Source organism: Pseudocitrobacter sp. 73 (assembly GCF_008369545.1).
Taxonomy (GTDB): domain Bacteria; phylum Pseudomonadota; class Gammaproteobacteria; order Enterobacterales; family Enterobacteriaceae; genus Pseudocitrobacter; species Pseudocitrobacter vendiensis.
Genome location: NZ_VTZO01000008.1, coordinates 227,928 through 285,598 on the forward strand (window position 1 = coordinate 227,928; position 57,671 = coordinate 285,598).

At 51.4% G+C, this 57,671-nt stretch carries 52 protein-coding genes, 2 tRNA genes, 4 other RNA genes and 1 other annotated feature (2 of these 59 cut by a window edge); of the genes, 20 read left to right on the forward strand and 38 right to left on the reverse strand.

Annotated features, from left to right (window positions below; genetic code table 11):
• Both ydiK and rprA read left to right on the forward strand, forming a co-directional pair.
• Positions 1-225: the end of an AI-2E family transporter YdiK gene (gene ydiK / locus F0Q32_RS08350; RefSeq protein WP_149462680.1), read on the forward strand. The gene continues 897 nt to the left of window position 1, outside the view; the window shows 225 of its 1,122 coding nt (coding positions 898-1,122); its start codon lies off the left edge, out of view; the stop codon is at positions 223-225.
• Positions 226-396: 171 nt separating this feature from the next.
• An RNA gene (gene rprA, locus F0Q32_RS08355) (antisense sRNA RprA) lies at positions 397-504 on the forward strand.
• Here rprA and F0Q32_RS08360 read toward each other — a convergent pair.
• Together F0Q32_RS08360 and ppsA are read right to left on the reverse strand one after the other, a co-directional pair.
• Entirely contained in the window at positions 504-2,873 is a 2,370-nt protein-coding gene (locus tag F0Q32_RS08360) for a glycoside hydrolase family 3 N-terminal domain-containing protein (RefSeq protein WP_149462681.1), read from the reverse strand. The genes rprA and F0Q32_RS08360 overlap by 1 nt on opposite strands.
• Before the next feature lie 195 nt (positions 2,874-3,068).
• Positions 3,069-5,447 (reverse strand): phosphoenolpyruvate synthase, encoded by a 2,379-nt coding sequence (ppsA, locus tag F0Q32_RS08365; RefSeq protein ID WP_149462682.1) that lies wholly within the window; start codon positions 5,445-5,447, stop codon positions 3,069-3,071.
• Positions 5,448-5,787: 340 nt separating this feature from the next.
• Here ppsA and F0Q32_RS08370 point away from each other — a divergent pair, with 340 nt between their 5' ends.
• The 3 genes from F0Q32_RS08370 to hemP all read left to right on the forward strand — a co-directional run bounded on the left by F0Q32_RS08370 (position 5,788) and on the right by hemP (position 8,148).
• Positions 5,788-6,621, forward strand: coding sequence for a pyruvate, water dikinase regulatory protein (locus F0Q32_RS08370; protein ID WP_149462683.1), 834 nt, complete (start codon positions 5,788-5,790; stop codon positions 6,619-6,621).
• A gap of 152 nt (positions 6,622-6,773) precedes the next feature.
• The gene (gene aroH, locus F0Q32_RS08375; RefSeq protein ID WP_015964189.1) at positions 6,774-7,820 is read left to right on the forward strand and encodes a 3-deoxy-7-phosphoheptulonate synthase AroH; all 1,047 of its coding nucleotides are present in this window, start codon (positions 6,774-6,776) and stop codon (positions 7,818-7,820) included.
• Positions 7,821-7,959: 139 nt separating this feature from the next.
• Positions 7,960-8,148 carry a hemin uptake protein HemP gene (gene hemP, locus F0Q32_RS08380; RefSeq protein ID WP_149462684.1) on the forward strand — a complete coding sequence of 63 codons (189 nt, stop codon included), beginning with the start codon at positions 7,960-7,962 and terminating at the stop codon, positions 8,146-8,148.
• 62 nt (positions 8,149-8,210) lie between these two features.
• On the opposite strand, the gene selO is transcribed toward hemP, so the two are convergent.
• The 19 genes from selO to F0Q32_RS08475 form a co-directional block, all read right to left on the reverse strand.
• Positions 8,211-9,653 (reverse strand): protein adenylyltransferase SelO, encoded by a 1,443-nt coding sequence (selO, locus tag F0Q32_RS08385; protein WP_149462685.1) that lies wholly within the window; start codon positions 9,651-9,653, stop codon positions 8,211-8,213.
• Positions 9,654-9,714: 61 nt separating this feature from the next.
• Positions 9,715-10,428: an EAL domain-containing protein gene (locus tag F0Q32_RS08390; protein ID WP_149462686.1), complete on the reverse strand. Its 714-nt coding sequence runs from the start codon at positions 10,426-10,428 to the stop codon at positions 9,715-9,717.
• Positions 10,429-10,709: 281 nt separating this feature from the next.
• Positions 10,710-11,171: a C40 family peptidase gene (locus tag F0Q32_RS08395; protein WP_015964185.1), complete on the reverse strand. Its 462-nt coding sequence runs from the start codon at positions 11,169-11,171 to the stop codon at positions 10,710-10,712.
• 110 nt (positions 11,172-11,281) lie between these two features.
• Positions 11,282-12,028 carry a vitamin B12 ABC transporter ATP-binding protein BtuD gene (gene btuD / locus F0Q32_RS08400; RefSeq protein ID WP_149462687.1) on the reverse strand — a complete coding sequence of 249 codons (747 nt, stop codon included), beginning with the start codon at positions 12,026-12,028 and terminating at the stop codon, positions 11,282-11,284.
• Positions 12,028-12,579 carry a glutathione peroxidase gene (locus F0Q32_RS08405; RefSeq protein ID WP_149462688.1) on the reverse strand — a complete coding sequence of 184 codons (552 nt, stop codon included), beginning with the start codon at positions 12,577-12,579 and terminating at the stop codon, positions 12,028-12,030. The genes btuD and F0Q32_RS08405 overlap by 1 nt, the downstream gene beginning before the upstream one ends.
• A gap of 29 nt (positions 12,580-12,608) precedes the next feature.
• Complete coding sequence (btuC, locus tag F0Q32_RS08410; RefSeq protein WP_149462689.1) at positions 12,609-13,589, reverse strand: vitamin B12 ABC transporter permease BtuC; 981 nt, start codon at positions 13,587-13,589, stop codon at positions 12,609-12,611.
• 100 nt (positions 13,590-13,689) lie between these two features.
• Positions 13,690-13,989, reverse strand: a complete 300-nt coding sequence (ihfA, locus tag F0Q32_RS08415; RefSeq protein ID WP_003030571.1) for an integration host factor subunit alpha — start codon at positions 13,987-13,989, stop codon at positions 13,690-13,692.
• A gap of 4 nt (positions 13,990-13,993) precedes the next feature.
• Positions 13,994-16,381, reverse strand: coding sequence for a phenylalanine--tRNA ligase subunit beta (pheT, locus tag F0Q32_RS08420; protein WP_149462690.1), 2,388 nt, complete (start codon positions 16,379-16,381; stop codon positions 13,994-13,996).
• A gap of 15 nt (positions 16,382-16,396) precedes the next feature.
• The gene (gene pheS, locus F0Q32_RS08425; protein ID WP_149462691.1) at positions 16,397-17,380 is read right to left on the reverse strand and encodes a phenylalanine--tRNA ligase subunit alpha; all 984 of its coding nucleotides are present in this window, start codon (positions 17,378-17,380) and stop codon (positions 16,397-16,399) included.
• Positions 17,381-17,442: 62 nt separating this feature from the next.
• Positions 17,443-17,568, reverse strand: a sequence feature (Phe leader region).
• Complete coding sequence (gene pheM, locus F0Q32_RS26345; protein WP_001386830.1) at positions 17,518-17,562, reverse strand: pheST operon leader peptide PheM; 45 nt, start codon at positions 17,560-17,562, stop codon at positions 17,518-17,520. (Overlaps the previous feature by 45 nt.)
• Before the next feature lie 71 nt (positions 17,569-17,639).
• Positions 17,640-18,443 carry a hypothetical protein gene (locus F0Q32_RS08435; RefSeq protein ID WP_148048335.1) on the reverse strand — a complete coding sequence of 268 codons (804 nt, stop codon included), beginning with the start codon at positions 18,441-18,443 and terminating at the stop codon, positions 17,640-17,642.
• A 75-nt stretch (positions 18,444-18,518) separates the two neighbouring features.
• A complete protein-coding gene (rplT, locus tag F0Q32_RS08440) occupies positions 18,519-18,875 on the reverse strand; it encodes a 50S ribosomal protein L20 (protein WP_000124850.1) in 357 nt (118 codons plus the stop codon).
• Between the two features lie 51 nt (positions 18,876-18,926).
• Positions 18,927-19,124 carry a 50S ribosomal protein L35 gene (gene rpmI, locus F0Q32_RS08445; RefSeq protein ID WP_001124225.1) on the reverse strand — a complete coding sequence of 66 codons (198 nt, stop codon included), beginning with the start codon at positions 19,122-19,124 and terminating at the stop codon, positions 18,927-18,929.
• Positions 19,125-19,215: 91 nt separating this feature from the next.
• Positions 19,216-19,758, reverse strand: a complete 543-nt coding sequence (gene infC / locus F0Q32_RS08450; protein ID WP_071843507.1) for a translation initiation factor IF-3 — start codon at positions 19,756-19,758, stop codon at positions 19,216-19,218.
• 3 nt (positions 19,759-19,761) lie between these two features.
• The gene (gene thrS / locus F0Q32_RS08455; protein ID WP_149462693.1) at positions 19,762-21,690 is read right to left on the reverse strand and encodes a threonine--tRNA ligase; all 1,929 of its coding nucleotides are present in this window, start codon (positions 21,688-21,690) and stop codon (positions 19,762-19,764) included.
• A 348-nt stretch (positions 21,691-22,038) separates the two neighbouring features.
• Complete coding sequence (locus F0Q32_RS08460) at positions 22,039-23,847, reverse strand: diguanylate cyclase (RefSeq protein ID WP_149462694.1); 1,809 nt, start codon at positions 23,845-23,847, stop codon at positions 22,039-22,041.
• Between the two features lie 414 nt (positions 23,848-24,261).
• Entirely contained in the window at positions 24,262-24,576 is a 315-nt protein-coding gene (locus F0Q32_RS08465) for a hypothetical protein (protein ID WP_149462695.1), read from the reverse strand.
• A 1,219-nt stretch (positions 24,577-25,795) separates the two neighbouring features.
• A complete protein-coding gene (locus F0Q32_RS08470; protein ID WP_149462696.1) occupies positions 25,796-26,032 on the reverse strand; it encodes a hypothetical protein in 237 nt (78 codons plus the stop codon).
• Between the two features lie 271 nt (positions 26,033-26,303).
• Positions 26,304-27,062 (reverse strand): YdiY family protein, encoded by a 759-nt coding sequence (locus F0Q32_RS08475; RefSeq protein WP_149462697.1) that lies wholly within the window; start codon positions 27,060-27,062, stop codon positions 26,304-26,306.
• A gap of 315 nt (positions 27,063-27,377) precedes the next feature.
• Here F0Q32_RS08475 and pfkB point away from each other — a divergent pair, with 315 nt between their 5' ends.
• The 3 genes from pfkB to F0Q32_RS08490 all read left to right on the forward strand — a co-directional run bounded on the left by pfkB (position 27,378) and on the right by F0Q32_RS08490 (position 29,654).
• Positions 27,378-28,313: a 6-phosphofructokinase II gene (gene pfkB / locus F0Q32_RS08480; RefSeq protein ID WP_149462698.1), complete on the forward strand. Its 936-nt coding sequence runs from the start codon at positions 27,378-27,380 to the stop codon at positions 28,311-28,313.
• 90 nt (positions 28,314-28,403) lie between these two features.
• The gene (gene ghoS / locus F0Q32_RS08485) at positions 28,404-28,688 is read left to right on the forward strand and encodes a type V toxin-antitoxin system endoribonuclease antitoxin GhoS (protein WP_149462699.1); all 285 of its coding nucleotides are present in this window, start codon (positions 28,404-28,406) and stop codon (positions 28,686-28,688) included.
• Between the two features lie 105 nt (positions 28,689-28,793).
• Positions 28,794-29,654 carry a fructosamine kinase family protein gene (locus F0Q32_RS08490; RefSeq protein ID WP_149462700.1) on the forward strand — a complete coding sequence of 287 codons (861 nt, stop codon included), beginning with the start codon at positions 28,794-28,796 and terminating at the stop codon, positions 29,652-29,654.
• 40 nt (positions 29,655-29,694) lie between these two features.
• Here the strand turns inward: F0Q32_RS08490 and tonB are convergent, their stop codons facing one another.
• The gene (gene tonB / locus F0Q32_RS08495) at positions 29,695-30,417 is read right to left on the reverse strand and encodes a TonB system transport protein TonB (RefSeq protein WP_149462867.1); all 723 of its coding nucleotides are present in this window, start codon (positions 30,415-30,417) and stop codon (positions 29,695-29,697) included.
• Positions 30,418-30,639: 222 nt separating this feature from the next.
• Between tonB and F0Q32_RS08500 the strand changes: the two genes are divergently transcribed.
• On the forward strand, positions 30,640-30,936 hold the full coding sequence (locus F0Q32_RS08500; protein WP_015964170.1) for a YciI family protein: 297 nt from the start codon (positions 30,640-30,642) through the stop codon (positions 30,934-30,936).
• A gap of 43 nt (positions 30,937-30,979) precedes the next feature.
• On the opposite strand, the gene F0Q32_RS08505 is transcribed toward F0Q32_RS08500, so the two are convergent.
• Positions 30,980-31,153 carry a YciY family protein gene (locus tag F0Q32_RS08505; RefSeq protein ID WP_149462701.1) on the reverse strand — a complete coding sequence of 58 codons (174 nt, stop codon included), beginning with the start codon at positions 31,151-31,153 and terminating at the stop codon, positions 30,980-30,982.
• Positions 31,154-31,295: 142 nt separating this feature from the next.
• Between F0Q32_RS08505 and cls the strand changes: the two genes are divergently transcribed.
• Together cls and F0Q32_RS08515 are read left to right on the forward strand one after the other, a co-directional pair.
• Positions 31,296-32,756 (forward strand): cardiolipin synthase, encoded by a 1,461-nt coding sequence (cls, locus tag F0Q32_RS08510; protein ID WP_149462702.1) that lies wholly within the window; start codon positions 31,296-31,298, stop codon positions 32,754-32,756.
• Positions 32,757-32,790: 34 nt separating this feature from the next.
• Positions 32,791-33,120, forward strand: a complete 330-nt coding sequence (locus F0Q32_RS08515; protein ID WP_149462703.1) for an HI1450 family dsDNA-mimic protein — start codon at positions 32,791-32,793, stop codon at positions 33,118-33,120.
• 35 nt (positions 33,121-33,155) lie between these two features.
• On the opposite strand, the gene F0Q32_RS08520 is transcribed toward F0Q32_RS08515, so the two are convergent.
• The 7 genes from F0Q32_RS08520 to F0Q32_RS08550 form a co-directional block, all read right to left on the reverse strand.
• Positions 33,156-33,983 (reverse strand): ion transporter, encoded by an 828-nt coding sequence (locus F0Q32_RS08520; protein ID WP_149462704.1) that lies wholly within the window; start codon positions 33,981-33,983, stop codon positions 33,156-33,158.
• A gap of 56 nt (positions 33,984-34,039) precedes the next feature.
• Positions 34,040-35,044, reverse strand: coding sequence for a murein tripeptide/oligopeptide ABC transporter ATP-binding protein OppF (gene oppF, locus F0Q32_RS08525; protein WP_015964165.1), 1,005 nt, complete (start codon positions 35,042-35,044; stop codon positions 34,040-34,042).
• Entirely contained in the window at positions 35,041-36,054 is a 1,014-nt protein-coding gene (locus tag F0Q32_RS08530; RefSeq protein ID WP_149462705.1) for an ABC transporter ATP-binding protein, read from the reverse strand. The genes oppF and F0Q32_RS08530 overlap by 4 nt, the downstream gene beginning before the upstream one ends.
• An 11-nt stretch (positions 36,055-36,065) precedes the next feature.
• A complete protein-coding gene (oppC, locus tag F0Q32_RS08535; protein WP_015964163.1) occupies positions 36,066-36,974 on the reverse strand; it encodes an oligopeptide ABC transporter permease OppC in 909 nt (302 codons plus the stop codon).
• Between the two features lie 14 nt (positions 36,975-36,988).
• Positions 36,989-37,909, reverse strand: a complete 921-nt coding sequence (gene oppB, locus F0Q32_RS08540; RefSeq protein WP_015964162.1) for an oligopeptide ABC transporter permease OppB — start codon at positions 37,907-37,909, stop codon at positions 36,989-36,991.
• Between the two features lie 84 nt (positions 37,910-37,993).
• Positions 37,994-39,625, reverse strand: coding sequence for an oligopeptide ABC transporter substrate-binding protein OppA (gene oppA, locus F0Q32_RS08545; protein ID WP_149462706.1), 1,632 nt, complete (start codon positions 39,623-39,625; stop codon positions 37,994-37,996).
• Positions 39,626-40,343: 718 nt separating this feature from the next.
• The gene (locus F0Q32_RS08550; protein WP_149462707.1) at positions 40,344-40,991 is read right to left on the reverse strand and encodes a YchE family NAAT transporter; all 648 of its coding nucleotides are present in this window, start codon (positions 40,989-40,991) and stop codon (positions 40,344-40,346) included.
• A gap of 488 nt (positions 40,992-41,479) precedes the next feature.
• On the opposite strand from F0Q32_RS08550, the gene adhE reads away from it, so the two are divergent.
• Positions 41,480-44,155: a bifunctional acetaldehyde-CoA/alcohol dehydrogenase gene (gene adhE, locus F0Q32_RS08555; protein WP_149462708.1), complete on the forward strand. Its 2,676-nt coding sequence runs from the start codon at positions 41,480-41,482 to the stop codon at positions 44,153-44,155.
• A 173-nt stretch (positions 44,156-44,328) separates the two neighbouring features.
• Here the strand turns inward: adhE and tdk are convergent, their stop codons facing one another.
• Positions 44,329-44,958, reverse strand: a complete 630-nt coding sequence (gene tdk / locus F0Q32_RS08560) for a thymidine kinase (RefSeq protein WP_149462709.1) — start codon at positions 44,956-44,958, stop codon at positions 44,329-44,331.
• 875 nt (positions 44,959-45,833) lie between these two features.
• Here tdk and hns point away from each other — a divergent pair.
• Positions 45,834-46,247, forward strand: coding sequence for a histone-like nucleoid-structuring protein H-NS (hns, locus tag F0Q32_RS08565; protein WP_015964157.1), 414 nt, complete (start codon positions 45,834-45,836; stop codon positions 46,245-46,247).
• 152 nt (positions 46,248-46,399) lie between these two features.
• On the opposite strand, the gene galU is transcribed toward hns, so the two are convergent.
• The 3 genes from galU to rssA all read right to left on the reverse strand — a co-directional run bounded on the left by galU (position 46,400) and on the right by rssA (position 49,521).
• Entirely contained in the window at positions 46,400-47,308 is a 909-nt protein-coding gene (gene galU / locus F0Q32_RS08570) for a UTP--glucose-1-phosphate uridylyltransferase GalU (protein ID WP_149462710.1), read from the reverse strand.
• Positions 47,309-47,505: 197 nt separating this feature from the next.
• Positions 47,506-48,519: a two-component system response regulator RssB gene (gene rssB / locus F0Q32_RS08575; RefSeq protein ID WP_149462711.1), complete on the reverse strand. Its 1,014-nt coding sequence runs from the start codon at positions 48,517-48,519 to the stop codon at positions 47,506-47,508.
• A gap of 90 nt (positions 48,520-48,609) precedes the next feature.
• On the reverse strand, positions 48,610-49,521 hold the full coding sequence (rssA, locus tag F0Q32_RS08580) for a patatin-like phospholipase RssA (RefSeq protein WP_149462712.1): 912 nt from the start codon (positions 49,519-49,521) through the stop codon (positions 48,610-48,612).
• Positions 49,522-49,632: 111 nt separating this feature from the next.
• Between rssA and F0Q32_RS08585 the strand changes: the two genes are divergently transcribed.
• From F0Q32_RS08585 to F0Q32_RS08615, 7 genes are all read left to right on the forward strand, one after another.
• Entirely contained in the window at positions 49,633-50,091 is a 459-nt protein-coding gene (locus F0Q32_RS08585; protein WP_149462713.1) for a YchJ family protein, read from the forward strand.
• Between the two features lie 48 nt (positions 50,092-50,139).
• On the forward strand, positions 50,140-50,982 hold the full coding sequence (purU, locus tag F0Q32_RS08590; RefSeq protein WP_149462714.1) for a formyltetrahydrofolate deformylase: 843 nt from the start codon (positions 50,140-50,142) through the stop codon (positions 50,980-50,982).
• Between the two features lie 159 nt (positions 50,983-51,141).
• Positions 51,142-51,226: transfer RNA gene (locus F0Q32_RS08595), tRNA-Tyr, on the forward strand.
• Between the two features lie 42 nt (positions 51,227-51,268).
• Positions 51,269-51,401, forward strand: a non-coding RNA gene (locus F0Q32_RS08600) — RtT sRNA.
• A gap of 34 nt (positions 51,402-51,435) precedes the next feature.
• A tRNA-Tyr gene (locus F0Q32_RS08605) sits at positions 51,436-51,520 on the forward strand.
• Positions 51,521-51,566: 46 nt separating this feature from the next.
• A non-coding RNA gene (locus F0Q32_RS08610) (RtT sRNA) lies at positions 51,567-51,698 on the forward strand.
• A gap of 45 nt (positions 51,699-51,743) precedes the next feature.
• Positions 51,744-51,874: non-coding RNA, RtT sRNA (locus tag F0Q32_RS08615), on the forward strand.
• A 187-nt stretch (positions 51,875-52,061) separates the two neighbouring features.
• On the opposite strand, the gene narI is transcribed toward F0Q32_RS08615, so the two are convergent.
• The 4 genes in view from narI to F0Q32_RS08635 are tightly spaced (each overlapping or abutting the next) and all read right to left on the reverse strand, a layout consistent with a single transcriptional unit that may run on beyond the window.
• The gene (gene narI / locus F0Q32_RS08620; protein ID WP_108477093.1) at positions 52,062-52,739 is read right to left on the reverse strand and encodes a respiratory nitrate reductase subunit gamma; all 678 of its coding nucleotides are present in this window, start codon (positions 52,737-52,739) and stop codon (positions 52,062-52,064) included.
• The gene (gene narJ, locus F0Q32_RS08625; protein WP_149462715.1) at positions 52,739-53,449 is read right to left on the reverse strand and encodes a nitrate reductase molybdenum cofactor assembly chaperone; all 711 of its coding nucleotides are present in this window, start codon (positions 53,447-53,449) and stop codon (positions 52,739-52,741) included. Before narJ ends, narI begins: the two co-directional genes overlap by 1 nt.
• Positions 53,446-54,984, reverse strand: a complete 1,539-nt coding sequence (narH, locus tag F0Q32_RS08630; protein WP_149462716.1) for a nitrate reductase subunit beta — start codon at positions 54,982-54,984, stop codon at positions 53,446-53,448. Before narH ends, narJ begins: the two co-directional genes overlap by 4 nt.
• Positions 54,981-57,671: the 3' portion of a nitrate reductase subunit alpha gene (locus tag F0Q32_RS08635; RefSeq protein ID WP_149462717.1), read on the reverse strand. Its footprint extends 1,053 nt past the window's final position; only the last 2,691 of its 3,744 coding nucleotides appear in the window; its start codon lies off the right edge, out of view; it ends in the stop codon at positions 54,981-54,983. The genes narH and F0Q32_RS08635 overlap by 4 nt, the downstream gene beginning before the upstream one ends.

Below are 57,671 nucleotides of genomic sequence, written 5' to 3' on the forward strand. Positions count from 1 at the left end.
ATTCGCATGGGTGCCGATCTACCGATGATTCTTATTCTGTCTGGCGTTATCGGTGGTCTGGTGGCATTTGGCATGATAGGCCTGTTTATTGGCCCAGTGGTGCTGGCAGTCTCCTGGCGTCTGTTTGATGCATGGATGCACGAAGTGCCCCCTCCGACAACCGACCCGGACCAGGTTCTGGAAGAGTTACAGCAGTTTGATATGAGCGGAGAGAAAAAAGCGTAATTCCCCCCGCTCATCCACTTAAGCATTTCTTATCAATAAACCGTTGTTATGTTAACGGATGCCGTCAAATGATGGCATCCGTACCTGCCTTAACTAAAAATCATTCACACTATTTTAACTATTGAGACGAATCCGATCGACGTAAAAATGTCGCATGCCTACTATTAGGACACGGTTATAAATCAATAGCTTGATTTATAAGCATGGACATCCCCTGAGTGAAACAATGAATTGCTGTGTGTAGTCTTTGCCCATCTCCCACGATGGGCTTTTTTTTATCACTTCACATCACATCGACTCATCATGCGCCACATTTCAGGCAGAACCCGCGTCTCGCCGGTGACATTCAGCGTTACTCGTCCCTGAATATCTACGGAGGATCGGCCAACCTGCAATTCAAACTCGCCAGGCTCAACGATGCGTTGCCCCTGATGGCTGGTAAAATTGAGCATATCCACCGGTATCGTGAAAGTAAGCGTGGCCGACTCGCCAGGCGCCAGTGTCACGCGCTGGAACGCTTTCAGTTCCTGAAGCGGCCTGACCATTGAGGCGATGTTGTCGCGCACATACACCTGTACCACTTCACTGCCGCTGCGCTCGCCGCTGTTTCTTACCGTCACGCTAAGCGTAACGTCGCCGTGAATATCCACGTTTTCGCTCTGCAACGTCGGCGAGCCATAATCGAACGTTGTCCAGCTCAGACCGTAGCCAAACGGATACAGCGCGCCAAAATGGAAGGCGAACGGTGTGCCGCCGCTTTTAAGCTTATGGTTGTAGTAATACGGCATCGCCCCGGCGCTTTTCGGCATGCTCACCACCAGCCTGCCTTGTGGTTCTGCGCGACCGGTCAACACATCAGCAATTGCCCACCCCCCCTCCTGGCCCGGTGCCCATGCCAGCATAAACGCCGCCACTTTCGACTCCAGCCCTTGTAGGTTGTAAGGGCGTCCTCCCGTCATCACCACTATTACCGGTTTCCCGGTCGCCACCAGCGCTTCCAGCAACTGCTGCTGTACGCCCGGCAGAGTTAAACTATCGGTGTCTGACCCCTCGCCCACGGTTCCGCTCTGGAACAGACCGGCGAGATCCCCCACGCAGGCAATCACCACCTCACTTTCCAGCGCCGCGTTTACAGCATCGTCAATCAGTGAGATATCGAGAGATACCGGTGACGATTGCATCGGCTTACCGGAACTGTCGCCCGGAAAAACTGGCGCACCGGCAAGGCGTTCTTTGATGATGTGACAGCCTTTAGCGTAGCGAACGTTGTCTTCACCCAGATAGGTGCGCAGTGCCGCCAGCGGTGTCGTGACCTGCGCGGTGTTATCCACCATATCGCTAATAATCAGATGCACCGGGAAACTGTAGCCGCTCAACAACGCCAGCGGATCGTCCGCCGTCGGCCCCACGACCGCCACGCGCGGTTTCCCCGCCAGCGGCAATATGCCACGATTTTCCAGCAGCGTAATTGACCGCGTGGCGACCTCTCTTGCCGCCTGCCGCGTGGCGGGCGACTGGAGCGAAATGGCGTTTTCATCAGTGTACGGATGCTCGAACAACCCCAGGCGGAATTTTTCGGTGAGCAACCGCGCGACGATTTCATCAATTTTCGCCATGCTGATCAGCCCGCGTTCCAGCGCTTGCGCCAGATGACGCGCACAATCATCTTTTGGCAGCTCAACGTCCAGCCCGGCATTGAAAGCCAGAGCTGCCGAGTGCGCGGCATCTTCACTGACGCCATGATGCTGATGCAGCAGGCTAACGCCGCCGTAATCCGCCACCACGATGCCATCAAACCCCCAGCGTTCCCGCAGCAATGTGGTTAACAGGAACGCATCGCTGTGTCCCGGTTGATTATCAATATCATGATACGCAGGCATCACCGAACCCGCATTCGCCAGTTTCACCGCCATTTCGAAAGGCAACAGGAAGGTATCGTTCAGCTCACGAAAGCCCAGATGTACCGGCGCATGGTTACGCGCGCCTTCACTAAAGGAATGGCCGACATAGTGCTTAAGCGTTGCCAGCACGTCACGTTTTTCACCCTGTAGGCCATCAACATACGCACAGGCCATCACGCCCACCAGCCACGGGTCCTCGCCAAACGTCTCTTCGGTACGCCCCCAGCGCACATCGCGCGACACATCCAGCACCGGCGCCAGCCCCTGTTTACAGCCAGTTGAACGCGCTTCTTCGCCTATCTGCTGCGCAGCGCGTCTGACCAGTTCAGGATCCCACGTAGAACCGTAATTCAGCGAGGAGGGAAATAAGGTGGCGTCTTTGCACAACAAGCCTACCAGACACTCTTCATGGAACAGTGCCGGAATGCCAAGGCGCGTCTCTTCCATCAACATTTTTTGCAGGCGGTTGGCCGCGCGCACGCCCGTTTTCGCATCCACAATATGCGTACCCAGCGGGCGCGTGATTTGACCGACACCCAGCATTAAGCGTTCGCCCAGCGATGCTTGCTCGCTGACGCCGGAGAATTCATCGCTCATATCGCTTCTTTCCCGGTGCTCACCGTCTTCAGACAGTACCAGCCAGTAGGCATGCATCTGGGCAAATTTTTCTTCGGGGGTCATGCGTGCCAGCAGGTCGGCAACACGGGCGCTCACAGGATGCTGAGGATCTTTATAAACAGGGGTCATAGCCTTCTCCTGAACAGGTTAAGTAAAACCAGTATTCAGAAGCGTTGCCGCGACAACAATTGTCTAATTCCGCAGAAGATTTACGTTTTTTGGTTTTTTCGCGGGAGTGTGATCGGTCGCAAATTAAGGCGAGTCTGATAAGTTAGAAATATGAAAGCCCCCGCGGTTGATAACCCCGGGGGCTTGTTGAAACAATTACTTATTCAATTCCGCCAGACTCAGCCAGGTTTGCACTACCGTGTCAGGGTTCAGGGAGAGGCTATCGATACCCTCTTCCATCAGCCATGCAGCGAAATCTTCATGGTCAGACGGCCCCTGCCCACAGATACCGACGTATTTGCCCTGTTTCTTCGCGGCGCGGATGGCCATCGACAGTAGCGCTTTAACCGCGTCATTACGCTCGTCAAACAGTTCTGAGACCACGCCGGAGTCGCGGTCAAGACCCAGCGCCAGCTGCGTCATGTCGTTGGAGCCAATGGAGAAACCATCGAAATGTTCGAGGAACTGTTCGGCTAACAGGGCGTTAGACGGGATCTCACACATCATGATGATTTTCAGACCATTTTCGCCACGTTTCAGCCCCTGACGCGCCAATTCATCCACCACGGCTTTCGCCTGGTCAACGGTACGCACGAACGGAATCATGATTTCAACGTTGGTCAGTCCCATTTCGTTACGCACGCGTTTTACCGCATCGCATTCCAGCGCGAAGCAGTCGCGGAAGCTCTCGGAAACGTAACGTCCTGCGCCACGGAAGCCCAGCATCGGGTTCTCTTCATCCGGCTCGTAACGTTCACCACCAACCAGGTTAGCGTATTCGTTCGATTTAAAATCGGACAGACGCACAATCACCCGTTTCGGATAGAACGCCGCGCCCAGCGTGGCGATCCCTTCCGTCAGGCGACCCACGTAAAACTCTTTTGGTGAGTCGAAGCCTTTCATCATCTCGCGGATTTCGTTTTGCAGCGCCGGTTCCTGGTCATCGAACTCCAGCAACGCACGCGGGTGAACGCCAATCATACGGTTGATGATGAATTCCAGACGCGCCAGACCAACGCCCTCATTCGGCAGGCAGGCGAAGTCAAATGCGCGATCCGGGTTGCCGACGTTCATCATGATCTTCAGTGGCATGTCCGGCATGGTGTCAACGCTGGAACTCTTAACGCTAAAGTCGAGCAGGTCAGCGTAGACGTAACCCGTATCCCCTTCCGCACAGGAAACGGTGACTTTCTCGTCATCTTTCATGCGTTCGGTTGCGTCGCCGCAGCCGACCACCGCCGGGATACCCAGTTCACGCGCGATGATTGCCGCGTGACAAGTACGCCCGCCACGGTTGGTGACAATCGCCGCCGCTTTCTTCATGATCGGTTCCCAGTCCGGGTCGGTCATGTCGGTCACCAGTACATCGCCGGGTTCAATGCGGTTCATCTCACTGATGTCGTGAATAACTTTTACTGGGCCCGCGCCAATGCGATGGCCGATGGCACGGCCTTCAGCAATGATTTTGCCCTGTGAATGCAGCGTGTAACGCTCCATCACCTGGCCGCGAGAGCGTACGGTTTCCGGGCGCGCCTGAACGATAAACAATTTGCCGGTATGACCATCTTTGGCCCACTCAATATCCATCGGGCGGCCGTAGTGTTTTTCAATCTGGACAGCCTGTTTCGCCAGCTCCTGCACTTCATCGTTGGTCAGCGAGAAAATATCACGCTGGGCCTGCGGCACATCTTCAATTTTAACCTGCTTGCCGTGCTCCTGCGTCGGTGCGTAGACCATACGGATTTTTTTGGAACCCATGGTACGGCGCACAATCGACGGGCGATTAGCCGCCAGCGTCGGTTTGTGGACGTAAAATTCGTCCGGGTTTACCGCGCCCTGCACCACCATTTCACCCAGGCCCCAGGCCGAGGTGATAAACACCACCTGGTCAAAACCGGATTCGGTGTCGATGGAGAACATTACGCCCGAAGACGCGAGGTCAGAACGCACCATCCGCTGAACGCCCGCCGAGAGCGCGACGCCGCGATGATCGTAACCCTGGTGGACACGGTATGAGATCGCGCGGTCGTTAAACAGCGAGGCGAAAACGTGTTTAACCGCAACCAGTACCGCGTCGTAGCCCTGCACGTTGAGGAAGGTTTCCTGCTGACCGGCGAAGGAGGCATCCGGCATATCTTCTGCCGTCGCCGAAGAGCGCACAGCAAAGGATGCGTCCGCATCATCCGCAGAGAGCTGGTTGTACGCATCACGGATAGCGGTTTCCAGTTCGCTCTGGAAAGGTGTGTCGATGATCCACTGGCGGATCTGCGCACCGGCTTTCGCCAGGGCGGTGACATCATCAATATCGGTTTGATCCAACAGTTGATAGATGCGCTGATTCACGCCGCTTTGGTCGAGAAATTGATTAAATGCATCGGCAGTGGTAGCAAATCCGTTGGGGACCGAGACACCCAGATCGGACAGGTTAGTAATCATTTCACCCAGGGAGGCATTTTTGCCCCCAACTCTGTCTACATCATTCATGCCGAGTTGGTTATACCAAAGCACCAGCGGTGACGAGCCATTGTTGGACATCGAGACAATCCTTTTTTGATTAAAAAAGCAGTGATTAAGAAACAACTGACTACTCAAATTATCCTGGCATATTTAAACAATTTAAAAAAACGGTGAATCGTTCAAGCAAATTAAATTTTTCTTTTTTAGGATTGATGCCAGTAATCTGTTAACCCTCTGATTCTGTGGGAAAGTCGTTATAAATCGCGACAAAATCTGCATATTTAGAAAAATGAACCAGACTTTTCATAAAAAATAAAAATAGCGTTCCACTTTCAGATATCAGACAAATGCGGTGGGGTTTTCTGCGAATTTAATTTATGCTTTCAGACAATTAACCTCACTTTTCTGGATTGTTAAAATGGAAAATGCAGTCGACAGGCAGGTTTTTTATATTTCTGATGGCACGGCGATTACCGCTGAGGTGCTGGGCCACGCGGTGATGTCGCAGTTCCCGGTGGTTATCAACAGTATTACTCTGCCGTTTATTGAAAGTGAAAGCCGCGCCCGCGCGGTGAAAGATCAGATTGACGCGATTTATCAGCAAACCGGCGTACGCCCGCTGGTTTTCTACTCCATTGTCATTCCGGAAATCCGCGACATCATTTTGCAGTGTGAAGGATTTTGTCAGGATATCGTGCAGGCGCTGGTTGCTCCGCTTCAGGAAGAGCTTAAGCTCGATCCGACGCCCATTGCTCATCGAACCCACGGGCTAAACCCTGGAAATCTGTTGAAATACGATGCGCGTATTGCGGCAATTGATTACACCCTGGCACACGATGATGGAATATCTTTGCGCAATCTCGATCAGGCGCAGGTTATTTTGCTCGGCGTTTCTCGCTGTGGAAAAACCCCTACCAGCCTCTATCTGGCGATGCAGTTCGGTATTCGCGCCGCCAACTACCCGTTCATCGCCGATGATATGGATAATCTGATCCTTCCTGCGTCGCTTAAACCGTTGCAGCATAAACTGTTCGGCCTGACGATTAATCCTGAGCGCCTGGCGGCGATTCGCGAGGAGCGCAGGGAAAACAGCCGCTACGCCTCGATGCGCCAGTGTCGAATGGAAGTGGCGGAAGTAGAAGCGCTGTATCGTAAGAATCAAATCCCGTGGATTAACAGTACCAACTACTCCGTTGAGGAAATTGCTACCAAAATCATGGACATCATGGGATTAAGCCGCAGAATGTACTAACGCACTAGTACAATGCAGAAAATTTGTTTATCATAACGCCGTGATTGAATGCACACCACGCCCGCTCTTGAAATCAGCCGGGATTGGTTTATCGTGATGTGCATCACTTCCCGGCGTTTTGTCTGGTGAAGAAACAAATTTCTGAGAAACTCATGAATAAGACCGATGAATTGCGTACTGCTCGTATTGAGAGCCTCGTTACGCCTGCTGAACTTGCTCAGCGTTACCCCGTCTCCCCGGATGTTGCCGCCAGCGTTACCGCTTCTCGTCAGCGGATTGAAAAGATCCTCAATGGTGAAGATCGTCGTTTGCTGGTGATTGTCGGGCCTTGCTCTATTCACGATCTGGATGCGGCGATGGATTATGCGCGTCGTCTGCAAACCCTGCGCGAGAAGCATCAGGGCCAACTGGAAATCGTGATGCGCACCTATTTCGAAAAACCGCGTACCGTTGTTGGCTGGAAAGGATTGATTTCTGACCCCGACCTGAATGGCAGCTACCGGGTTAATCACGGCATTGAGCTCGCGCGAAAACTGCTATTACAGGTGAATACTCTCGGCGTGCCAACCGCGACCGAATTTCTCGATATGGTGACCGGTCAGTTTATCGCCGACCTGATTAGCTGGGGCGCGATTGGCGCACGTACCACCGAGAGCCAAATCCATCGCGAAATGGCTTCTGCGCTCTCCTGCCCGGTTGGCTTTAAGAACGGCACTGATGGTAATACGCGTATTGCTGTCGATGCGATCCGGGCCGCTCGCGCCAGTCATATGTTCCTGTCTCCGGATAAAAACGGCCAGATGACCATCTACCAGACCAGCGGTAACCCCTATGGGCATATCATCATGCGTGGCGGTAAAAAACCGAATTACCACGCCGACGATATTGCTGCGGCCTGCGATACGCTGCATCAGTTTGATTTGCCGGAACACCTGGTCGTCGATTTCAGCCACGGCAACTGCCAGAAGCAACATCGCCGTCAACTGGATGTTTGCGATGATATCTGTCAGCAGATACGCAACGGTTCGACCGCGATCGCCGGTATTATGGCCGAAAGTTTCCTGCGCGAAGGTGCGCAGAAGATTGTCGCGGATCAGCCGCTCACCTATGGGCAATCCATCACCGATCCTTGCCTGAGCTGGGAAGATACCGAAGTGCTGCTGGAAAAACTGGCTGCCGCGGTGGCCACTCGCCTTTAGTTCCCTCCTCCCTGTCGCACCCGCGATGGGGAGATTCTTATCCCCTCCAGATATCTCTTTTCACAAAAAACGGTTGCACACGCCTACTCATTATTGATAATACTTATCATTGTTGTTTTTATTACTATTTTACTTTTCTATGACGCTTATGGATGACAACGCAGAACAGGTTACCGTCAGGGACAATACCCCCCGTCCGCAGGATAACGATCGCCGGGTTAACAGCGAGGCGTTATTAGGTGATGAAGGCCGCGTGGTGATAGAACATGAAGGTCAGCAGTATCTGTTGCGCCAGACGCAGGCTGGAAAGCTGATATTGACGAAATAGCAGGTAGATTTTTGCCTTGTGCATTTTTTGGCCGGGCAAGCGCAGCGCTCCCGGCATGTTGTTCAGCTGGAACAACTCACTTCCAGCCTTTTCCCCCAGTCGGGCGGGCGTTGAGCATAATCATCGTCACGATCAACCCACGGATTTCTCAGGGCTTCGTGCAGTCGATGGAGTTCCTGATAATCGCCCTTCTCCGCCGTTTCAATGGCCCGCTGCGCCAACCAGTTGCGTAACACCATTGCCGGGTTCACCTGCTTCATCGCCTGTTGCCGTTTCGCATCGTCGATGCCTTCAGGCTGTATACGGGCCCGATACTGCGCAAACCAGCTATCAAAGGCGGCACGATCGATAAACTCGTCGCGTAATGGGGATGCGGCGCTTAACTGTTCCGTTTCGCTCAACATACGGAAAGTACGCGTGTAATCACTACCCTCTCGCGCCATAAGTGCAAACAACGCGTTAAGCAGATCGTTATCGCCCACCTCTTGCGTAAATAACCCCAGTTTCTGACGCATGCGCGCGCCATATTCGGTGAACAATGCAAGCTGGTAGCCATCCAGGGCGTCATTCAGCGTATCGACATTGATAAAGGCTGAGAGCGACTGCGCCAGACGTTGCAGGTTCCATAACCCTACCGCCGGCTGATTCTCAAAACTGTAGCGCCCCTGATAATCTGAATGATTACAAATAAAGCCCGGCTGGTAATCATCAAGAAAGCCAAACGGACCGTAATCAATCGTCAGTCCCAGAATCGACATGTTATCGGTATTCATTACGCCATGCGCGAAACCGACCGTTTGCCAGCGCGCAATCATCTGCCCGGTGCGCGTAACCACGTCACGGAACCAGAGTGCATAGCGATCCGCTTCCTGCTGAAGATGCGGCCAGTGGTGGCGAATAACAAAATCGACCAGTTGCTGGACCTTGTCCATTTCACGACGATAGTAGAAATGCTCAAAGTGGCCGAAGCGAACGTGACTTTGCGCAATACGCATGAGCATCGCGCCCTGTTCAACGGTTTCACGCTGGATGGGCGTATCACTGGTTACAATGGAAAGCGCACGCGTGGTGGGAATACCGAGATAATGCATCGCTTCCGAGGCCAGGCTTTCACGAAGTGTGGATCGCAACACAGCACGGCCATCGCCCATCCGCGAATACGGGGTTAAGCCTGCGCCTTTGAGATGCCAGTCCACCGACGTGCCGCCATCCAGTTGCTGTTCACCCAGCAGAATGCCGCGGCCATCGCCCAGTTGCCCCGCCCAGACGCCAAACTGATGGCCGCTGTACACCTGCGCCAGCGGTTTCATCCCGGGGAGCAAGGCTTCTCCGCCCCACACACCAGCGCCACGTTCAGGCGCAAAGAGAGAGGGTTCGATCCCGAGTTCATCGGCAAGCGGCGTGTTATGCCATATCAGGCGGGCATTCTGTAGCGGCGTCGGATTGAGGTCGCTGTAAAAACCTGGCAGCTCATCGCGCCAGCGAGTATTAAAAGACAGGGTCATAGGTCCTCCTGTCTGTAGTGTATGAGTTAATCCTCGTTTACACACCCGGCAATCTGCAGGGTTATTCCTGCACCAGCGTTAATAATGAGGATTCTGGTACAGCAGGCCATAGCTCACCCAGCATGCCGCTGAAACCAAAAGGTAATACACGTTCACGCGCGGATTCCGTATTAATCCCCGCAATCATGATGCTTTGGCAATAGGGTTGAATTTGGGTGGTGATGGCGCGAATAAAGGGCTCGAAGGATGCAGAAGACAGTTGTCGCTGAACAAACTGACGATCGATTACAATCCGCTGAAACAATCCAGCAAACACAGCGCGCGTAGAGGCTTCCCCCGAACCAAAGTTTGCTAACGCCAGCGGGAAGCGTTTTGCCAGAAGTGTGAGTGGATGCGTATCATCAGGCTGATTGAGCCCTGGGAAGCGTTCGCTCACCACCAGTTCGACAAACGGGTAACGTGAAACCTCGGCTGCCAGCAATGCATCCGTGAGTAAGGCGTGAACAATCGCAGGTGTAATAGCAAGCCACGCCGTCAGTTGCTGCTGAATAAAAAACAGCTGGCAGGTATTAAGCAGCGCGAGCTTTTCGCGAAATAGCACTAATTCCTCATCAGACGTCAGTTTCGGCAGGATGAGATTCGTCGGGATACGTACAGAATTCTCTACACCAATAAAATGTGCAACGACTTTCAAACCAATCAGTTTGCCATTAGCATGTCGGGCTGGGAGAAATAACAGCTCTGAACGCCATGTACGGTCAAGGGTTACAATCATTGCGACAGCCCTTCTCGATAAGTCATTTCAAGGGTCCTGAAGTCACAAAACAATAAATTTAGGTCGATTGATTTTAGTCGGATTGCTTTCATTTTCCGTTTTATTTTTGCATTCCTTCGCTGGAATGTAATGATTGTAATCGAAAATCATAGATTAATACAATCCATGCCCAGTTAACCCTAAGATTGTTAACAAAAACAATAATGAGTCGTAATTTGTTTTTTAAATACCATTAATTTAAATACGCCGAAGGGGCATCGCGCCCCTTCGTCATTTACCCATTAAATCCGCCTGGCCTGCCAAAACTTCTTGCGCCAGTACACGTTATCTAAAGAGGATCGCGTGACGCCCTGGCTGGTCGATGCATGGATAAACTGGTTATCCGTATCATAGATACCAACATGGAGGCCGCTATCCCCTGAGCCGGTCTTGAAGAAAACCAGATCGCCCGGTAGCAGATCGTCTTTATCAATTTCGGTGCCGATCTTCGCCTGCTGACGCGTTTCGCGCGGTAACTGCATTTCAAATTTATCGCGGAAAGTGGTTAAGACAAACCCGGAACAATCAATTCCACGGCGATTCATCCCACCATAGCGGTAAGGCGTACCGTGCCAGTTGCGCAACTGATCGTTTAAATTAGCAATTACGGTTATCGAATCAGATAGTCTTGGATTTGGAGGCGGTGCATGGTGACTACATCCCGCCAAAAATAAAGCCGCTATAAAAATAATCAAGAATCGCATATCCGGCGAATCCTCTCTTTTTTAATTTTCCGATAATTTAGCCCGGTTACTTATTCCCTGGCAAGTAAGCAGTGATACTTAATGTTTCGCTATTGTTTTCCAGACCCGTTTCACTGCGCAACCAGCATCTGGTGGCCCGCAATGTCCAGCCGTTGGAAAGAAATATTATAGGCGCTAAACAGTAAATCAGGGGTTAATACCTCAGCCGATGTTCCACTGGCGATTGATTGCCCTTTGGATAACAACCACACCCGATTAGCATGCCGCAGCGTATGATTGAGATCGTGGCTGCTCATTACTATCGCAATACCGCGAGCACGCAATGTGTCCAGCACACGATCAAGGGCTGCCTGCTGTGCGACATCGAGGCTGTTCATGGGTTCATCCAGTAGCAACAGTTGACCATGAGGGTTACCAGATGGATGAATCTGCAGGATAACCGCTGCCAGCCGTACGCGCTGCCACTCACCACCGGAAAGCTGATTAACATGACGGCCCAGTTTATCTACCAGGCCCAGCGCTTCCGTTACCTGTGTGCAAAGCGTATGTTCAGTTTTATCATGCTGATGCAACAGCAGAAAATGCCAGACGGGCATGGCGAATGGCGGCGACTGATGCTGGGAAAGATACGCGCGCTTTTGCGCCAGCTCCAGCGAGGTCCATTCGCCTAACGGTTTACCGTTTAGCGTGACGCTGCCCTTACCGGAACTTAACCCCGCCATGCGGGTTAACAGCGTACTCTTCCCCGCGCCATTCGGCCCCACGAGGTGGATTGTCTCGCCAGCATGAACCTCTGCGCTAAACTGCGTTAAACGCACTCCCTCACTGACGTTTTGTAGTTGCATCAGCATTGTCATTACAGAACCAGTGCTTTCTGAATCGCATTAATCAGAATCGGATCTTCCGGGGGCATATCCGGTGAGAAACGCGCGACGACGCGACCGTCGCGGCCAACGAGGAATTTCTCAAAGTTCCACAGAATGTCACCAGGCTGCGCAGGCGCACGACCTTTGCTGGCCATTTTTTCATAAAACTCGCTTCCCTTCGGCGCAATGGCTTTTGGCGCGGCGCGCGTTAAGGTCTGATAGAGCGGATGACGCCCTTCACCATTAACCTCGATTTTACTGAACATAGGGAACGTCACGCCGTAGGTGGTGCGGCAGAACGTTTTAATCTCGTCTTCACTCCCGGGCTCCTGTCCCAGGAACTGGTTGCACGGGAATCCCAGCACCGCAAAGCCTTCATATTCGAGCGACGTTTGCAGGCTTTCCAGCTGTTCGTACTGCGGGGTTAATCCGCATTTAGATGCCACATTCACGATCAACAGGACGTTCCCTCTGAAACGTTCCAGGGTCGTTTTTTCACCATCAATCGTTGTAACTTCAATGTTCAGAATTGCGTTTTCCATAATATCCTCATTAGCATATGTACTGAACGTCAGCGCCCAGAACGCAATAATAGCCAGATAAAGACCGGCGCTCCCGTGGTCGCCGTCACAACACCGATAGGAAGTTCGGCCGCCTGAAGCGCCAGCCGCGCAATGATGTCCGCCGCCAGCAACGTGCTGGCCCCTGCCAGTGCGCAGGCCGGTAGCAGCACCCGATGATCGGTCAGACCGCACAGCCGCAGCATATGCGGTACCACCAGGCCGACAAAGCCGATTGCGCCCGCCAGCGCCACGCTGACGCCAACCAGCCAACCGGTGGCAATCACCAACAGTTTACGCCACAGCCAGATGGGGACGCCCAGCTGTCGGGCTGACGTTTCGCCCAGCGCCAGTAAATTTAACGGCTGTGATTGCAGGCAAATCCATGCGATGACCGGAATCAGACCCAGCATCAGCCAGCTCTGTTGCCAGTCAACGCCGCCGAAGCCGCCCATCATCCAGTACATAAGCTGGCGTAAATCAAAAGACGTAGAGAAGTAAACGGCCCAGGTCATCAGCGCGCTGCAAATAATGCCCAGCGCCACCCCGGCTAAGAGTAGCTTACTGGTAGAAAGATGGCGTCTGGCAAAACGCATCAGAATAAAGGTAATAAGCAGCGCCCCGAGAATCGCTGACAGGCCGAGCGCCCAGCCGGGTAGCATTCCCTGCCCTAACATCACGGCGGCAATCAGCCCGACGCCTGCACCATTAGAAACCCCCAGCAGGCCAGGCTCCGCCAGCGGGTTTTCAAACAGCGCCTGCATTACGGCGCCCGACAACGCCAGTGCGGCCCCAACCAACAGAACCGCAACGGTACGCGGCAGGCGAATCTGCCAGATAAAGAGCTTTCCGGTAGCGCTAAACCAGTTGCCAGGGGCAATCCATCGGTCTCCGGCACAGAGGCTTATCGTCAGCGCAACAAGCAGCGTGAGCGCCAGTATCATAAGCCAGCGCCGATTGCGTCGCTGCTGAAGATGTACGTAGTCCAGCATAGTAGTCCATGTGCCAGCAAGAGAGGTGTTTGATTTTACGGTGGTTCCACGTGCGGGAAAAGAAAAAAGGCCGCATAGCGGCCTTTTTGGTTAGTGCAGATTACTCTTCTTTGGGCGTCGCGTTTTCGACACGGCTTTTTAACTTCTGACCGGGTCTGAAGGTCACCACGCGCCGGGCTGTAATGGGAATATCTTCGCCCGTTTTCGGGTTACGACCCGGGCGTTGATTTTTGTCTCGCAGGTCAAAATTACCAAAACCGGAAAGTTTAACCTGTTCGCCATTTTCCAGAGCACGACGGATCTCTTCAAAAAACAGCTCAACCAGCTCTTTGGCATCCCGCTTGCTAAGCCCAAGCTTATCAAACAGATATTCTGACATTTCAGCTTTTGTAAGCGCCATAGGTTCAATCCCTCAATGATGCCTGGAATCGCTCTTTTAATGCCTCTACACACTTGGCAACGGTAGTGGCAATATCCTCTTCTTCAAGTGTACGGCTGGTATCCTGAAGGATCAGGCTGATAGCGAGGCTCTTATACCCCTCCGCAACACCCTTACCACGGTACACGTCAAATAAGTTTACGCCAACTATCTGATTTACGCCAACTTTCTTACATTCGGCCAAAACATCCGCAGCCGGTACGTTTTCTGCCACCACAACCGCGATATCACGACGGTTTGCCGGGAAGCGAGAAATCTCCTGTGCCTGAGGAACCACGCGGTCTGCGAGCTTGTTCCACTCCAGTTCGAACACCAGTGTACGACCATTGAGATCCAGTTTACGTTCCAGTTCCGGGTGAACAACCCCAATGAAACCAATACGTTCACCTTTCAGATAAATCGCCGCGGACTGGCCCGGATGCAGTGCCGGATTGGCTTCAGCTTTAAACTGAATATCAGACAGTTTACCGGTCAAATCGAGAACAGCTTCGAGATCGCCTTTTAAATCATAGAAATCAACGGTCTCTTTTACCAGGTTCCAGTGCTCTTCGTAGCGGTTGCCGCAAATCACGCCGCCCAGCATCACATCCTGACGAATGCCCAGCGGAGCCTGGGTATCCGGTACAAAGCGCAGACCGGTTTCGAAGATACGTACGCGGTTCTGCTGACGGTTCTGGTTATAGACCACGGTGGTCAGCAGGCCGCTCCACAGAGAAAGACGCATTGCGGACATTTCACTGGAGATAGGGCTTGGCAGAATCAGCGCTTCTTCGCCCGGGTGAATCAGTTGCTGCACTTTCGGATCGACGAAGCTATAGGTAATCACTTCCTGATAGCCTTTGTCATTCAGCATCGTTTTCACACGCTTGAGCGACAGGTTAGCTTCTTTATGGCTGCCCATTACCAGACCGGCCTGCACAGGCTCGTTCGGGATGTTGTCATAGCCAAACAGACGCGCAACTTCTTCTACCAGGTCTTCTTCAATTTCCATGTCGAAACGCCAGCTCGGCGCAACGGCCTGCCACTGGTCGTTACCGACGGTCACTTCACAGCCCAGACGCTGGAGAATATCAGTCACCACGTCATCAGCAATATGATGACCAATCAGTCGATCCAGCTTGCTGCGACGCAGGGTGATGGTCGCACGTTTTGGCAGCGTAGATTCGTTAGTGACATCGATAATCGGGCCAGCTTCGCCGCCACAGATATCCATCAGCAGGCGGGTGGCACGCTCCAGGGCTTTGTACTGCAGCGCCGGATCGACACCACGCTCATAGCGGTGAGAGGCATCCGTATGCAGACCATGGCGACGCGCGCGGCCAGTGATAGACAGCGGGTTGAAGAAGGCGCACTCCAGCAGAACGTTTTGCGTTTCGCCATTCACGCCAGAGTGTTCACCACCGAAGATGCCGCCCATTGCCAGCGCTTTGGCATGGTCGGCAATGACCAGGGTATCGGATTTCAGTTTCGCTTCGCTACCATCAAGCAGAACCAGCGTTTCGCCCTCTTTCGCCATGCGCACCACAATACCGCCTTCGATACGATCTTTATCGAATGCGTGCATCGGTTGGCCCAGCTCGAGCAGCACGTAGTTGGTGACGTCAACAACGGCGTCGATGGAACGAATACCGCAGCGACGCAGCTTTTCTTTCATCCACAGCGGGGTTGGCGCTTTGACGTTGATGCCTTTCACTACGCGACCCAGATAGCGCGGGCAGGCGTCTGCGGCTTCAACGCTGATAGGTAACGTGTCGTTGATGGTGTCAACTACCGGGGTGATTTCCGGCTCAACCAGCGGCAATTTGTTCAGTACGGCCACATCGCGGGCAACCCCGATAATACCGAGGCAGTCGGCGCGGTTTGGCGTCACGCTAATTTCGATGGTGTTGTCATCAAGTTTCAGGTATTCACGGATATCGGTACCGATCGGCGCATCAGCCGGCAGTTCGATGATACCACTATGGTCGTCGGAAATACCCAGCTCAGAGAACGAGCACAGCATGCCTTCAGATGGCTCACCGCGCAGTTTTGCGGCTTTAATTTTAAAATCACCCGGCAGAACAGCACCGATGGTGGCAACTGCCACACGCAGGCCCTGACGGCAGTTCGGCGCACCACAGACGATATCAAGCAGGCGTTCGCCGCCTACATTCACTTTTGTTACGCGCAGTTTGTCGGCGTTCGGGTGCTGACCGCACTCAACCACTTCACCCACAACCACACCGTTGAAGCTGCCCGCTACTGGCTCCACACCATCGACCTCCAGGCCTGCCATGGTGATTTGACCGGACAGCGCTTCGCTATCGATGGCCGGGTTAACCCATTCGCGTAACCACAGTTCACTGAATTTCATTGTTTTGCCCTGCCCTTATTTAAACTGTTTGAGGAAACGCAGATCGTTTTCGAAGAATGCACGTAAATCGGTGACGCCGTAACGCAGCATGGTCAGACGCTCCATACCCATACCGAAGGCAAAACCAGAGTAAACTTCCGGGTCAATGCCGACATTGCGCAACACGTTCGGGTGAACCATCCCGCAGCCCAGCACTTCCAGCCATTTACCGTTTTTACCCATTACGTCAACTTCTGCAGACGGTTCGGTGAACGGGAAATAGGACGGACGGAAACGAATCTGCAGATCTTCTTCAAAGAAGTTACGCAGGAAGTCATGCAGCGTGCCCTTCAGGTTGGTAAAGCTGATGTTTTTATCAACAATCAGACCTTCCATCTGATGGAACATCGGGGTATGCGTTTGGTCGTAATCGTTACGATATACGCGGCCCGGTGCAATGATACGAATCGGCGGCTGTTGATCTTTCATGGTGCGGATCTGTACGCCGGAGGTTTGGGTGCGCAGCAGACGCGTGGCATCAAACCAGAAAGTGTCGTGGTCAGCGCGTGCCGGGTGATGTCCTGGAATATTCAGCGCATCGAAGTTGTGGTAATCATCTTCGATTTCCGGACCGGTCGCCACGGTAAAGCCGAGCTCACCGAAGAAACTTTCAATACGGTCGATAGTACGGGTAACCGGGTGCAGGCCGCCGTTTTCAATACGACGCCCCGGCAGGGAGATATCGATGGTTTCGGCAGCCAGACGGGCGTTCAGTACTGCACTTTCCAGCTCAGCTTTGCGGGCGTTCATCGCCTGCTGAACCTGCTCTTTTGCTTCGTTAATGACCGCACCTGCTGCCGGGCGCTCTTCTGGCGGCAGATCACGCAGTGTTGTCATCTGAAGGGTCAGATGCCCTTTTTTGCCAAGGTACTCGACGCGAACGTTATCTAACGTGGCGACATCCGAGGCCTGGTTAATGGCTGCCTTCGCACTGGCAACCAGCTCTGCGAGATGTGACATGGTTTTCCTCATTGTGTCAGTGAAGACACTGGTTCGTTGGACTTAATTTTTGTGCTGCACAAACGAAAAAAGCCTCCACTGGGGAGGCTTTCAGGCGCTGTTTTTCGTTTCTTCTTTCACGCGCTAGCCTCCTGGTTTCAGGTGCTAAAGTAAAAAAAGAAGCGGAAAATAGCAGCATTCATTGCTTGCGTTACCTTGATGCATTTGGTGTTCAGTAAGCCCTTTATTGGAAAGGTAAAACGTGAAAATGTCAACAGGATTATTGTGCCTGCGTTGGATAAAGCCTCTCCCAACCTGGACCATGCGGTTTACGCAAAGGATGATCATCATCAAAGATGTAAGGTGCATCGGAAGTGATGGCATTCTTATATATTACCTCCAGTAAGCGCGGTTTAAGCGTCTGGCGATTATACTGGTAGCGAGCGTAATATCCGCCGTCGCCATTACCATTTTGCCGAAGGTTTACATAAATTAACGCATTGCGGGTATCAACTAAACGCGCGGAAATACAATAACGTTGTTCACCGCTTTCATGCGCAAAAGGAATTAATTTTGCCGTAGCGGGTAAATGGGTCTCGTCATAATCAATAAACAGGCTAAATTCATTGTAAGCTGAGACGTTGCACCACATTTGGATTAAAAAACGACCGCGTGATATGGGATGAAAAATGGGTACTGCGCCATAAATACCGGCCTCTGATGTATCGAAATCAGCCATCTCACCACGCCCGCCATATTGCTGTTCACCATCAAAATCAGCATCCATAGCCTGAGATAACGCAACGTAATACGCGTTTTCACCAGTAAGCATTCCCAGCATCTCTGGTGGCCAGTTCTTAGTCTCCCTGGATTTTGGGAAAATCACGCTGCGCAGTGCATTGGCGCAACTCTTTTCATAAAGCCGTGGGTGCTCTTTAGATTCTGTGATAAGTCCGCTATCGCTACATTGCTGCACAAAATCGGTTATTGTGGAACGCGGCTGCGGCGAATGTTGCGCAAAAGCGTGACCATACAACATTCCGGCGTAGAGCAGAGTAATTCCATTTACTAAAAACTTTTGCATTTGATGACCTGCTTTGCAAAAAAAAGAGGATAAACCTTTCGGCTTATCCCCTTTTCTTAACCTGAAGGATTCAGATTAAGCCAGAGCTGCTTTCGCTTTTTCGACCAGAGCGGTGAACGCTACTTTGTCGAATACGGCGATATCAGCCAGGATCTTACGGTCGATTTCAACAGAGGCTTTTTTCAGGCCGTTGATGAATTTGCTGTAAGAAATACCGTTCTGACGTGCTGCAGCGTTGATACGTGCAATCCACAGTTGACGGAACTGACGCTTACGTTGACGACGGTCACGGTAAGCGTACTGACCTGCTTTGATAACAGCCTGGAAGGCAACGCGGTATACGCGAGAACGCGCACCGTAGTAGCCTTTAGCTTGTTTCAAAATTTTCTTGTGACGTGCACGTGCAATTACACCACGTTTTACGCGAGCCATATGTGCTCTCCTGTATCTATTCTAATTAAAAAGTTAAAAAACGTTAACGACTTATGCGTACGGCAGGCACGCGATTACCAGGCCCAGATCGCCTTTGGAAACCATGGCTTTCGGACGCAGGTGACGTTTACGTTTGGTCGCTTTTTTGGTCAGAATGTGACGCAGGTTAGCGTGCTTGTGCTTAAAACCACCTTTACCGGTTTTTTTGAAGCGCTTAGCAGCACCGCGTACGGTCTTAATTTTTGGCATTTTAATAACTTCCACTTCGCATTGTTAATAAACGAAACAAAGGCGAATCACCCTGCGAGCCGAGGCCCACAGGAATGATTACTTGATGGCCTTACTGTTTCTTCTTAGGAGCGAGCACCATGATCATCTGGCGGCCTTCGATCTTCGTAGGGAAGGATTCGACTACTGCCAGTTCACTCAGATCGTCACGAACGCGCGTCAGCACTTCCATACCAATCTGTTGGTGGGCCATCTCACGACCGCGGAAACGCAGCGTGATCTTGGCCTTATCGCCATCTTCCAGAAAGCGAATCAGGCTGCGGAGTTTTACCTGATAATCGCCATCGTCGGTACCAGGACGGAATTTAATTTCCTTAACCTGGATAACTTTTTGCTTTTTCTTCTGTTCCTTAGAAGACTTACTCTTTTCATAAAGGAACTTGCCGTAGTCCATAATACGACAAACTGGCGGTTCGGCGTTAGGGCTGATTTCAACTAAATCTACTCCAGCTTCCTCAGCTTTTTCGATCGCTTCTCTCAGACTCACAATTCCCAGTGCTTCGCCTTCCAGACCTGTTAAGCGAACTTCCTGGGCGCGAATCTCGCCATTGATACGATTCGGACGTGCCGTTTGAACTCGTTTTCCGCCTTTAATACCTTATTCCTCCAGTTGTTGAAGACTGCGGCTGCGAATCTCTTGTTGCAGCTTCTCGATCACTTCATTTACGTCCAGGCTGCCCAGGTCTTTACCGCGGCGGGTGCGAACGGCCACTTTGCCTGCTTCCACCTCTTTATCACCACAGACCAACATATAAGGGACACGACGTAAAGTGTGCTCGCGGATTTTAAAGCCAATCTTCTCATTTCTCAAGTCTGCTTTTACACGAATGCCTGCATTTTGTAGTTTACGGGTCAATTCGTTAACATATTCAGCCTGAGAATCAGTAATATTCATGACGACGACCTGCACTGGCGCGAGCCAGGTTGGGAAGAAGCCAGCGAATTCTTCAGTCAGGATGCCGATAAAGCGTTCCATCGACCCCAGAATTGCGCGGTGAATCATTACCGGAACCTTGCGTTCGTTGTCTTCGCCTACATAAGAAGCGCTCAGACGAGACGGCAAGGAGAAGTCCAGCTGTACAGTACCGCACTGCCATGCACGATCGAGGCAGTCATACAGGGTAAATTCAATTTTCGGACCATAGAAGGCGCCTTCACCCAGTTGATACTCAAACGGGATGTTGTTTTCTTCCAGCGCAACCGCTAAGTCCGCCTCAGCACGATCCCACATCTCGTCGCTACCGATACGTTTTTCCGGGCGAGTGGAGAGTTTGACGACGATTTTCTCGAAGCCAAAGGTGCTGTACATATCGTAGACCATACGAATACAGGCGTTCACTTCATCGCGGATTTGCTCTTCAGTACAGAAGATATGCGCATCATCCTGAGTGAACCCACGTACACGCATCAGGCCGTGCAGCGCGCCTGACGGCTCGTTACGATGGCAGCTACCGAATTCTGCCATACGCAGCGGCAGATCGCGGTAGGATTTCAGACCCTGGTTGAAGATCTGAACGTGGCCTGGGCAGTTCATTGGTTTGATGCAGTATTCACGGTTCTCAGAAGAGGTGGTGAACATTGCGTCTTTGTAGTTATCCCAGTGGCCGGTTTTTTCCCACAGCACGCGGTCCATCATGAACGGACCTTTTACTTCCTGGTACTGGTACTCTTTCAGTTTCGAACGTACGAACACTTCCAGTTCACGGAAGATAGTCCAGCCGTCGTTGTGCCAGAAGACCATACCCGGCGCTTCTTCCTGCATATGATACAGGTCGAGCTGCTTACCGATTTTACGGTGATCGCGTTTCGCCGCTTCTTCCAGACGTTGCAGATACGCGTTCAGCGCTTTTTTATCTGCCCACGCGGTACCGTAGATACGCTGCAACATTTTATTGTCGCTGTCGCCACGCCAGTACGCGCCTGCGGTTTTCATCAGTTTGAAGTGATGGCAGAAACGCATATTCGGCACGTGCGGACCGCGGCACATGTCGACGTATTCTTCGTGATGATACAAGCCAGGCTTGTCATCATGCGCAATGTTTTCATCAAGGATGGAAACTTTGTAGATTTCACCCCGTTTCACGAAAGTTTCGCGGGCTTCATGCCAGCTGACTTTCTTCTTGATGACATCGTAGTTTTTCTCGGCGAGCTCGTGCATACGTTTTTCGAGCGCGTCGATGTCTTCCTGGGTCAGGGTATGGTCAAGATCAACGTCATAGTAGAAGCCGTTGTCGATAACCGGACCGATCGCCATTTTTGTGTTCGGCCAGAGCTGCTTAATAGCATGACCGAGCAGGTGCGCGCAGGAGTGACGAATGATCTCAAGCCCTTCTTCATCTTTCGCGGTAATCAAAGAAAGGGTTACATCGTTTTCAATCACATCAGACGCATCGACCAGTTCACCATTAACGCGACCGGCGATAGTGGCTTTTGCCAGCCCTGGACCGATATCCAGAGCCACATCCATTGGGCTTACTGCGTGGTCGTAATGGCGTTGGCTGCCATCAGGAAGAGTAATTACAGGCATGTTATGTCCTTATTTGCAGTGGTGCCCCACACGAAAGAGCACATACAAAATTAAATAAATTAACTATATCAGCAAGTTAGATGGCTTTATTTGCTTCACTCTGCAAACTGTGTGCATCGGTGTATACAACATCCAAAATGTACCTACCATCACCTGCTGATAACGAGCCTCAATAGTACACGCCATTGATAATTTGTAAAAGCGCAGTGAAGCTATCTACCGCATACATTTCACGTGGTTAATCTATATGCTGCCATATTAACCAATTTCAACCCTCCCCCCTGAAGTATCTGTGAAATCCACACGGTTCTCTTTTTCTCATCCGGCTAAAAGGCACATGTAATAAGCTCAGGTCTGCTTAATACATCCTCCACAACTCGATTCCAGCATACCAAAGCTCACTATCTGCGAACGACCGAGTTCCTTGGCGCGATAAAGAGCCACATCAGCAGCACGCAACAGGTTGTCGCTTTGGACATGTTTCGGATAACTGGATATACCTATCGAAACATCTACATGACCGAGATCTGTGACACCGGAACGCAATGACTGCTCGCGAACGCCATTGAAAATTTCTGTTGCGACCTTTATAGCGCCATCTTCATCTATACCCGTCAGCAGCACCAAAAATTCTTCACCACCGTAACGAAAAGCCAGGCCGTTATCATTGATAACGCGTTTAATGACTGAGGCAACGCTCCTGATGACCGCATCGCCCGCTTCGTGGCCAAATCGATCATTAATGCTTTTGAAATGATCGATATCTATCATCAAGCAACTAACAGGCGCCTTATTGTTAACAGCCGCGCTAATCTGGGTACGCAATGTATCATCGAGATGGTGTCGATTACGTAAACCGGTGAGCGGATCGTAGAGTGCTTTCTCAAGCAGTTCATCGCGTAAACGTTGATTCGCAAGCGCAAGTGCGAGCGCTTCAGCCATCAACTCAAGATACGCACGGTAAGGCGCGGTTCCAGCGTCGATATTCTGGAAAGAAAGCAGGCCTATAGCCTCACCCTGAGCAATCAATGGGATACATAAGCTGTCATTTTGACAAGCGCCTTGCAGGTGATAACACGCAATATCCGGCCCTCCGCTCACTGGCGGATGGCTCTGTCCGCGGCGTATCGCCCAGCATTGGTCCGGATGGAAAGCATTGGCCTTACCATTAGGTGAAAGCCATTCGGCAACACAGTGAGTCTGGCGAGACTCTGGTTTAAGAATATATAGACGCCCAGGGACATTTGGCGCGATGTTAGGCGCAAAGCGTTGTGCAACATTGATAACGTCAGCAAAGTTCTCGCAACCTTGTAAACGTTGAGTCATGCGAGCAAGTAATTCTCTTATCGCCCAGTTGGCATCGCGTTCCTTTTCTAATTGTTGCCGCGCAAGTCCATTCTCACGAAAAATTCGAATAGCGTGTGCCATATCGCCGATTTCATCAATCTGGTTGAAATCAGGTGTTTCAACGGCATAATCCTGGGACGCCAGACGATTGACTACGTCACTAAGCCGCACAACCGGGCGTAATACGCGATATTTCAAAATAAAGCCGAGTACGAATAAAAAAAGGAGAGCCGTTAATCCCACCATGACTTCTGATACGACGCGTAACGTGCGGGAAATCTGGGTGGCATCGACTATGGCATCTATCGCGCGATTGTCTATCATCTGCCTGAATCTATCGATTTTGTCTTGTGCCCGGTCTAATTGTTGTTCATAGACTTTGCCGTACAGCAAGGCAACCGCTTGCGGCTCTGCACCTCGGTCCATGTAAGCAAGAGCCGTTTGCTGCTCATCTTTGAGCGAGTTAATGATTTGTAGCCCCTCATGGAGTTGCGTCAATTCTTCACCTGATGCGCCCACGTCCCTAAGTTTTGCCAGACGATCCTGAACCGTTACTTCCGTTTGTTTCTTTTTATTATAAGCACTTAGAGCATCAGGATCTTTGGCGACAACATATAATCGAGCTAAGTCGGACAGTGACCAGACATCAACAGCTAATTCGTTAGTTAACTGATCAAACAATTGCCTTTGCGCAACCGCTTCACGCTCTCGATTGTCTGCGGAGGAGGCCATGAACATTACTATCCCTGAAGCCAGAGTTAGACAGACCGTCGCGCCGTAAGCCCAGTTAGTAATGGTAGCTATACGCACCTGTTGATTCCTTCTGCGAAAGATACTGATTTGTCATGATTGAAATTATAGGAAACTCTTGATAAGCCGTGAGAAAAAAGATGGACCGGAGAGCCTGGGAAATGAGATTTGAATGGTGAGAGTTAACCTTTACCTCTTATTTATTTCGAATAAGCTTCTATACATTTCTATCTGAATAAGAAAATCAATAATCCCTTAGCACATTATGCATGGTAAATTAGCCGCATTAATGAATAGAGTATTTGTTAGAAAAAGATAAGTAGTTATGCATTGAGTCAATTCTCAAGCCAATGTAATCAAATCTTTCAATCCCAATGCCTGCAACGTAATGACATCTTAACGCGCGGGACTGAAGAAGCGTAACCAATATTAACCTATAGTTATTATCAATAAAACCAAGTAATTCATCGTCACTTAAGCCACTATGAACTTTTTTATAAAAGATAGTGTCCACGCCCGAGTTTTGTTGACATGCTCGACTCGGATAGGATTACCCGCATTTATTGCATAAGTGACGCCGATAGTCCTTTCAGCATAGGGATATGATTTCATCTCTATGACTTTAGAAATACCATATTTTCTTTTAACGCTAAGGAGATCGAGCAGGTGCTCGACAGAGACGAGGGCACCAGACTCATCACCGAAACCATCTGCATTTAACGAATCACGTAAAGCTATACAATGCCGCAATGCAGCTAACAGCAGATACTCATTTGTGACATCTTTCATGCTTCCCCCTCAAGGTGAATGGAAGCAGTACATTCAGTCAGTTTTATGCTTCTTTAGTTAACTGTAACCTACATTGAAAAATCCGAGAAGAATTAACTAAAAATTTACATAACGAGAACACGAATGTTTCAAAAAAGCGACGATATATGGCAGTGCATACGAGATCCATGTTTCTTAATGAGTCTGTTTTTCGTCACAAGCAAAGGTTTGCAAATCTGGAAACAACTCAAGTGAAATCAATACCCGGCTTTCTCTCATTATCAACACTTCCCTGCCGCTGCATGGCAGCGCGATTAAGATTTCACAAGAAAAACAAGGCACTATAGTAATAATCGTTTTATTGCTGTAGCGTAATGCGTTCCTTTGACAACATTTTCACATTGCGAATGTGTTTATTTTATGTTGGGAAATATACTTTCCGATATGAATGCGTTATCGTTACGTCTCAACTCGCCTGACTGGAGGGGTTATCCCCGACATCAAATTTAAGTGCCCGGTTTGCTCAGGAAAAACGTTCTTGTTCACCACGTTTAAAGCTGATTCAAACCAACCTCATGGTGCAGTATGTTCACTTTGTGGAACACAACTCACTGCCATTTCATGCATACCAAAACTTCGCAGGAAGCGGTGGACCAAAAGAGTGCCGTGACGTAACTCGTTGAGCTTATACCAATGCCCGTTCTCTCCTGAGCAAAAATTGAGATTATTAATGACTACAGCGTTGATATGCTCACTTTAATCAGGAGAGACATTAAATAATTTTTCCTGTGTAGTGGGGCCAAACCCACCTTGTTCAGCGATAACCGAACAACTCGCAGCAGCCACAAGCGTTAACACAATCCAAATTTTCATCATTTATCCCCAGTGATTTGGTATAAAAAACAATTCTGGCACACAACATGAAAATTGCATGATTTTTGAAAAAAACAGGATTTTTCCAGACGGTTTCAGGCATCACTTCAACACAACAGCTTTAATGCGTCATAAATTGGTCTGATCGGTACTGTTGGCAAAGCGCGCGATTTCACTTCAATCGGAGTAATAACGTTGGTTGACTAATGGTTGGGAATAAAAAATTTAGCAAACCTTTATTTACGGATAAATCTGAAGATTAACCACTGATGAGCTAAAACTCAAAAAAGAAAAACCGGTACATCTCTACCCGGTTTTTTCAGACCACCAAACAATAAGGAATGCTTATTAATATGGCGTGATGTTATCAGGACCACTCACCCGCGACCAGGGTATGCACATTGAAAGCATCATCCATTGAATGGCCAGTGGACTGAGAGCCTGGCGCGATGTTTGAGCCGGCTTCAACGTCGTGTGCGGAAGTGATTCCGATTTGCTGGGTTGCAGGTGTACTGGCAGAATGCGTTGCAGGTTCAGCGGCAAATACACCGAATGAAAGTGCAGACAGCACAGCTGCTGCTGTTGCGATTTTAATATTTTTCATAATGGTTATTCTCTGGTTTGATTAGCACTTTTGAATCCAGGCGTCATTAATCGCCCTTGTTAACAAGTGTAGATCCAGATCACATTTTTGACCAGCCCCATTATTTAGCTTTTCGTGTCAAATCAGGTAAAAATATATCAACAAGGTTAATTATGGAGATATTATGAAGAAATCTTATTTTTTATTAAATTTAAAACGCTGTTGATAATTTAATAATACAGGGGGGCGGTATTTCTGGCAAACAGGCCGGTGGAATCCGGCCTGTTTAAAATTACATTTTATAACCGAGGGAAAGCGTGGTCCGTCTGTCTGTGTGTTCTGGCGCCGTCGCTGGTGGCTCTGAGTTCCAGGTAACGTTGTAGGCAACCTTAAGACCAAAATGCTCGTTAATGGCGACATTCAGGGCACTTTCAGAGTTCACCGTTGTGTCGTCTGAACCAAACACAGAAACACCCTGCGTGAATTTCGCCGTATCGGTCATCTGCCAGGCATAAGAGCCTGAAGCATAGCCTAAGGCCTGGGTTTCAGTTTCATCATTGGTGTACTTGTCATAACGAACACCCGGACCGAATTCAAAACGGAAACTGTGCACTGGCCCATTGAGGAACTGACGACCATAACCGGCCGTAAATACGTCGCGCTCGCGATAACCATTGTAGCGGTCGGTCAGCCAGCTGGCCTGTCCGAATAAATAGTCTGCATCCGTCATGTTATAACGGCTACGTCCCCCTACAGCATATTTTTCAGAAGATCGCTCATCATTAGAAGAGGTATTGCTGGCATTCCCCCACAGAGACCAGGCGGTGGTATTACCATACCAGGTTAAAGTGGAGTCAGCGGTCAGTGAGGAACTCTTGGTGTTACCCGACTGGGCGAGATAGCCCGCATTAACAGTGCCTTCAAAAGGCTTCTTCGCGGAGGAAGGGTCATCCATGACAGTAAAAACGGAATCATCGGCAGCTGCATACATTGACGCAAACACGCCACCCAGCAGCATCACAGCCGCGGGTACTGTCTTCAAAAGCTTCATTTATTAAGAGTCCGTACAACAAAAAAAGAGACCTTTACGGTCCCGGAAACTTTCGCGAGGATCAACGACAGGCGGTCCATTGAAAGGTAACAAATTATAAAAAGCGCCGCATAACATAGCAATGAATTCTTCTTTCATTTTTTGAATAAGAACGATCTCAAAACGTGCTTTATTTCATATAGATATTCGCACGTAAAGCTTTCCATTTTATTGAAAATTATAGTGTTGTAACTTTCACTCTCGCCTGTTCGGTGCCAGACTTACATTCTTGCTGAGACAAGTCTGGCCTTATGGTCATAAAGGGAGGTAATAGTAATGGTTAAGATTTATACGCTCACATTCGCCCCTTCTCTCGACAGCGCCACTCAGACGCCGCAAATTTACCCAGAAGGGAAACTCCGTTGTAGCTCACCGGTCTTTGAACCTGGCGGCGGTGGAATTAACGTCGCCCGCGCGATTACTTTTTTAGGTGGAAAGGCTACGGCGATTTTTCCCATAGGCGGCGCGACGGGTGAACATCTCGCCACCCTGCTAACTGAAGAACACGTTCCGGTAGAATGTGTTGAGGCGCGAGAATGGACACGCCAGAATCTCCACGTCCATGTGAACACCAGCGGGGAGCAATACCGCTTCGTCATGCCTGGCGCTACGCTGCATGAGGACGAAATTCGTAAGCTCGAAGAGAAAGTCACCCAAATTGAAGCCGGTTCACTGCTAGTGATAAGCGGCAGCCTTCCCCCCGGCGTTAGCCTTGAACGCTTTGTCGCATTAATTAAGTCAGCACAACAGCATGGCGTACGTTGCGTTGTTGATAGCTCCGGCGATGCACTGGCCGCCGCGCTGGATATCGGCAACATTGAGTTAGTCAAGCCGAATCAGAAAGAACTCAGCGCATTGGTGCAACGCGATTTAACTCAGCCAGATGATGTGCGCAAAGCAGCTGAAGAGATCATTCGTAGTGGAAAAGCTGCACGGGTAGTCGTGTCCCTCGGCGCTCAGGGCGCACTTGCCGTCGATGCAAAAAACTGCGTTCAGGTCGTGCCGCCGCCGATAAAGAGTCAGAGCACCGTTGGCGCGGGTGACAGCATGGTCGGTGCAATGGTATTAAAACTGGCGGAAAATGCCGGGCTTGAGGAGATGGTGCGTTACGGCGTTGCCGCCGGGAGTGCAGCCACTATTAATCAGGGCACGCGTCTCTGCTCTCATGAAAACACGCAGCGAATCTTTGATTATCTGTCGCAGAATAAATAATAGCATCCGGCCCGGAATCTCCGGCCGGGTCGCGAAATCGCGCCAATCGACTATGCTAAAAAAATTCTATTGTTAACAATGAGGTGAATTATGAGCGGTGATATCGCCCGTTACGTCGTGACGATTAAATTTCAGGAAGAGACGCTGACTGAGCTTAATGAACTCAATAATCATCTGACCCGCGCCGGATTTACGCTTACACTCACGGATGATGACGGAAAAGTACATGAACTGGGCACCAACACATTCGGCCTGGTTAGCCCGCTAAAAGATCAGGAAATTAAGGAGTTAGTGAGCGGCCTTGCCGATGCGGCTATCGGCAAACCTGTTGATATTGACGTAATCACATTCGAGCAGTGGCTGAAAGATCAATAAATGCTGTTGCGGCATTTTAACTCCTGGTTGTGCGTTAGTTCGAGTTTTTGCACCGCATTTGTGCGCTAACCTTATGATCTGGCAGAAAACATGGGGAGAGACATCATGTGGCAAGCGATCGGTAACCTGTTAAGTGAACAACTCGGCAAAGGTGAAATCGAGCAGCGCGACGAACTGCCAGGCGGAGAAATCCACGCCGCATGGCATATTCGCTACGCAGGCCGCGATCTCTTTGTGAAATGCGATGAACGCGAGCTACTGCCCATCTTCACGGCGGAAGCTGATCAGCTCGAACTCTTGTCCCGTAGTAAAACCGTGGCGGTGCCGAAAGTTTACGCCGTCGGTTCAGACCGCGATTACAGCTTCCTGGTGATGGAATATCTCCCTCCCCGTCCGCTAGACGCACACAACGCATTCTTACTGGGGCAACAAATAGCGCGCCTCCATCAATGGAGCGACCAGCCGCAGTTTGGCCTCGACTTTGATAACGATCTCTCCACCACGCCACAGCCGAACGCCTGGCAGCGCCGCTGGTCTACCTTTTTTGCCGAGCAGCGAATTGGCTGGCAGCTGGAACTGGCTGCGGAGAAAGGGATGGAATTTGGCGACATTGATGCCATTGTCGATCACGTTCAGCAACGCCTGAGCTCACATCAGCCGCAGCCTGCGTTATTGCATGGCGATTTGTGGTCCAACAACTGCGCGCTCGGTCCGAACGGCCCTTATATCTTCGATCCTGCCTGCTATTGGGGTGACCGTGAATGCGACCTGGCGATGCTGCCGCTACATCCGGAGCAGCCGCCGCAAATCTATGACGGTTACCAGTCCGTCTCACCGCTGCCGGCCGATTTTCTTGAACGCCAGTCGGTCTATCAACTTTATACATTGTTCAACCGGGCAATTCTGTTCGGAGGGCAGCATCTGGTGATTGCACAGAAAGCGCTGGATAACGTACTGGCCGCGTAGACCCAAAAGCGAAAGCCCCCGATTATCGGGGGCTTTATGATTAGTTCATCTGTACGCCTTTGAGACGGAATTCAATGTTCATGATCAAACCGTTACCTGGCTTGCCGGCTTCGTAGCGCCATTTCCGCATCGCCGCTTTCACGTCACGTTCGAACATATTCGACGGTTGCGCGGAAAGAATTTCAACGTTTTCCACTCGACCATCTGCCGTCACATCAAATTTAACGCGGACTTTACCTTCAATACGTAGCGCCAGTGCGCGAGACGGATAGCTTGGCTGCGAGCGATTTAACGCTTTCGGCCCCGCCGGTGCCGTGATCGTCGGCTTGCTGGTGCCCGTTTGGTTATTGGCAACAGAGCGTGCTGGTGGCGCATCGTTGGTGGTCGTCGATAATGGACGGTTTTCAACCGGCTTCACTTCCGGCTTACGCTCTTCAACCTTTTTCACCGGCTTAGGTTTCGGTTTTGGCTTCGGCTTAGGTTTCGGTTTTTCAATGACCACCGGCGCTTCTTTTGGCGGTTCGGGAACCACTTCCGGTTCGGGCTCGGGTTCAGGTTCGGCTACGGGTTGTGGCGGCTGAACGGCCTGAGGCGGCTCGAGGTCGGAAGGCGCAACCATCGTAATAGAAATAGGCTGAGCGGGTGCGGGCAGTTCAATAACCTGATGTACCGAGGTGTAAAGCAGGCCCGCCACGACGGCACCGTGAATACCAACGGACAGCAATGTTGGCCACGGAAAGCGGCGAGGTAAATCAAGGGTCATTGAAGTCATAATCGTTACTGTTGAAAAATGATGAGTGTGATTTTAAATGCAAATAGCAATCATATTCAATAAGGCATCTTATCTTCCGTCAAGTTTCCGCCGCTTTTGCTGAAAAAAAGCACGCCCGGCCCCCCTGCTTTATCATTGTTTTAACTTTGCATTGCAGTCGTTGCCGCTTTCACTTACCGTAATTTACAGCTAACTAAAACAGGAGTTCTGCCCGTGCTTTACGTCATTTACGCTGAAGATTACGCCGACACCCTTGAGAAACGTCTGTCCGTCCGCCCGGCTCACCTGGCCCGTTTACAACTGCTGCATGATGAAGGTCGCCTTCTGACGGCGGGCCCGATGCCTGCGGTTGATAGTAACGATCCCGGCGCTGCGGGTTTTAGCGGCTCAACGGTCATTGCTGAATTCGAATCACTGGAAGCGGCGCAGTCCTGGGCACAGGACGACCCGTATGTGGCGGCGGGCGTGTATGAACGCGTGACCGTGCGTCCGTACAAAAAAGTATTCTGAGGTCAGAAAAACATCGGGCACCGCAAGCGGTGCCCTTTTGCCATTAAAGATCGTAAATGGCATACAGCAAGCAATTACGCTGTCGCCCGACCAGGCTCTTTCTGATGGAGTGGATACGCATATTACGGCGCGACTGCGCTTCCAGCCAACGGGCTTTGCGGCGGCTCGCCTGACGCAACATCCGCCAGCGCCCCACTTCCGGTCTACTACGCTTCATTTCTACCGCTCTTATCGAAGAAGAGCCGTTATTATACCCCCGGGAAATCGGCTTACCAGCGCTTTTCCCTCGCGTTTTTATTTGCCAGATGAATCCTGATGCGTAAACTCATAACAAACGCTTTCAAAAGGACTTTCTGACTATGACAACCTTTTACACCGTCGTGAGTTGGCTGGCTATTCTGGGGTACTGGTTGTTAATTGCGGGGGTAACGCTGCGTATTCTGATGAAACGCCGCGCGGTTCCTTCGGCAATGGCATGGTTGCTGGTTATCTACATTCTGCCGCTGGTCGGTATTATCGCCTATCTCTCGGTGGGCGAGCTTCATCTTGGGAAACGCCGGGCCGAGCGCGCACGTGCGATGTGGCCTTCCACCGCGAAATGGCTGAACGATCTCAAGGCTTGCAAACATATTTTCGCGGAAGATAACAGTCCGGTCGCCTCTTCTTTATTTAAGCTTTGCGAACGTCGCCAGGGCATTGCGGGCATGAAGGGAAACCAGCTTCAGCTACTGACCAGTTCGGACGACGTGATGCAGGCGCTGATCCGCGATATCCAACTGGCACGCCACAATATTGAGATGGTCTTTTACATCTGGCAGCCTGGCGGCATGGCCGATCAGGTTGCGGAATCACTGATGGCGGCGGCGCGACGCGGCGTTCACTGCCGATTGATGCTCGATTCGGCGGGCAGCGTCGCCTTCTTCCGCAGCCCATGGGCGGCAATGATGCGAAACTCCGGCATCGAAGTGGTTGAGGCGCTGAAAGTTAACCTGATGCGTGTCTTCCTCCGCCGCATGGATTTACGCCAGCATCGCAAAATGATCATGATTGACAACTACATTGCCTACACCGGCAGTATGAATATGGTCGATCCGCGCTTCTTTAAACAAGATTCCGGCGTGGGTCAGTGGGTTGATCTTATGGCGCGAATGGAAGGCCCGGTCGCCACCGGAATGGGTATTGTTTATTCCTGCGACTGGGAAATCGAAACAGGCAAGCGTATTCTGCCCCCTCCGCCCGATACCAATATCATGCCATTCGAAGAAGCCAGCGGGCACACGATTCACACCATTGCCTCTGGCCCGGGTTTCCCGGAAGATTTGATCCACCAGGCGCTGCTCACCGCCACCTACGCGGCGCGCGAGTATCTGATTATGACCACCCCCTACTTTGTGCCGAGCGACGACCTGCTGCATGCTATCTGTACCGCTGCACAGCGCGGTGTGGACGTCAGTATTATCCTGCCGCGTAAGAATGACTCGGTACTTGTCGGCTGGGCCAGCCGGGCGTTCTTTACCGAGCTGCTGGCGGCAGGCGTCAAAATCTATCAGTTTGAAGGTGGTCTGCTGCACACCAAAAGCGTACTGGTCGATGGCGAATTAAGCCTGGTGGGTACCGTTAACCTGGATATGCGCAGCCTGTGGCTTAACTTCGAAATTACGCTGGTCATCGATGACGCCGGTTTCGGTGGCGATCTCGCGGCAGTGCAGGATGATTATATCTCCCGCTCCCGCCTGCTGGACGCCCGTTTATGGATGAAACGCCCGTTCTGGCACCGCATCGCTGAGCGACTGTTTTACTTCTTTAGCCCGTTGCTGTAAAACGTGCCCATCAGATGTTAAACAGGTAATCATCATGGATATGGATTTAAACAATCGCCTGACCGAAGACGAAACGCTCGAACAGGCTTACGATATTTTTCTCGAACTGGCGGTTGATAACCTCGATCCCGCGGATGTCATTCTGTTTAACTTACAGTTTGAAGAGCGTGGCGGTGCAGAGTTATTTGACCCGTCAGAAGACTGGCAGGATCACGTTGATTTCGATTTGAATCCGGACTTCTTCGCCGAAGTGGTCATTGGCCTTGCCGATACCGACGGTGGCGAAATTAACGATATCTTCGCGCGCGTCCTGCTGTGTCGCGAGAAAGACCACAAGTTGTGCCACATCCTCTGGCGCGAATAAGATGTGTGAAGGGGCAGCCAGCGCTGCCCCTTTTTTTATTCTTCCGGTAGTTTTCCGCCACAGGCTTTACAATATTTCGCGGCAGTTTCATGCCCGCTCTGCTGACAATCCGGGCAAATTCTTGCCAGCTGACGTTTGGCTATTTCACCGCTCATTTGTGAGGTAATAATGCCGGTCGGAATCGCAATAACGGAATAACCAATCAAAATCAGCAACGACGCCACCGCCCTCCCTGGTGCCGTGTGCGGCGTGATATCACCGTAGCCTACAGTCGTTACAGTAACAATAGCCCAGTAGACCGAGGTGCTTAAGGTGGTGAAGCCATTCGCCGGCCCTTCAATGCCGTACATTAATGCGCCCGCGACAACCATAACAATCGAGATAAACGCGTAGAACAGAATAAGCTGATGACGCGATTTTACAATCGCTCCCCAGATGCCATTTAATGCCGGCATCAGGCGTAATAATTTCAGAATACGCAGCACGCGAATAACGCGCATCGCCCGCCAGGCGAAGAGATAATCAATGCCAATCTCCGGCCACAGCATGATCACGTAAAACGGTAAAATAGTGGCAAGGTCGATTATGCCCCAGAGACTAAAAACATAACGCGCTGGCTGCGGCCAACTGAATACACGCAAAAAATATTCGAGGGTAAATACCAGCGTGAAGAAAACTTCCACCCACACAAAAAGGTGCCATTCATCGTACGTAAGGTGATAAGTGGTTCCGACGCCTGACTCAATAAAAATCACCACCACGCTTAACAGTGCGAATAACCCGCACAGCGCTTCAAAGCGCCGGGCGGAACGCCGGTTATGGTCGAACAGCGCGTGATATATCCGTCGGCGAAATGTTTGCATGACCAACACGTTTTAACCTCATAAGAAAAAGGGCTGACAATTGTCAGCCCTTGCGATTATAACGGGTCTACCTTCAGGCAGGAAACCGCATGCCGGAAACTGCCCTCCAGCACCGGTCGGGTTTTCGCACACTCCGGCCCGGCAATCGGGCAGCGGGTGCGGAAGACACAGCCCGATGGTGGGTTAATCGGCGACGGCAGTTCCCCCTCCAGCAACTGAATGGTTTTCTGCTTTTCCAGATCCGGATCGGGCACAGGCACCGCCGACATCAGCGCTTTGGTATAAGGATGCAGCGGATTGTGGTACACCTCGTCATAGGTCCCCAGTTCCACCGCATGACCCAGATACATCACCAGCACTCGGTCGGAAATATGTTTCACCACCGCCAGATCGTGGGCGATAAAAATTAACGACAGGCCCATTTCGCGCTGCAACTGCTGCAACAGATTCACGACCTGCGCCTGAATGGACACATCCAGCGCCGAAACCGGTTCATCGCAAATAATCAGTTTCGGTTCAAGGATCAGCGCGCGCGCAATGCCAATTCGCTGACACTGACCGCCGGAGAATTCATGCGGATAACGGTTGACCAGGTTCGGCAACAGCCCCACTTTCATCATCATCGCTTTCACCCGATCGCGCACTTCCTGGCGCGGCATTTTCGGATGATAAGTACGCAGCGGCTCGGCTATGATTTCACCAATGGTCATGCGCGGGTTGAGTGACGCTAGCGGATCCTGGAATATCATCTGAATATCGCTACGCACGTCGCGCCATTCGTCCGGTTTCATGCCCAGCAAATCTTTCCCCAGCCAGGCCACGCGTCCGTCAGTGGCTTTCACCAGGCCGATAATTGCACGCGCAAAGGTGGATTTCCCGCAGCCAGATTCCCCTACCACACCCAGCGTTTCCCCTTCATACAAACGCAGCGTGACGCCATCGACGGCTTTCAGGGTTTTGGCCGGTTGCCAGAACCACTGTTTGCCATCCTTAATATCAAAGTGGACTTTTAAGTCGGCGATTTCGAGCAGAATTTTTCTATCTTCAGTGACGGCGTTCATACCAGTTCCCCCACAGGCTTAAAGCAGGCGCGTAAGCGACCTGGCGCGAACGTCTCAAGAGGCGGCGCGCTGCTGCAAATCTCCATCGCGTGCGGACAGCGCGGCTGGAACGGACACCCTTTCGGCAGGCGAAGCAGGTTCGGTGGGTTACCCGGAATGGTTAACAGCGATTCACCTTCCGCGTCGAGACGCGGAACGGCATTGAGCAAACCAATAGAGTAAGGATGCGCCGGATGATAGAAGACATCGCGCGCGTTGCCGTATTCCATGGTACGCCCGGCGTACATCACCAGCACTTTATCGCAGATACCCGCAACGACGCCGAGATCGTGAGTAATCATGATAATCGCGGTATTAAATTCGCGCTTCAGCTCGTTGAGCAGCGTCATGATTTGCGCCTGTACCGTGACATCCAGCGCAGTCGTCGGTTCATCGGCTATCAGCAGCTTAGGCCGGCACAGCAGCGCCATCGCGATCATCACGCGCTGACGCATGCCGCCGGAGAACTCATGCGGGTACATTTTCATACGCTTACGCGCTTCCGGCATTTTTACCGCATCAAGCATTTTGACCGATTCTTCAAACGCTTCCGCTTTACTCATGTTTTTGTGCAGCATCAGAACTTCCATCAACTGCTCACCAACGCGCATATACGGGTTCAGCGAGGTCATCGGGTCCTGGAAGATCATCGAGATTTGCTCAGCGCGCAGTTTATTTAATGCGTGTTCCGGCAGGTTGAGGATCTCTTTACCATTAAAGGTAGCCGAACCGCCAATCCGTCCGTTACCCGCCAGCAGCCCCATCAGGGCAAACGCGGTTTGCGATTTACCGGAACCGGACTCACCAACAATACCCAGTGTTTCCCCGGCGCGCAGATTAAAGTTGAGGTCGTTCACCGCCGTCACATCGCCGTCGGGCGTTTTAAACGTCACGCGCAGATCTTTTACATCCAGCAGCAGGCCCGTTTGCGCCTGCGTTTGCGGCGCTTTAGCCGTATCAATTACGCTCATCACGGCTCTCCTTAACGGTCTTTCGGGTCGAGGGCATCACGCAGGCCATCGCCGATAAAGTTGAAACAGAACAGGGTGACCACCAGGAAACCCGCCGGGAACAGCAGCAGCCATGGAGAAACTTCCATCGAGTTGGCGCCATCGCTCAGCAATGCGCCCCAACTGCTCAGCGGCTCCTGGGTACCCAGACCAAGGAAGCTCAGGAAAGATTCAAACAGAATCATGCTTGGGACCAGCAGCGATGCATAAACCACCACCACGCCAAGGACGTTCGGCACAATGTGGCGCACCACGATGCTGGCCGTAGACACACCGCCGACCTGCGCGGCTTCGATAAACTCTTTGCGTTTCAGGCTGAGCGTTTGCCCACGGACGATACGCGCCATATCCAGCCAGGAAACCATACCGATAGCCACGAAAATCAACAGGATGTTCTGACCGAAGAAGGTCACCAGCAGGATAACGAAGAACATAAACGGGAAGGAGTTTAGGATTTCCAGCAGACGCATCATGACCGAGTCGACTTTGCCGCCGAGGTAACCGGACAGCGATCCGTACAGCGTGCCGACAATCACCGCCACCAGCGCTGCGGCAATCCCGACCATCAGCGAGATGCGCCCGCCGATTGCCACGCGCACCAGCAAGTCGCGCCCGGAGGAGTCAGTACCAAAGTAGTGACCGGATTCCATATCTGGCGCACTCGACATCATTCCCCAGTCCGTATCGAAATAGGAGAACTGCGACAGCATCGGCGCCAGGGTGACGAACAGAGCGATCAGCACTAATACCACCAGGCTGGCAACCGCTGCACGGTTATGCATAAAGCGACGGCGCGCATCCTGCCACAGGCTGCGACCTTCAACATCCAGTTGTTCACTGAAGTTCTCCAGCGCCTCGCTATTTTTCTTACTCAATATCATGGCGAACTCCAGACTCAGTAACGGATTTTAGGGTCAATCACGGCGTAAAGCACATCCACGACCGCGTTAAACAAGATTGTCAGCGCGCCGACCAGAATGGTCAGGCTCAGCACCAGCGAATAATCGCGGTTCAGCGCCCCGTTGACGAACAGTTGCCCAATCCCCGGCAGGCCATAAATGGTTTCGATAACCATTGAACCGGTGATGATGCCGACAAACGCGGGCCCCATATAGGAGAGCACCGGCAGCAACGCAGGTTTTAAGGCGTGACGGAAAATAATCCGCCGCATCGGCAGGCCTTTGGCGCGCGCGGTGCGGATAAAGTTGGAGTGCAGCACTTCAATCATCGAGCCGCGGGTGATACGCGCGATACTGGCGATATAGGCCAGAGACAGCGCCACCATCGGCAGGATCATAAATTTCAGCGCCCCGCCGTTCCAGCCGCCGCCGGGAAGCCATTTCAGCGTAATGGCGAAGATCATCACCAGCAACGGCGCGACGACAAAACTGGGTATCACCACCCCGGTCATCGCGACGCCCATTACCGAGTAGTCCCATTTGGTGTTTTGTTTAAGCGCTGCAATCACGCCCGCAGTGACGCCTAATACCACCGCCAGAATAAAAGCGGCCGCCCCCAATTTCGCCGATACCGGGAAGCTGCTCGCCACCAGATCGTTAACCGAATAATCTTTATATTTAAAAGATGGCCCGAAATCGCCGTGCGCCAGTTGCTTCAGGTAACTGAAGTATTGCGTGGTGATGGGATCGTTTAAGTGGTATTTCGCTTCAATGTTCGCCATGACTTCTGGCGGTAAGGTGCGCTCACCGGTGAAAGGACTTCCCGGCGCAAGGCGCATCATAAAGAATGAAATGGTAATAAGAATAAATAGCGTCGGAATCGCTTCCAGACAGCGACGAAGTATAAATTTCAACATTGCCCGTACCTTTTGGCCAGTGCCTTCAATAATGCGATAAGCGAGACACCGTGAGACAGGCCGGGCCTGCCTCACGTATTGCCATTAGTGCTTCACAATGTACATATTTTTAGTATACGTATTATCCATTGGGTCTTTGCCGGTATAACCGCCAACCCACGGTTTCACCAGACGGGCGTTCACGTAGTAATAAACCGGAACAATCGCACTGTCTTTATCCAGTTGCTGTTCTGCTTTATCGTACAGCGCCGTACGCTGTGCCTCGTCGGTAGCTTTCAGCGTTTCCGCCATAATGCTGTCGAATGCCGGGCTCTTATAGTGCGGGGTATTCATCGAGCTATTAGAAAGCATCATATTAAGGAAGGATGTCGGTTCGTTATAATCGGCACACCAGCCCGCACGCGCTACATCAAAGGTTCCCTGATGACGTGTATCGAGGAAAGTTTTCCACTCCTGGTTGACCAGTTTAACATTGACGCCGATATTTTTCTTCCAGATTGAAGAGGCGGCAATAGCCAGTTTCTTATGCAGATCGGACGTGTTGTACAGCAGGTTAATGGTTAACGGTTTGTCTGCCGTGTAGCCCGCTTCCGCCAGCAGTTTTTTCGCTTCTTCATTACGTTTATCCTGGCTCCAGCTAAACCACTCTGGCTGCGTTAATTTCGCGCCATCGGTGTATGGCGGAGTGAAGCCAAATGCCGGTTTATCGCCCTGCGCTTTTACTTTATTGACGATAATGTCGCGGTCCATACCCAGCTTCAACGCGGTACGTACGCGCACATCGGTAAATGGCGCCCGTTGGTTATTAATTTCGTAGTAATAGGTGCACAGATACGGATCGACGTGAACTTCGTCAGGGATCTCTTTTTTCAGTTTCTGGAACAGTTCAATTGGCATGTTGTTATAGGTCATGTCAATTTCACCGCTGCGATAGCGGTTAACGTCGGTCACTTCAGAAGAAATAGGCAGGTAGGTAACCTGATTAATGACAGTTTTGGCGTTATCCCAGTAGGTGGGGCTACGTTCAAGTACAATTCGCTCGTTGACCACCCAGTCTTTTAATTTATAAGCGCCGTTAGTCACGATGTTCGCAGGCTGGGTCCATTTCTCACCAAATTTCTCTATGGCGGCTTTAGGAACCGGAGAGGTTGACGGGTGCACCAGCAGTTTATAAAAGTACGGAACCGGTTCACTTAAGGTGACTTCTAAGGTGTGGTCATCAACGGCTTTCACACCCAGATCGGTAATCGGTTTTTTCCCTTCGAGGATGCCATCAATATTGGCGATATGGCCATATTGCAGATAGCTGGCGTACGGGGATGCCGTTTTCGGGTCAACCGAACGCTGCCAGCTATAGACGAAATCTTGTGCAGTTACCGGAGAGCCATCCGACCATTTCGCATCTTTACGCAGATGGAAGGTCCAGACTTTAAAATCTTTGTTGTCCCAGGATTCCGCCACGCCCGGAGACGGGTGACCAGCGAGGTCGCTGACCAGCAGGCCTTCAAACAGATCGCGACTGATATTCGATTCAGGAACACCTTCAATTTTGTGTGGATCGAGAGACTGTACTTCAGAGCCGTTATTACGTACCAGCGTCTGTTTTTCTGCCAACTGTACGCCTGCGGGCACATCAGCAGCCATTGCTGCATTCCCTGCCAATAGCGCCGTGAAAATTCCCGCAGCGATTACGCTTTTCTTCGTGATGATGGACATTGTGTTGATACTCCGCTCATTATAATTACTGGATCTTGCCAGCCTGTTATCCCCTTTGGGGTCTCTGTACAGCGCAGGAGCTTTTGCGTCTGCCAGTTTTTTGGGTACTGCTTGCTATCACCGACTTTTTTATTACGGCCGCTCTTTGGCTGCCTGTCGTCGATTCATTCAAGGTGTCTCCCCTGTCGAGCCACCTGGGTTATCTCTTCATTACCCGCGACGGTATAAGGCCGGAAAGTACCAAATGCCCTTCTTCGCCGCCAATATAATTTGCAAATTTGTTAAGCAATTCTCTTTTCATCGACATCCGGCCGCTTTATCCGTGAATTCAACGCCCTGCTGATTTAAGACAACACGTTATTGTTCAAAGAGATAGCGACGTTATCTCAGACAATCAGCGTATCAATGAAACACCAGCTCATTTTATATACAAATAATTAACATTTGTTCATTATTTAGTACATTAATCTGTCGGATGGTCAAAATTACTAATATCATTTCGATTATCCGACAGCAAGCGTAACAGTATAGTGTGAGAGAAATAACATAAGAGATGGCAATGCCCGACAGAGGATATATCACTAACGTAATGATATTGTTGTATTTTATCTATCATCACGAAGACTTATCGTTCATGCCATTAGCACTATATTTGATATGATTTGCGAATAATGAAGCAGCTGGCAGAGTCTGCTACTCTGCCAGCTAAGGAAGGAGGTTAGTTCACAAGCCCCGGGAAAATGGCTTTTATTCCGGTCACAATAAATTCAATCCCCAGCGCCATCAGCAATAAACCCATAATACGGGTGATAACGTTGATACCTGTCTGCCCTAATAAGCGTACCAGCCAGGGCGCAATGCGAAAGAGCCCCCAACAGCAGAAAGCAAACAGCGCGATGGCCACCGTAAAACCGACGAGATAAGGAAGCGTATGAAAGCGCGTCCCCCATACGATAGTGGAGCTGATTGCGCCAGGCCCTGCCATCAACGGCAGCGCTAAGGGTACGACGCCAACACTTTCGCGAATCGCCGTCTCCGATTTTTCCTGTTTGTTCTGCTTATCTTCCCCCAGCTTACCGCTGATCATCGACATTGCGATGGTGACCACCAGGATACCGCCCGCAATACGGAAGGAGTCGATGGAGATCCCGAAGAGTTGCAAAATGCCATCGCCGAGAAACAGCGAGGTCCACAGAATAATGGCGACGGAGAGGTTCGCCGTCATATTGGTTTTATTACGCGCGGCCGCCGTCTGGTAACTGGTCATACTGATGAAGACGGGGATAATCCCGACAGGGTTGACCAGCGCGAATAGCCCAATAAAAAACTTCACAAAAATCGGAAAATCAAACAGAGCCTGAGTCACGTGAACTCCGAAACACCATAAAAAGTGGTAGTTGACGAAAAATGAATACAAAAACTCTGCAGAAGATACGCTGTTTGGCGGCATACTTCACCAGAATTCTGCAAAAATCACGCAAATACAGAATGTTATATATTAATTTAAATTATGCTAATGTGCGTATCAATCACCACAACCCATAGTTAACAATTTACAATCTTTACTAAAATGGGGCTGCTGAAAGGTGTCAGCTTGGCATATTTTTGACGCTGATCACATATTTCATACTCAGAAGTGAGTAATCTTGATGACGCCGACAGATTTCAGGGGAATTCTCTGAAAGCCGTTCAGGCAAGGCTCTTTGAGTTCAAAGCTCTTTTAGTAAATCAGTGAATCGGGAACGGGTTGCGGATTGTTCCTTTAAGGTCTAAGCAAGCAGGTAGCGCTCTGTCTATACTGACTTGTCGAGCAGATGATTTACTAAAAAAGTTTAACATTATCAGGAGAGCATTATGGCTGTTACTAATGTCGCTGAACTTAACGCACTCGTCGAGCGCGTAAAAAAAGCCCAGCGTGAATATGCCAGTTTCACTCAAGAACAAGTCGACAAAATTTTCCGCGCCGCCGCTCTGGCTGCCGCAGATGCTCGAATTCCTCTCGCAAAAATGGCTGTTGCCGAATCCGGCATGGGTATTGTTGAAGATAAAGTGATCAAAAACCACTTTGCTTCTGAATATATCTATAACGCCTATAAAGATGAAAAAACCTGTGGCGTCCTCTCTGAAGACGACACCTTCGGTACCATCACCATCGCTGAACCTATCGGCATTATCTGTGGTATCGTCCCGACGACCAACCCGACTTCAACCGCTATCTTTAAATCACTGATCAGCCTGAAGACGCGTAACGCCATCATCTTCTCCCCGCATCCGCGTGCTAAAGATGCAACCAACAAAGCAGCAGACATCGTCCTGCAGGCGGCTATCGCTGCTGGCGCGCCGAAAGATCTGATCGGCTGGATTGACCAACCGTCTGTAGAACTGTCTAACGCCCTGATGCACCACCCGGACATCAACCTGATCCTCGCGACCGGTGGTCCTGGCATGGTTAAAGCAGCATACAGCTCCGGTAAACCAGCAATCGGCGTAGGCGCAGGTAACACCCCGGTTGTTATCGATGAAACCGCTGATATCAAACGTGCTGTTGCATCCGTACTGATGTCTAAAACCTTCGATAACGGCGTAATTTGTGCGTCTGAACAGTCTGTTGTTGTGGTTGATTCCGTATACGACGCCGTTCGTGAACGTTTCGCCAGCCACGGCGGCTACATGCTGCAGGGCAAAGAGCTGAAAGCCGTTCAGGACATCATCCTGAAAAATGGCGCGCTGAACGCAGCAATTGTAGGTCAGCCTGCGGCTAAAATCGCAGAACTGGCAGGCTTCACCGTGCCGGCAACCACCAAGATTCTGATTGGTGAAGTGAAAGTTGTCGATGAAAGCGAACCGTTTGCACACGAAAAACTGTCTCCGACGCTGGCGATGTACCGCGCCAAAGATTTTGAAGACGCCGTACAGAAAGCAGAAAAACTGGTTGCTATGGGCGGTATCGGTCACACCTCTTGCCTGTACACCGACCAGGACAACCAGCCGGAACGCGTCGCTCACTTCGGTCAGATGATGAAAACCGCGCGTATCCTGATTAACACCCCAGCATCTCAGGGTGGTATCGGTGACCTGTATAACTTCAAACTCGCACCTTCCCTGACTCTGGGTTGTGGTTCATGGGGTGGTAACTCCATCTCTGAAAACGTTGGTCCAAAACACCTGATCAACAAGAAAACCGTTGCTAAGCGAGCTGAAAACATGTTGTGGCACAAACTTCCGAAATCTATCTACTTCCGCCGTGGCTCACTGCCAATCGCGCTGGATGAAGTGATTACTGATGGCCACAAACGTGCGCTCATCGTGACTGACCGCTTCCTGTTTAACAACGGCTACGCAGACCAGATCACCTCTGTTCTGAAAGCGGCTGGCGTTGAAACTGAAGTGTTCTTCGAAGTTGAAGCAGACCCAACCCTGACTGTCGTTCGTAAGGGCGCAGAGCTGGCGAACTCCTTCAAACCAGACGTGATCATCGCGCTGGGCGGCGGCTCCCCGATGGATGCTGCGAAAATCATGTGGGTTATGTACGAACATCCGGAAACTCACTTCGAAGAACTGGCACTGCGCTTTATGGACATCCGTAAACGTATCTACAAGTTCCCGAAAATGGGTGTGAAAGCGAAAATGATCGCCGTCACTACCACTTCCGGTACCGGTTCTGAAGTCACACCGTTTGCGGTTGTAACCGACGACGCTACAGGTCAGAAATATCCGCTGGCAGACTACGCGCTGACCCCGGATATGGCGATTGTCGATGCCAACCTGGTCATGGACATGCCGAAATCCCTGTGTGCTTTCGGTGGTCTTGACGCTGTCACTCACGCCCTGGAAGCATATGTTTCCGTACTGGCATCTGAGTTCTCCGACGGTCAGGCTCTGCAAGCGCTGAAACTGCTGAAAGAAAACCTGCCGGCGTCCTACCACGAAGGGTCTAAAAACCCGGTAGCACGTGAGCGCGTTCACAGTGCAGCAACTATCGCGGGTATCGCGTTTGCGAACGCCTTCCTGGGTGTATGTCACTCCATGGCGCACAAACTGGGTTCTCAGTTCCACATTCCTCACGGTCTGGCGAACGCCCTGTTGATCAGCAACGTTATTCGCTACAACGCGAACGACAACCCGACCAAACAGACCGCATTCAGCCAGTACGACCGTCCGCAAGCACGTCGTCGTTACGCTGAAATCGCTGACCACCTGGGTCTGAGCGCACCGGGCGACCGTACTGCTGCTAAGATCGAGAAACTGCTGGCATGGCTGGAAGAGCTGAAGGCTGAACTGGGTATTCCTAAATCTATCCGTGAAGCTGGCGTTCAGGAAGCTGACTTCCTGGCGAACGTCGACAAACTGTCTGAAGATGCGTTTGACGACCAGTGCACCGGCGCTAACCCGCGCTACCCGCTGATTTCTGAACTGAAACAAATCCTGCTGGATACCTTCTATGGACGTGAGTACCACGAAGGCGAAGTTGAAGTGAAGAAAGAAGCTGCACCAGCAAAAGCTGAGAAAAAAGCGAAGAAATCTGCTTAATCAGCCGCTGAGCTAACGCTCTGATAGCAAGCCCCATCTCAGGATGGGGCTTTTTTTTACTTCCGATTTAGCTCACAGGCGTGCGTCAAAGAAGGAACAATATGGAGCAAAGTAAGGGCTCCACTCACGCCAGATTAGCAGCAGACGTGAGCGGAGAATGCGCGAGAGCGCAATCAGGCAGGGTGACGGCAGTGACGATGTTTAGCCTGAATGACGGCCAGCGAGCCCTCCTCCAGCGCTTCTTTATAGTGCTTACGACAGACAGAGACGTAACGCTCATTTCCGCCAATAACCACCTGCTCGCCTTCATTATAAGGGCGGCCTTCTTGATCAAGACGCAACACCATGCTGGCTTTACGTCCGCAGAAACAAATCGTTTTTAATTCCACCAGCTTGTCGGAGAGCGCCAGCAAATACTGGCTACCGCCAAATAACTCACCGCGGAAGTCAGTACGTAAGCCGTAGCATAAAACAGGAATATCGAGCTGATCGACGACGTCTGAGAGCGCGTAGACCTGTTCGCGTGTCAGGAACTGGCATTCATCCACCAGCACGCAGTTAACCGCCTCACGCGCGTTCTCAGCGCTAATTTCATCAAAGAGCTGACTACCCTGGTTAAACAGCTTTGCCGGCGAGGAGAGCCCGATACGCGAACTGACTTTGCCAGCACCGAAACGGTCATCAATTTCGGCGGTATAAACCACGGTACGCATCCCACGTTCCTGGTAATTGTATGATGACTGCAATAGCGCCGTAGACTTACCCGCGTTCATTGCAGAATAGTAGAAATAAAGTTGTGCCATTGGCCGCGAAACCCTAATCAATACGTTTTCAGACGCCGGCAGTGTACCATATTTTATCCTGCCCTACGCTCGCACATACAAAACATGCGGTTTTTGTATAACTACCATAAACATTAAGAATGATGAATTGTTGCTTAAAACAGGATTTATCAGGTTACAAATTGTCTATATTGGCTTGCAGAGCCCGACAGATGGGCCTTCGCCGCATTAACCCATCAACCAATTTTCACCGGGCTTTGTGCAGCAAAAATAACAGCGACATCAATAAATAAGAAATATCGTTAAAATCCGCACACCGTACTTCAGTAACCTCAACGGCTTACAGCAACCTGGCTGACAATTTGAATAGCATGTAAATAACATCGTCATAACTATGGGTTTAATAGGAATGCCAGGGGTAATAACGCCCAGGTTTCTTCTGTAAGGGATGAAGGCATAAAGCAGCATAGGTTCGTTATTATCCCTGCTCTATCGCCCGGTCGGCAATGTTACTATCACCTAAGGACAACGGTTCACCCTGTATCACGTCAGGTTTGATTTAGCATAGTAACCATTCATAACCTATAAAGAAGCGCATAAAATTGATACGGACCAACTAATACATAAGGTTGATATTTATCCATACGGAGTATAGGCCACCTGCCTTTCAGTCCTGACGTGCTGCATTCTCTGGCGTGTTATAGTTCAGACTTCCCCGACAATAGAACGGGTAAAGTTGTGAAGCAGCACTAAAAATTTAACTTTTAGATATTAATAAAAGCACCAAATAACACGTTATTTTGAATTCCTTACATTCCTCCCTATTGCACATCTGAAATTAACGCTCTATTATTACTTCAACAAACCACCCCCAATATAAGTTTGAGAATACTACAATGAGCGAAGCACTTAAAATTTTGAACAACATCCGTACTCTTCGTGCGCAGGCAAGAGAATGCACCCTTGAAACGCTTGAAGAAATGCTGGAAAAATTAGAAGTTGTTGTTAACGAGCGTCGTGAAGAAGAAAACGCGGCAGCGGCTGAAGTTGAAGAACGCACTCGTAAACTGCAACAATACCGTGAAATGCTGATTGCTGACGGCATTGATCCGAACGAATTGCTGAACAGCATTGCAGCAGCTAAAACCGGCACCAAAGCAAAACGCGCTGCGCGTCCGGCTAAATACAGCTATGTTGATGAAAATGGCGAAACGAAAACCTGGACCGGCCAGGGTCGTACTCCTGCAGTAATCAAAAAAGCAATGGACGAGCAAGGTAAATCTCTGGATGATTTCCTGATCAAGGACTAATCCCGAAATTGCTTTAAGAATCCCGCTCCGGCGGGATTTTTTTTATCGCTACGTTACTGCCCTGCTGTTTTTTTATGCATTAGTCAAATCACAGCAATAAAAAAGCCGGGTTACCGAACGGTCGGTATCCCGGCTCAGGGTCACACGAAAAATTACTTCGCTACGCCCAGCGTGTCTTTAAGCCATGCAGTGAATTCTTCACCGAGTGTCTTATGACGAACGCCATATTCAACGAAGGCCTGCATATAACCCAGTTTATTACCGCAGTCATGGCTTTTGCCTTTCATATGATAGGCTTCAACCGTTTCTTTCTCGATCAGCATATCAATAGCATCGGTCAACTGAATTTCATCGCCAGCTCCCGGAGGTGTTTTTGCCAGCAGCGGCCAAATATCAGCGCTCAGGACATAACGCCCTACAATGGCCAGATTTGACGGTGCGACATCAGCTTTCGGTTTCTCAACCACGCCAACCATCGGGACGCTGTCGCCCGGTGCCAATGGGGCACCTTTACAGTCAACCACGCCGTAAGCGGTAACATCATCAACCGGCTCAACCATAATCTGGCTTGAACCCGTTTCATCAAAGCGTTTGATCATTTCTGCCAGGTTGTCCTGGGACAGATCGGATTCAAATTCATCCAGAATAACGTCTGGCAGAATAACCGCGACGGGTTCATCACCCACAACTGGATGCGCGCATAATACAGCGTGTCCCAGACCTTTCGCCAGGCCCTGACGTACCTGCATAATGGTTACATGCGGCGGGCAAATAGATTGCACTTCTTCCAGCAACTGACGCTTAACGCGTTTTTCCAGCATAGCTTCAAGTTCGAAGCTGGTGTCAAAATGGTTTTCAATCGAATTCTTGGAAGAGTGAGTGACCAGCACAATTTCAGTGATACCTGCGGCGATACATTCATTTACCACATACTGAATTAATGGTTTATCTACCAGCGGCAGCATTTCCTTAGGAATTGCCTTCGTAGCAGGTAACATCCTGGTACCTAATCCCGCCACGGGGATAACGGCCTTAGTCACTTTCGAATTTAGGGCAGCCATTCAAATCTCCTGAACTGTTCAAACTTTGAACTTGCTCGTTAATTAATAACGCGTTGAGTATATCATCACAGCCAGGTGGGGCTGCTCCGAAAAGGACGCGCTGACCTTGAATTAAGATTTATACGTATCAGACTTGCTGATAGTACCACCGTGAAAGATAAGCCGTTAAAGCTATCCTGCGGGAAAAATGCGTTTGCTCATTCTGCAGACAACATTAAACGCAATCGCCCCCCATTTCCCCAAATCTGACACTGCCAGAAACTGCAGCGCTGGCTAATTTGGTTGAGGTATGCATTGCCCAGCGTGCCTAAAGGTACACCATTACTTATTTGTATATGATGCTCTCCGGTATTTAATGTGCCATTAAGCCCGGCAGAAACCAGAATCAGATTTTTTAACTCACTGTGATAATAACCCACCAACAGAGGAAATTGCCCGGGCAGATTAGCCTGACGCAAAAGCTGATTCACTTGTTTAAGCAGGCTACGCAATTCTGGCAGTCGTTGCCCCTGATGGGCGAGCTGTTCCTGCAACAGGCCATTGAACAGCGAACGTAATAACAGCGCCGCCAATACACCATTATCTCCTGCCCGCGTCACATCAAGACAGTAAAACGCGAGATCGTTATCGGAGAGCGGTGCAATATCCAGTACCAGACCCGGTTTATCGGCGAGCACCAGTTGACGATAGTTAATACGGCAATGCGAGATAACCTGCTGAACAGGTGGCTGCAACTCCTGAAGCAATTTTGCCGCGGCAGACGGATTGTTCACGAGGGCATCCCAGTCTTCAAATAATCGCTCCTCCTCCTCTACCCGAGAATTAAACATATTGGGATAGAGGCAGGCAAAAACGGTTTCTCGCAACCGGTTCAGATCCTTTACTGGTTTTAACAGAACATCCTGGACTCCGAGCCTTAACGCCCGGGCGATATCGGCCATATTCTCTGTGGCCGAGATGACGAGAATAGGTAATTTCGCCCCGCCGTTGCGCACGTGCTCTACCAGCGTGAGGCCATTCATACGCGGCATGGCAAGATCGCAAATCATCAAATCAGGCTGAAGCGTCGCCAGGATCTCAAGCGCCGCCACGCCGTCCTGAGCGAGCGAGGTTTCAGCGCCCAGCGATGTGAGCCACGAATCCAGAAGGGAGCGGAAAACGGGTTCGTCCTCAACAATCAAGATCTGTTTTCCCGCCAATGGCTGCGTCATGATATCTCCCCTGGCTGACGATAAATAAATAGTGGCATGCTATTCACACAATCGCCTGTCAGATTTTGCTTAAGTAGTCTTAAAAGTGTCTCAAATTGAGGCACGAACTAAGGGTAAGAGCTCATCTGTCTTTTTTTCTACCGCTAACTGACCTGCGGCAATTGCAGAAGAGGCTCGGTGAAAATCCAGTGTCGAGATCTGCGGACAAAACGGTTGAATCAGGATATCCGGTGGATCGCCCGCCATACGGTTACGTTTCAGACGGTTTTCCAGCACCTGAATCGAGGTGGACATGATTTCCATCGCCGTGGGTGTCACGGACGTGCGGCGTGATGCTACCCGGCCTAAACGCACGCGCAGTCTCTCACGCCAGGAGAGCGTATCAGGATTATCGCTCTCCTCCGGGTCGGGCTGAATATTGACCGACATTAAATCTTGCTGCATCAGATGCGCATCATGCTGCAAATCAACGGCTATCACGATATCTGCGCCGAGGGCGCGCGTCAGCGAAACAGGAATGGGGTTAACCACCGCGCCATCCACCAGCCAGTAGCCATTATGTAGCACCGGTGACATCAGACCAGGAATACTGCAGGATGCGCGCACAGCCATATGCAGGTCGCCTTTGGTAAACCACAGTTCTCTTCCGGTACTGAGATTTGTCGCAACGGCGGCAAAGCGTTTTTCGCAACGCTCAATGGTATCGTTGGGCATCACCTGTCGATAGTGACTGAACACACGCTCGCCGCGCAACAATCCGCCGCGACGCCAGGAGAGATCCATCAGGCGTAGCACATCCCAGTAGCTAAAGGAGCAGACCCACTTTTCGAGTGCGGGGAGACGATTACTGGCGTAGGCGGCGCCCACCAGCGAGCCGATGGAACAACCCGCGACGATATCGACCTCAATTCCCATTTGCTGTAGTGCTTTAATGACACCAATATGAGACCAGCCACGCGCTGCGCCCGATCCCAAAGCCAAACCAATTTTAACTTTTCTCATTCGTACCGGTGGACATCCTCTCGCTTCATCGTGGCAACATTGCCACCGCTCGGTTAACATAGTGCCACCCGGCGTCAATCGCGCCATTCATTATTGTACAGGGAGACGATTTTGTCTGAACTTTGCCCCTGTGGCAGCGCTGTCGAGTATAGCGCATGTTGCCAACGTTATCTGTCTGGTGCACAGGTTGCACCGACACCGTCACACCTTATGCGCTCTCGTTACAGCGCTTTTGTGATGAAAAACGCAGATTATTTAATCAAAACCTGGCATCCGTCTTGTCAGGCTGGCGATTATCGCCAGGATATTGAAAACGGCTTTACCACAACGCAATGGCTTGGGCTTACCGTCTTCGCGACCGAAGACGGCGCGCATGGCGACGAAGGGTTTGTGAGCTTCGTGGCGCGTTTTCACGACCATAACAAGAATGGCGCTATCATTGAGCGTTCAAGATTCTTAAAAGAAAACGGTCAATGGTACTATATTGATGGCACACGCCCCGTATTTGGCCGCAATGACCCCTGCCCTTGTGGTTCAGGGAAAAAATTTAAAAAATGCTGCGGGCAGTAATTCGCCCCGCTCAGTTTCGCAAACATCATCAACAGGATTTACCCGGCAATGCACTCATTACAACGAAAAGTTCTCCGCACAATCTGCCCCGATCAAAAAGGCCTGATCGCACGAATTACCAATATTTGTTACAAGCATGAACTGAATATCGTGCAGAACAATGAATTCGTTGATCACCGTACCGGACGCTTTTTTATGCGTACCGAACTGGAAGGCATATTTAACGATGTTACGCTGTTGGCAGATTTAGACAGCGCATTACCGGAAGGTTCTATCCGTGAACTGAACCCGGCAGGTCGCCGCCGTATTGTTATTCTGGTCACCAAAGAGGCGCACTGCCTGGGTGATTTGCTAATGAAAGCGAATTACGGTGGTCTGGATGTGGAAATTGCCGCCGTGATTGGCAACCATGAAACCCTGCGCACGCTGGTTGAACGTTTTGATATTCCATTCCAGCTGGTAAGCCACGAAGGGCTGACGCGCGATGAACACGACCAGCAGATGGCGGATGCCATTGATGCATACGAGCCGGACTACGTGGTGCTGGCGAAATATATGCGCGTCCTGACACCAAACTTTGTGTCACGTTTCCCGAATAAAATTATCAATATTCACCACTCATTCCTGCCGGCCTTTATTGGTGCTCGTCCTTATCACCAGGCTTATGAGCGCGGCGTGAAGATCATCGGCGCCACCGCGCATTACGTGAATGATAATCTGGATGAAGGCCCGATCATCATGCAGGACGTGATTCACGTTGATCACACCTACACCGCGGAAGATATGATGCGCGCCGGTCGCGACGTCGAGAAGAATGTATTAAGCCGCGCATTGTACCAGGTGCTGGCCCAGCGTGTGTTCGTCTACGGCAACCGGACGATTATTCTTTAATCACTAACAAAATGAACTGGTTGCCTTTAACGCGTTACGGATGAAAAGTACGCAAACGGTTCATTTTATTCAAACGAAAGCTTTACAGCGGCGCGTCATTTGATATGATGCGCCCCGCTTCCCCACAAGGAAGCAGGCCAGTACCAAGCAATACCCCGTGGTGGGGTTCCCGAGCGGCCAAAGGGAGCAGACTGTAAATCTGCCGTCATCGACTTCGAAGGTTCGAATCCTTCCCCCACCACCATTATTCACCACAGCGATGTGGTAGCTTCGGTGAGATTGTTAATGTTTGCACTCATCGGGAAAGGGTGAGAACCTTCGACTAAGGTTCGACTCGAGCGAAAGCGAGAGAACGTTGCCGCAGGCAACGGCCCGAAGGGTGAGGAGCGAAGCGACGAATAATCCTTCCCCCACCACCATCTCAAGCATTACCTCAAAATTTGAATTACCCCTGGTGGGGTTCCCGAGCGGCCAAAGGGAGCAGACTGTAAATCTGCCGTCATCGACTTCGAAGGTTCGAATCCTTCCCCCACCACCATTACTTTCAAAAATCCCTGAATTCTCCAACAAATCCATAATTGAATATTCTACCCATACAGGGAAGGATGAGAAGCTTCGACTAAGGTTCGACCCGAGCGCCAGCGAGAGAGCGTTGCCGAAGGCAACGACCCGTAGGGCGAAGCGCGCAGCGCTGAGTAATCCTTCCCCCACCACCATCACTTTCTGATAAAGCCTAATTTAAACTTATCGATATCGTTTCATATTCTGCCCATGCGGGAAGGATGAGAAGCTTCGACCAAGGTTCGATTCGAGCGTAGCGAGAAAGCGTTGCCGCAGGCAACGACCCGAAGGGCGAAGCGCGTAGCGCTGAGTAATCCTTCCCCCACCACCCTCACTTTCTTAAATACTCAAAACCTGTTACTCCGAGCTGATTTTTGCCCGGTGGCACTGCGTTTACCGGGCCTACAAATGCACGTTACCCGTAGGTCGGATAAGCGAAGCGCATCCGACAATTCACACCGCACCGTGCCCATAAAAAAACCCTGCCGAAGCAGGGTTTGTCGTCAATGCAAACGCGCTTAGTGGCGCGCACGCACAATCTGATACTTACGCGTCAGATATTCCACCGGCACGCTCCAGATGTGTACCAGACGCGAGAACGGGAACAGCAGGAACAGCGTCATGCCAAGCACCAGGTGAACGCGGTAGATTAGCGCCACGCCATCCAGATGCGCAGACGCACCGCCGTGGAAGGTCACCACCGATTGCGCCCAGCCCACCAGTTTCATCATCTCGCTACCGTCCATATGCTGCGCGGAGAACGGAATGGTCAGCAGACCCAGCGCACACTGCACCACCAGCAGCGTCAGAATCAGAATATCCGCGCCGGTAGAGGTTGCACGCACGCGCGGGCTAAACAGACGGCGTTTCAGCAGCAATACGCCGCCAATCAGACACAGCACGCCGCTTGCGCCACCGGCAAACATCGCCATTTTCTGTTTCACTTCAATCGGCAGCCACGCTTCGTACATCCAGTGCGGCGTCAGCATCCCGAGGAAGTGACCGGCGAAAATCCCCAGAATCCCGAGATGGAACAGGTTCGACGCCACGTTCATCCCTTTGCGATCCAGCATCTGGCTGGATGCCGCGCGCCAGGTGTACTGGCCATAGTCATAACGCAGCCAGCTACCAATCAGAAATACCGAACCCGCAATGTACGGATAGATATCGAAGAGAAACATATTCAGGAAGTGCATTATCGCTCTCCTCCGTTAGAGATATTCAGATATTGCGGCGCGACAGCTCCCGCAAACCGGCGTTGGTGAGCCGCAATTTCAGACTCGCCGCAACCCTGGTCGGCAAAGAATTTTACCTGCTCTTCTTCCCAGACCGCGTCCAGCGCCTGCGGCGTATCATCACGCGCTTCGTCGGCAATTTTTTCTGCCACTTTGTCGCTGTCTACCTGGCTGTTAGCCATTTTGAGCAACGTATCGAACAGCACCGCATAACGGCTTTCACGCTGTGTCAGACGCGCGCTTAACAGCGCCAGAATCGGCGCAATATCCTGCAATCCGCCAATGGCTTCGCTTTCCGGCAACTGAGCAAGATATTCCAGATACAGCGGCAGATGATCTGGCAGCTCGCGGCTATCCAGCTGCAAACCGTGCTGCTCATACTGGTTCATTAGGTCAACCATCGCCTGACCGCGATCGCGGGATTCCCCGTGAACGTGTTCGAACAGCAGCAGCGAGGTGGCGCGACCACGGTCAAAGAGCTCGCTGTAGTTCGCCTGGACATCGAGAAGATCCTGCGCGGTCAAATCGCGCAGGAAAACGCCCAGTTTCTGGGCATCCTCTTTATCGAGTTTTGCTGAAGACGCGAGAGCCTCGAAAACCTCGTCCTGATGCTGCCACAGGGCAGCATCCGGGTATTCGAGCAGACGCGAGATGACGAGTAGCTCAATCATGCGTGCGGCTCCGTTTTGCTGCTCACATCGATAGCATCAATGCGGCGGCTGTTGAACAGGTTGAATTTGCTGTCTGAACCGTGGCAACCGTCGCCGAAGCTGAAACCGCAACCGCTTTTTTCCGGGAAGGCTTCACGCGCCTGCTCACGGTGGCTGCTCGGCACCACGAAACGGTCTTCGTAGTTGGCGATAGCCAGGTAGCGATACATCTCCTGCGCCTGTGCTTCGGTCAGGCCAACTTCTTCCAGCGCGCGGGTATCTACCACGCCATCGACGTTTTCCGCACGTTTGAAGTGGCGCATCGCCAGCATACGTTTCAGTGCCAGCAATACCGGCTGGGTATCGCCAGCGGTCAGCAGGTTCGCCAGATACTGAACCGGAATACGCAGGCTTTCGACATCCGGCAGAATGCCGTTGCTGCCCAGTTCGCCCGCATCCGCAGCCGACTGAATCGGTGACAGTGGCGGCACGTACCACACCATTGGCAGCGTGCGGTATTCCGGGTGCAGCGGCAGCGCCAGTTTCCAGTCAACGGCCATTTTGTACACCGGTGACTGCTGTGCCGCTTCGATCACACCCTGCGGAATGCCATCTTTCAGCGCCTGCTCAATCACTTTCGGATCGTTCGGATCGAGGAACACCTCCAGTTGACGCTGATAGAGATCTTTCTCGTTCTCGGTGCTGGCGGCATGTTCAATCGCGTCCGCATCATACAGCAGCACGCCCAGATAGCGGATACGGCCTACGCAGGTTTCGGAGCACACGGTCGGCTGACCGGCTTCGATACGCGGGTAGCAGAAGATGCACTTCTCAGACTTGCCGCTCTTCCAGTTGAAGTAGATTTTTTTGTACGGGCAGCCGGTGATACACATACGCCAGCCACGGCATTTGTCCTGGTCGATCAGCACGATGCCGTCTTCTTCACGCTTGTAGATAGCACCGCTCGGGCAGGTCGCCGCACAGGCCGGGTTCAGGCAGTGCTCGCACAGACGCGGCAGGTACATCATGAAGGTGTTTTCGAACTGGCCGTACATCGCCTTCTGCATGTTTTCGAAGTTTTTGTCTTTCGACAGCTTCTCAAACTCGCCGCCCAGGTCATCTTCCCAGTTTGGACCTTTTTCGATTTTCGCCATACGCTGACCGGTGATCAGCGAGCGCGGGCGAGCAATCGGCTGCACTTTTGTGCCTTCTGGCGCGGTATGCAGATTCTGGTAATCAAAATCAAACGGCTCGTAATAATCGTCGAGGCCCGGCAGATGCGGGTTAGCAAAAATTTTACCCAGCAGCAATGCACGGTTACCCATGCGCGGCTGGATTTTGCCGTTGATTTTGCGGATCCAACCGCCTTTATATTTTTCCTGGTTTTCCCAGTCGGTCGGGAAGCCCTGGCCCGGCTTGGTTTCCACGTTGTTAAACCACGCGTACTCCACGCCTTCACGGCTGGTCCAGACGTTTTTACAGGTGACTGAACAGGTGTGGCAACCGATGCACTTATCCAGATTCAGCACCATGCCGACTTGTGAACGAATTTTCATTTTACGCTCTCCTGTACCTGGTCATTGCCTTCGCCATCCAACCAGTCAATGTTCTTCATCTTACGAACCACAACAAACTCATCGCGGTTAGAGCCGACAGTGCCGTAGTAGTTAAAGCCGTAGGCCAACTGCGCATAGCCGCCAATCATGTGCGTCGGTTTCGGCGTAATACGCGTTACCGAGTTATGAATACCGCCGCGCTGGCTGGTGATTTCTGAACCCGGCAGGTTCACGATACGTTCCTGCGCGTGGTACATCATGGTCATCCCTTCCGGCACACGCTGGCTGACAACCGCACGGGCAGTTAACGCGCCGTTGCTGTTGAAGACTTCAATCCAGTCGTTATCGGCAATCCCCAGCGATTTAGCATCAACTTCGCTCATCCACACCACCGGGCCACCGCGACCTAAGGTCAGCATCAGCAGGTTATCACTGTAGGTGGAGTGGATCCCCCACTTCTGGTGCGGCGTCAGGAAGTTGAGCGCTTTTTCAGGGTTACCGTTGGATTTCTGGCCCATCACTTCTTTTACCGAACGGGTGTCGATCGGCGGACGGTAAACCAGCAGGCTTTCCCCGAAATCACGCATCCACTGGTGATCCTGATACAGCTGCTGACGGCCAGAGAGCGTACGCCACGGGATCAGCTCGTGAACGTTGGTGTAACCGGCGTTATAAGAAACGTGCTCATCTTCGAGGCCAGACCAGGTCGGGCTGGAGATGATTTTGCGCGGTTGCGCCTGAATATCGCGGAAGCGAATCTTCTCGTCTTCTTTATTCAGCGCCAGATGTTTATGGTCACGACCGGTAAACTCACCCAGTGCGGCCCATGCCTTCACGGCAACCTGGCCGTTGGTTTCCGGTGCCAGCGTCAGGATCATCTCTGCCGCATCAATCGCCGTGTTCAGCATCGGCTGACCTTTCGCCGGGCCATCCGCTTTGGTGTAGTTGAGCTTACGCAGCAGGTCCATCTCGCTCTGAGTATTCCAGGCAATGCCTTTACCGCCGTTACCGATTTTCTCCATCAGCGGGCCGATAGAGGTGAAGCGCTCGTAAGTTGCCGGGTAGTCACGCTCAACGGTCAGAATATGCGGCGCGGTTTTGCCTGGGATCAGGTCACACTCGCCTTTTTTCCAGTCTTTTACATCCAGCGGCTGCGCCAGTTCGGCAGCGGAGTCGTGCTGGATTGGCAGCGTCACCACGTCGGTTTCTTTGCCTAAATGCCCCACGCACACTTCTGAGAATTTCTTCGCGATACCTTTGTAGATTTCCCAGTCGCTTTTCGATTCCCAGGCCGGGTCAACCGCGGCAGACAGCGGATGAATAAACGGATGCATATCCGAGGTATTCATGTCGTCTTTTTCATACCAGGTCGCGGTTGGCAGCACGATGTCAGAGTAGAGACAGGTGCTCGACAGACGGAAGTCCAGCGTGACCACCAGATCCAGTTTGCCGTCGAGGCCGTTGTCCTGCCATTCCACTTCTTCCGGTTTCACGCCGCCCTGTTTGCCGAGATCTTTCCCCTGAATACCGTGCTCGGTACCCAGCAGATATTTCAGCATGAACTCATGGCCTTTACCGGAAGAGCCCAGCAGGTTAGAACGCCAGATGAACATGTTACGCGGATGGTTTTTACCGTTTTCCGGCTGTTCAGCCGCAAAGCGAATAGAGCCCTCTTTCAGGGACTTCACGGTGTAATCCACCGGATTCATGCCCGCTTTTTCCGCTTCTTCGGCGATACGCAGTGGGTTAGTACCTAACTGCGGCGCAGACGGCAGCCAACCCATACGTTCGGCGCGCACGTTGAAGTCAATCATGTGGCCGGTATAGCGGGATTTGTCCGCCAGCGGTGACAACAACTCTTCCGCCGTAACAGTTTCGTAACGCCACTGGCTTGAGTGGTTATAGAAGTACGAGGTGCTGTTCATGTGACGCGCCGGACGCTGCCAGTCGAGGGCAAACGCCAGCGGCTGCCAGCCGGTTTGCGGACGCAGTTTTTCCTGGCCCACATAGTGTGCCCAGCCGCCGCCGCTCTGACCGACGCAACCGCAGAAGATCAGCATGTTGATCAGGCCACGGTAGTTCATGTCCAGGTGATACCAGTGGTTCAGACCCGCACCGACGATGATCATCGAACGGCCATGGGTCTTATCGGCGTTATCTGCAAACTCACGCGCGACGCGGATGATGTGTGCACGAGAAACGCCCGTCACTTTCTCCGCCCATGCCGGCGTGTAAGCCTTCATGTCGTCGTAGCTGGTGGCGCAGTTTTCATCGTTCAGACCGCGTTCCAGGCCATAGTTCGCCAGTGTCAGGTCATAAACGGTGGTTACCAGCGCGGTGCTGCCATCGGCCAGTTGAACGCGTTTGACCGGCAGTTTATGCAGCAGGATATTTTCCAGCTCAACATTCTGGAAGTGCTCGGTGCCTTCGCCGCCAAAGTACGGGAAACCAACCTGTGCAATGTCATCGTGGCTGCCCAGCAGGCTCAGACGCAGTTGAACGTCTTCACCGGTTTTACCGTCACGCTGTTCGAGGTTCCATTTGCCTTTATCGCCCCAGCGGAAACCGATAGAGCCGTTCGGCGCGGTCATGTCACCCTGTTCATCATAGGCGACGGTTTTCCATTCCGGATTCTTTTCCTGACCCAGCGCATCAACCAGATCGGCGGCACGCAACATGCGACCCGC

Bases quoted from the DNA above. Each gene is read 5' to 3' on its own strand.
- F0Q32_RS08435 (WP_148048335.1), bottom strand. From the start codon at position 18,443: ATGCAAAAGTTTTTAGTAAATGGAATTACTCTGCTCTACGCCGGAATG.
- pheT (WP_149462690.1), bottom strand. From the start codon at position 16,381: ATGAAATTCAGTGAACTGTGGTTACGCGAATGGGTTAACCCGGCCATC.
- oppF (WP_015964165.1), bottom strand. From the start codon at position 35,044: ATGAACGCCGTCACTGAAGATAGAAAAATTCTGCTCGAAATCGCCGAC.
- adhE (WP_149462708.1), top strand. From the start codon at position 41,480: ATGGCTGTTACTAATGTCGCTGAACTTAACGCACTCGTCGAGCGCGTA.
- pheS (WP_149462691.1), bottom strand. From the start codon at position 17,380: ATGTCACATCTCGCAGAGCTGGTTGCCAGTGCGAAGGCAGCCATTAAC.
- tonB (WP_149462867.1), bottom strand. From the start codon at position 30,417: ATGACCCTTGATTTACCTCGCCGCTTTCCGTGGCCAACATTGCTGTCC.
- btuC (WP_149462689.1), bottom strand. From the start codon at position 13,589: ATGCTGGACTACGTACATCTTCAGCAGCGACGCAATCGGCGCTGGCTT.
- F0Q32_RS08405 (WP_149462688.1), bottom strand. From the start codon at position 12,579: ATGGAAAACGCAATTCTGAACATTGAAGTTACAACGATTGATGGTGAA.
- F0Q32_RS08370 (WP_149462683.1), top strand. From the start codon at position 5,788: ATGGAAAATGCAGTCGACAGGCAGGTTTTTTATATTTCTGATGGCACG.
- hns (WP_015964157.1), top strand. From the start codon at position 45,834: ATGAGCGAAGCACTTAAAATTTTGAACAACATCCGTACTCTTCGTGCG.
- oppA (WP_149462706.1), bottom strand. From the start codon at position 39,625: ATGTCCATCATCACGAAGAAAAGCGTAATCGCTGCGGGAATTTTCACG.
- F0Q32_RS08490 (WP_149462700.1), top strand. From the start codon at position 28,794: ATGTGGCAAGCGATCGGTAACCTGTTAAGTGAACAACTCGGCAAAGGT.
- rssB (WP_149462711.1), bottom strand. From the start codon at position 48,519: ATGACGCAGCCATTGGCGGGAAAACAGATCTTGATTGTTGAGGACGAA.
- F0Q32_RS08470 (WP_149462696.1), bottom strand. From the start codon at position 26,032: ATGAAAAATATTAAAATCGCAACAGCAGCAGCTGTGCTGTCTGCACTT.
- hemP (WP_149462684.1), top strand. From the start codon at position 7,960: ATGACGCTTATGGATGACAACGCAGAACAGGTTACCGTCAGGGACAAT.
- F0Q32_RS08530 (WP_149462705.1), bottom strand. From the start codon at position 36,054: ATGAGCGTAATTGATACGGCTAAAGCGCCGCAAACGCAGGCGCAAACG.
- F0Q32_RS08475 (WP_149462697.1), bottom strand. From the start codon at position 27,062: ATGAAGCTTTTGAAGACAGTACCCGCGGCTGTGATGCTGCTGGGTGGC.
- narJ (WP_149462715.1), bottom strand. From the start codon at position 53,449: ATGATTGAGCTACTCGTCATCTCGCGTCTGCTCGAATACCCGGATGCT.
- selO (WP_149462685.1), bottom strand. From the start codon at position 9,653: ATGACCCTGTCTTTTAATACTCGCTGGCGCGATGAGCTGCCAGGTTTT.
- rpmI (WP_001124225.1), bottom strand. From the start codon at position 19,124: ATGCCAAAAATTAAGACCGTACGCGGTGCTGCTAAGCGCTTCAAAAAA.
- purU (WP_149462714.1), top strand. From the start codon at position 50,140: ATGCACTCATTACAACGAAAAGTTCTCCGCACAATCTGCCCCGATCAA.
- F0Q32_RS08505 (WP_149462701.1), bottom strand. From the start codon at position 31,153: ATGAAGCGTAGTAGACCGGAAGTGGGGCGCTGGCGGATGTTGCGTCAG.
- oppB (WP_015964162.1), bottom strand. From the start codon at position 37,909: ATGTTGAAATTTATACTTCGTCGCTGTCTGGAAGCGATTCCGACGCTA.
- oppC (WP_015964163.1), bottom strand. From the start codon at position 36,974: ATGATATTGAGTAAGAAAAATAGCGAGGCGCTGGAGAACTTCAGTGAA.
- aroH (WP_015964189.1), top strand. From the start codon at position 6,774: ATGAATAAGACCGATGAATTGCGTACTGCTCGTATTGAGAGCCTCGTT.
- narH (WP_149462716.1), bottom strand. From the start codon at position 54,984: ATGAAAATTCGTTCACAAGTCGGCATGGTGCTGAATCTGGATAAGTGC.
- ppsA (WP_149462682.1), bottom strand. From the start codon at position 5,447: ATGTCCAACAATGGCTCGTCACCGCTGGTGCTTTGGTATAACCAACTC.
- cls (WP_149462702.1), top strand. From the start codon at position 31,296: ATGACAACCTTTTACACCGTCGTGAGTTGGCTGGCTATTCTGGGGTAC.
- narI (WP_108477093.1), bottom strand. From the start codon at position 52,739: ATGCACTTCCTGAATATGTTTCTCTTCGATATCTATCCGTACATTGCG.
- rssA (WP_149462712.1), bottom strand. From the start codon at position 49,521: ATGAGAAAAGTTAAAATTGGTTTGGCTTTGGGATCGGGCGCAGCGCGT.
- btuD (WP_149462687.1), bottom strand. From the start codon at position 12,028: ATGACAATGCTGATGCAACTACAAAACGTCAGTGAGGGAGTGCGTTTA.
- F0Q32_RS08390 (WP_149462686.1), bottom strand. From the start codon at position 10,428: ATGATTGTAACCCTTGACCGTACATGGCGTTCAGAGCTGTTATTTCTC.
- F0Q32_RS08520 (WP_149462704.1), bottom strand. From the start codon at position 33,983: ATGCAAACATTTCGCCGACGGATATATCACGCGCTGTTCGACCATAAC.
- thrS (WP_149462693.1), bottom strand. From the start codon at position 21,690: ATGCCTGTAATTACTCTTCCTGATGGCAGCCAACGCCATTACGACCAC.
- F0Q32_RS08515 (WP_149462703.1), top strand. From the start codon at position 32,791: ATGGATATGGATTTAAACAATCGCCTGACCGAAGACGAAACGCTCGAA.
- ihfA (WP_003030571.1), bottom strand. From the start codon at position 13,989: ATGGCGCTTACAAAAGCTGAAATGTCAGAATATCTGTTTGATAAGCTT.
- pfkB (WP_149462698.1), top strand. From the start codon at position 27,378: ATGGTTAAGATTTATACGCTCACATTCGCCCCTTCTCTCGACAGCGCC.
- ghoS (WP_149462699.1), top strand. From the start codon at position 28,404: ATGAGCGGTGATATCGCCCGTTACGTCGTGACGATTAAATTTCAGGAA.
- F0Q32_RS08360 (WP_149462681.1), bottom strand. From the start codon at position 2,873: ATGACCCCTGTTTATAAAGATCCTCAGCATCCTGTGAGCGCCCGTGTT.
- galU (WP_149462710.1), bottom strand. From the start codon at position 47,308: ATGGCTGCCCTAAATTCGAAAGTGACTAAGGCCGTTATCCCCGTGGCG.
- rplT (WP_000124850.1), bottom strand. From the start codon at position 18,875: ATGGCTCGCGTAAAACGTGGTGTAATTGCACGTGCACGTCACAAGAAA.
- tdk (WP_149462709.1), bottom strand. From the start codon at position 44,958: ATGGCACAACTTTATTTCTACTATTCTGCAATGAACGCGGGTAAGTCT.
- F0Q32_RS08465 (WP_149462695.1), bottom strand. From the start codon at position 24,576: ATGAAAGATGTCACAAATGAGTATCTGCTGTTAGCTGCATTGCGGCAT.
- F0Q32_RS08395 (WP_015964185.1), bottom strand. From the start codon at position 11,171: ATGCGATTCTTGATTATTTTTATAGCGGCTTTATTTTTGGCGGGATGT.